General features: G+C 72.4%; 54 protein-coding genes and 1 pseudogene (1 of these 55 running past the window's edge). 28 read left to right on the top strand and 27 right to left on the bottom strand.

The features are described 5' to 3' along the window. The 4 genes from NLX94_RS32695 to NLX94_RS32680 form a co-directional block, all read right to left on the bottom strand. Positions 1-710, bottom strand: partial view of an amidohydrolase family protein gene (locus tag NLX94_RS32695; protein WP_254386757.1) — the 5' portion only. The gene continues 1,030 nt to the left of window position 1, outside the view; 710 of the gene's 1,740 nt are visible here — the first part of the coding sequence; it begins with the start codon at positions 708-710; its stop codon lies off the left edge, out of view. Between the two features lie 709 nt (positions 711-1,419). Beyond that, entirely contained in the window at positions 1,420-2,541 is a 1,122-nt protein-coding gene (locus NLX94_RS32690; protein ID WP_254386756.1) for an LLM class flavin-dependent oxidoreductase, read from the bottom strand. A 115-nt stretch (positions 2,542-2,656) separates the two neighbouring features. After that, positions 2,657-3,442: an SDR family NAD(P)-dependent oxidoreductase gene (locus tag NLX94_RS32685; RefSeq protein WP_254386755.1), complete on the bottom strand. Its 786-nt coding sequence runs from the start codon at positions 3,440-3,442 to the stop codon at positions 2,657-2,659. A gap of 17 nt (positions 3,443-3,459) precedes the next feature. Then, positions 3,460-4,407 (bottom strand): LLM class F420-dependent oxidoreductase, encoded by a 948-nt coding sequence (locus tag NLX94_RS32680; protein ID WP_254386754.1) that lies wholly within the window; start codon positions 4,405-4,407, stop codon positions 3,460-3,462. 459 nt (positions 4,408-4,866) lie between these two features. Between NLX94_RS32680 and NLX94_RS32675 the strand changes: the two genes are divergently transcribed. Then, positions 4,867-5,022, top strand: a complete 156-nt coding sequence (locus NLX94_RS32675) for a hypothetical protein (protein ID WP_254386753.1) — start codon at positions 4,867-4,869, stop codon at positions 5,020-5,022. Between the two features lie 63 nt (positions 5,023-5,085). Then, positions 5,086-5,763, top strand: coding sequence for a hypothetical protein (locus NLX94_RS32670; protein WP_254386752.1), 678 nt, complete (start codon positions 5,086-5,088; stop codon positions 5,761-5,763). Here NLX94_RS32670 and NLX94_RS32665 read toward each other — a convergent pair. Genes NLX94_RS32665 through NLX94_RS32655 form a run of 3 tightly spaced genes read right to left on the bottom strand, consistent with a single transcriptional unit; the run spans position 5,735 to position 8,637 of the window. Next, entirely contained in the window at positions 5,735-6,646 is a 912-nt protein-coding gene (locus NLX94_RS32665; protein WP_254386751.1) for a hypothetical protein, read from the bottom strand. The two genes, NLX94_RS32670 and NLX94_RS32665, sit on opposite strands and share 29 nt — an antisense overlap. A gap of 42 nt (positions 6,647-6,688) precedes the next feature. Then, positions 6,689-7,975 (bottom strand): HAMP domain-containing sensor histidine kinase, encoded by a 1,287-nt coding sequence (locus NLX94_RS32660; protein ID WP_254386750.1) that lies wholly within the window; start codon positions 7,973-7,975, stop codon positions 6,689-6,691. Beyond that, on the bottom strand, positions 7,972-8,637 hold the full coding sequence (locus NLX94_RS32655) for a response regulator transcription factor (protein WP_254386749.1): 666 nt from the start codon (positions 8,635-8,637) through the stop codon (positions 7,972-7,974). The genes NLX94_RS32660 and NLX94_RS32655 overlap by 4 nt, the downstream gene beginning before the upstream one ends. A gap of 90 nt (positions 8,638-8,727) precedes the next feature. On the opposite strand from NLX94_RS32655, the gene NLX94_RS32650 reads away from it, so the two are divergent. Genes NLX94_RS32650 through NLX94_RS32635 form a run of 4 tightly spaced genes read left to right on the top strand, consistent with a single transcriptional unit; the run spans position 8,728 to position 12,384 of the window. After that, entirely contained in the window at positions 8,728-9,237 is a 510-nt protein-coding gene (locus NLX94_RS32650) for a hypothetical protein (protein ID WP_254386748.1), read from the top strand. Further along, positions 9,234-10,415 (top strand): peptidoglycan-binding protein, encoded by a 1,182-nt coding sequence (locus NLX94_RS32645; RefSeq protein ID WP_254386747.1) that lies wholly within the window; start codon positions 9,234-9,236, stop codon positions 10,413-10,415. Before NLX94_RS32650 ends, NLX94_RS32645 begins: the two co-directional genes overlap by 4 nt. Beyond that, a complete protein-coding gene (locus NLX94_RS32640; protein WP_254386746.1) occupies positions 10,412-11,152 on the top strand; it encodes an ABC transporter ATP-binding protein in 741 nt (246 codons plus the stop codon). The genes NLX94_RS32645 and NLX94_RS32640 overlap by 4 nt, the downstream gene beginning before the upstream one ends. Then, a complete protein-coding gene (locus tag NLX94_RS32635) occupies positions 11,152-12,384 on the top strand; it encodes an ABC transporter permease (RefSeq protein ID WP_254386745.1) in 1,233 nt (410 codons plus the stop codon). Before NLX94_RS32640 ends, NLX94_RS32635 begins: the two co-directional genes overlap by 1 nt. A 521-nt stretch (positions 12,385-12,905) precedes the next feature. Here the strand turns inward: NLX94_RS32635 and NLX94_RS32630 are convergent. Continuing rightward, positions 12,906-13,538, bottom strand: coding sequence for a cyclopropane-fatty-acyl-phospholipid synthase family protein (locus NLX94_RS32630; RefSeq protein ID WP_254386744.1), 633 nt, complete (start codon positions 13,536-13,538; stop codon positions 12,906-12,908). 240 nt (positions 13,539-13,778) lie between these two features. On the opposite strand from NLX94_RS32630, the gene NLX94_RS32625 reads away from it, so the two are divergent. Beyond that, positions 13,779-14,345: a GNAT family N-acetyltransferase gene (locus NLX94_RS32625; RefSeq protein ID WP_254386743.1), complete on the top strand. Its 567-nt coding sequence runs from the start codon at positions 13,779-13,781 to the stop codon at positions 14,343-14,345. Between the two features lie 564 nt (positions 14,346-14,909). Next, positions 14,910-15,380, top strand: coding sequence for an NUDIX hydrolase (locus NLX94_RS32620; RefSeq protein ID WP_302170974.1), 471 nt, complete (start codon positions 14,910-14,912; stop codon positions 15,378-15,380). Here the strand turns inward: NLX94_RS32620 and NLX94_RS32615 are convergent. The 4 genes from NLX94_RS32615 to NLX94_RS32600 form a co-directional block, all read right to left on the bottom strand. Next, on the bottom strand, positions 15,373-15,966 hold the full coding sequence (locus tag NLX94_RS32615; protein ID WP_254386741.1) for a trypsin-like serine protease: 594 nt from the start codon (positions 15,964-15,966) through the stop codon (positions 15,373-15,375). The genes NLX94_RS32620 and NLX94_RS32615 overlap by 8 nt on opposite strands. 421 nt (positions 15,967-16,387) lie before the next feature. Next, positions 16,388-16,804, bottom strand: coding sequence for a PIN domain nuclease (locus NLX94_RS32610; protein WP_254386740.1), 417 nt, complete (start codon positions 16,802-16,804; stop codon positions 16,388-16,390). After that, positions 16,801-17,088, bottom strand: a complete 288-nt coding sequence (locus NLX94_RS32605) for a type II toxin-antitoxin system VapB family antitoxin (RefSeq protein WP_254386739.1) — start codon at positions 17,086-17,088, stop codon at positions 16,801-16,803. The genes NLX94_RS32610 and NLX94_RS32605 overlap by 4 nt, the downstream gene beginning before the upstream one ends. A gap of 175 nt (positions 17,089-17,263) precedes the next feature. Continuing rightward, positions 17,264-18,484, bottom strand: a complete 1,221-nt coding sequence (locus NLX94_RS32600; RefSeq protein WP_254386738.1) for an amidohydrolase family protein — start codon at positions 18,482-18,484, stop codon at positions 17,264-17,266. Between the two features lie 198 nt (positions 18,485-18,682). Here NLX94_RS32600 and NLX94_RS32595 point away from each other — a divergent pair, with 198 nt between their 5' ends. Both NLX94_RS32595 and NLX94_RS32590 read left to right on the top strand, forming a co-directional pair. Next, complete coding sequence (locus NLX94_RS32595; RefSeq protein ID WP_254386737.1) at positions 18,683-21,883, top strand: BTAD domain-containing putative transcriptional regulator; 3,201 nt, start codon at positions 18,683-18,685, stop codon at positions 21,881-21,883. A gap of 173 nt (positions 21,884-22,056) precedes the next feature. Further along, entirely contained in the window at positions 22,057-22,257 is a 201-nt protein-coding gene (locus tag NLX94_RS32590; protein ID WP_254386736.1) for a hypothetical protein, read from the top strand. 233 nt (positions 22,258-22,490) lie between these two features. On the opposite strand, the gene NLX94_RS32585 is transcribed toward NLX94_RS32590, so the two are convergent. Continuing rightward, complete coding sequence (locus NLX94_RS32585) at positions 22,491-23,291, bottom strand: IclR family transcriptional regulator (protein ID WP_254386735.1); 801 nt, start codon at positions 23,289-23,291, stop codon at positions 22,491-22,493. A 121-nt stretch (positions 23,292-23,412) separates the two neighbouring features. On the opposite strand from NLX94_RS32585, the gene NLX94_RS32580 reads away from it, so the two are divergent. Then, on the top strand, positions 23,413-24,135 hold the full coding sequence (locus tag NLX94_RS32580) for a class I SAM-dependent methyltransferase (RefSeq protein ID WP_254386734.1): 723 nt from the start codon (positions 23,413-23,415) through the stop codon (positions 24,133-24,135). 25 nt (positions 24,136-24,160) lie between these two features. Here NLX94_RS32580 and NLX94_RS32575 read toward each other — a convergent pair whose 3' ends face one another. Further along, positions 24,161-25,615 (bottom strand): hypothetical protein, encoded by a 1,455-nt coding sequence (locus NLX94_RS32575; RefSeq protein ID WP_254386733.1) that lies wholly within the window; start codon positions 25,613-25,615, stop codon positions 24,161-24,163. Between the two features lie 80 nt (positions 25,616-25,695). Beyond that, positions 25,696-26,208, bottom strand: coding sequence for a DinB family protein (locus tag NLX94_RS32570; RefSeq protein ID WP_254386732.1), 513 nt, complete (start codon positions 26,206-26,208; stop codon positions 25,696-25,698). Between the two features lie 98 nt (positions 26,209-26,306). On the opposite strand from NLX94_RS32570, the gene NLX94_RS32565 reads away from it, so the two are divergent. Next, complete coding sequence (locus NLX94_RS32565; protein WP_254386731.1) at positions 26,307-26,564, top strand: hypothetical protein; 258 nt, start codon at positions 26,307-26,309, stop codon at positions 26,562-26,564. Between the two features lie 9 nt (positions 26,565-26,573). Here the strand turns inward: NLX94_RS32565 and NLX94_RS32560 are convergent, their stop codons facing one another. After that, positions 26,574-27,080 carry a hypothetical protein gene (locus NLX94_RS32560; RefSeq protein ID WP_254386730.1) on the bottom strand — a complete coding sequence of 169 codons (507 nt, stop codon included), beginning with the start codon at positions 27,078-27,080 and terminating at the stop codon, positions 26,574-26,576. Positions 27,081-27,262: 182 nt separating this feature from the next. On the opposite strand from NLX94_RS32560, the gene NLX94_RS32555 reads away from it, so the two are divergent. Continuing rightward, positions 27,263-27,841, top strand: a complete 579-nt coding sequence (locus NLX94_RS32555; protein ID WP_254386729.1) for a dienelactone hydrolase family protein — start codon at positions 27,263-27,265, stop codon at positions 27,839-27,841. 65 nt (positions 27,842-27,906) lie between these two features. Here the strand turns inward: NLX94_RS32555 and NLX94_RS32550 are convergent, their stop codons facing one another. Further along, positions 27,907-29,679, bottom strand: coding sequence for a FadD3 family acyl-CoA ligase (locus tag NLX94_RS32550; protein ID WP_254386728.1), 1,773 nt, complete (start codon positions 29,677-29,679; stop codon positions 27,907-27,909). 92 nt (positions 29,680-29,771) lie between these two features. Here NLX94_RS32550 and NLX94_RS32545 point away from each other — a divergent pair, with 92 nt between their 5' ends. The 3 genes from NLX94_RS32545 to NLX94_RS32535 are packed head-to-tail and all read left to right on the top strand — an operon-like array spanning position 29,772 to position 32,177. Beyond that, positions 29,772-30,923, top strand: a complete 1,152-nt coding sequence (locus tag NLX94_RS32545; RefSeq protein WP_254386727.1) for a lipid-transfer protein — start codon at positions 29,772-29,774, stop codon at positions 30,921-30,923. A 13-nt stretch (positions 30,924-30,936) separates the two neighbouring features. Beyond that, on the top strand, positions 30,937-31,401 hold the full coding sequence (locus tag NLX94_RS32540; RefSeq protein WP_254386726.1) for a Zn-ribbon domain-containing OB-fold protein: 465 nt from the start codon (positions 30,937-30,939) through the stop codon (positions 31,399-31,401). Continuing rightward, the gene (locus tag NLX94_RS32535; RefSeq protein WP_254386725.1) at positions 31,398-32,177 is read left to right on the top strand and encodes an enoyl-CoA hydratase/isomerase family protein; all 780 of its coding nucleotides are present in this window, start codon (positions 31,398-31,400) and stop codon (positions 32,175-32,177) included. The genes NLX94_RS32540 and NLX94_RS32535 overlap by 4 nt, the downstream gene beginning before the upstream one ends. 43 nt (positions 32,178-32,220) lie before the next feature. Here the strand turns inward: NLX94_RS32535 and NLX94_RS32530 are convergent, their stop codons facing one another. Then, positions 32,221-32,832: a hypothetical protein gene (locus tag NLX94_RS32530; RefSeq protein WP_254386724.1), complete on the bottom strand. Its 612-nt coding sequence runs from the start codon at positions 32,830-32,832 to the stop codon at positions 32,221-32,223. 134 nt (positions 32,833-32,966) lie between these two features. Between NLX94_RS32530 and NLX94_RS32525 the strand changes: the two genes are divergently transcribed. Beyond that, positions 32,967-33,518, top strand: coding sequence for a hypothetical protein (locus NLX94_RS32525; protein ID WP_254386723.1), 552 nt, complete (start codon positions 32,967-32,969; stop codon positions 33,516-33,518). A gap of 113 nt (positions 33,519-33,631) precedes the next feature. On the opposite strand, the gene NLX94_RS32520 is transcribed toward NLX94_RS32525, so the two are convergent. Continuing rightward, on the bottom strand, positions 33,632-35,131 hold the full coding sequence (locus NLX94_RS32520) for an MFS transporter (RefSeq protein ID WP_254386722.1): 1,500 nt from the start codon (positions 35,129-35,131) through the stop codon (positions 33,632-33,634). A gap of 149 nt (positions 35,132-35,280) precedes the next feature. On the opposite strand from NLX94_RS32520, the gene NLX94_RS32515 reads away from it, so the two are divergent. After that, on the top strand, positions 35,281-35,748 hold the full coding sequence (locus NLX94_RS32515) for a MarR family transcriptional regulator (protein WP_254386721.1): 468 nt from the start codon (positions 35,281-35,283) through the stop codon (positions 35,746-35,748). A gap of 60 nt (positions 35,749-35,808) precedes the next feature. Here NLX94_RS32515 and NLX94_RS32510 read toward each other — a convergent pair whose 3' ends face one another. Both NLX94_RS32510 and NLX94_RS32505 read right to left on the bottom strand, forming a co-directional pair. Continuing rightward, positions 35,809-36,303 (bottom strand): peptidylprolyl isomerase, encoded by a 495-nt coding sequence (locus NLX94_RS32510; RefSeq protein ID WP_254386720.1) that lies wholly within the window; start codon positions 36,301-36,303, stop codon positions 35,809-35,811. A 101-nt stretch (positions 36,304-36,404) separates the two neighbouring features. Beyond that, on the bottom strand, positions 36,405-38,831 hold the full coding sequence (locus NLX94_RS32505; RefSeq protein ID WP_254386719.1) for a PQQ-binding-like beta-propeller repeat protein: 2,427 nt from the start codon (positions 38,829-38,831) through the stop codon (positions 36,405-36,407). Between the two features lie 353 nt (positions 38,832-39,184). Between NLX94_RS32505 and NLX94_RS32500 the strand changes: the two genes are divergently transcribed. After that, complete coding sequence (locus NLX94_RS32500; RefSeq protein WP_254386718.1) at positions 39,185-40,831, top strand: hypothetical protein; 1,647 nt, start codon at positions 39,185-39,187, stop codon at positions 40,829-40,831. A gap of 25 nt (positions 40,832-40,856) precedes the next feature. On the opposite strand, the gene NLX94_RS32495 is transcribed toward NLX94_RS32500, so the two are convergent. Next, positions 40,857-41,657 (bottom strand): VOC family protein, encoded by an 801-nt coding sequence (locus tag NLX94_RS32495; RefSeq protein WP_254386717.1) that lies wholly within the window; start codon positions 41,655-41,657, stop codon positions 40,857-40,859. Positions 41,658-41,957: 300 nt separating this feature from the next. Here NLX94_RS32495 and NLX94_RS32490 point away from each other — a divergent pair, with 300 nt between their 5' ends. Next, a complete protein-coding gene (locus tag NLX94_RS32490) occupies positions 41,958-42,605 on the top strand; it encodes a TetR family transcriptional regulator (RefSeq protein ID WP_254386716.1) in 648 nt (215 codons plus the stop codon). Between the two features lie 52 nt (positions 42,606-42,657). Here NLX94_RS32490 and NLX94_RS32485 read toward each other — a convergent pair whose 3' ends face one another. Next, positions 42,658-43,131: a nitroreductase family deazaflavin-dependent oxidoreductase gene (locus NLX94_RS32485; RefSeq protein ID WP_254386715.1), complete on the bottom strand. Its 474-nt coding sequence runs from the start codon at positions 43,129-43,131 to the stop codon at positions 42,658-42,660. After that, the gene (locus tag NLX94_RS32480) at positions 43,131-44,369 is read right to left on the bottom strand and encodes an acyl-CoA dehydrogenase family protein (protein ID WP_254386714.1); all 1,239 of its coding nucleotides are present in this window, start codon (positions 44,367-44,369) and stop codon (positions 43,131-43,133) included. Before NLX94_RS32480 ends, NLX94_RS32485 begins: the two co-directional genes overlap by 1 nt. Before the next feature lie 208 nt (positions 44,370-44,577). Between NLX94_RS32480 and NLX94_RS32475 the strand changes: the two genes are divergently transcribed. From NLX94_RS32475 to NLX94_RS32465, 3 genes are all read left to right on the top strand, one after another. Next, complete coding sequence (locus NLX94_RS32475) at positions 44,578-45,792, top strand: acetyl-CoA acetyltransferase (protein WP_254386713.1); 1,215 nt, start codon at positions 44,578-44,580, stop codon at positions 45,790-45,792. 99 nt (positions 45,793-45,891) lie between these two features. Beyond that, positions 45,892-46,836 carry a D-alanyl-D-alanine carboxypeptidase family protein gene (locus tag NLX94_RS32470; protein WP_254386712.1) on the top strand — a complete coding sequence of 315 codons (945 nt, stop codon included), beginning with the start codon at positions 45,892-45,894 and terminating at the stop codon, positions 46,834-46,836. A gap of 176 nt (positions 46,837-47,012) precedes the next feature. After that, entirely contained in the window at positions 47,013-47,942 is a 930-nt protein-coding gene (locus NLX94_RS32465) for a D-alanyl-D-alanine carboxypeptidase family protein (protein WP_254386711.1), read from the top strand. An 84-nt stretch (positions 47,943-48,026) separates the two neighbouring features. On the opposite strand, the gene NLX94_RS32460 is transcribed toward NLX94_RS32465, so the two are convergent. Beyond that, positions 48,027-48,644 carry a TetR/AcrR family transcriptional regulator gene (locus tag NLX94_RS32460; protein ID WP_254386710.1) on the bottom strand — a complete coding sequence of 206 codons (618 nt, stop codon included), beginning with the start codon at positions 48,642-48,644 and terminating at the stop codon, positions 48,027-48,029. 106 nt (positions 48,645-48,750) lie between these two features. Between NLX94_RS32460 and NLX94_RS32455 the strand changes: the two genes are divergently transcribed. Then, positions 48,751-49,158 (top strand): RidA family protein, encoded by a 408-nt coding sequence (locus NLX94_RS32455; protein WP_254386709.1) that lies wholly within the window; start codon positions 48,751-48,753, stop codon positions 49,156-49,158. 3 nt (positions 49,159-49,161) lie between these two features. On the opposite strand, the gene NLX94_RS32450 is transcribed toward NLX94_RS32455, so the two are convergent. Beyond that, positions 49,162-49,626, bottom strand: a complete 465-nt coding sequence (locus NLX94_RS32450) for a hypothetical protein (protein WP_254386708.1) — start codon at positions 49,624-49,626, stop codon at positions 49,162-49,164. 139 nt (positions 49,627-49,765) lie between these two features. On the opposite strand from NLX94_RS32450, the gene NLX94_RS32445 reads away from it, so the two are divergent. Then, positions 49,766-50,443: a pyridoxal 5'-phosphate synthase gene (locus NLX94_RS32445; protein ID WP_254386707.1), complete on the top strand. Its 678-nt coding sequence runs from the start codon at positions 49,766-49,768 to the stop codon at positions 50,441-50,443. Between the two features lie 205 nt (positions 50,444-50,648). Here the strand turns inward: NLX94_RS32445 and NLX94_RS32440 are convergent, their stop codons facing one another. Then, positions 50,649-51,089 (bottom strand): OB-fold domain-containing protein, encoded by a 441-nt coding sequence (locus NLX94_RS32440; protein ID WP_254386706.1) that lies wholly within the window; start codon positions 51,087-51,089, stop codon positions 50,649-50,651. 211 nt (positions 51,090-51,300) lie between these two features. Here NLX94_RS32440 and NLX94_RS32435 point away from each other — a divergent pair, with 211 nt between their 5' ends. From NLX94_RS32435 to NLX94_RS32425, 3 genes and pseudogenes are all read left to right on the top strand, one after another. Then, positions 51,301-52,494: an NAD(P)/FAD-dependent oxidoreductase gene (locus NLX94_RS32435; protein ID WP_254386705.1), complete on the top strand. Its 1,194-nt coding sequence runs from the start codon at positions 51,301-51,303 to the stop codon at positions 52,492-52,494. An 18-nt stretch (positions 52,495-52,512) separates the two neighbouring features. Continuing rightward, positions 52,513-52,785: pseudogene (locus tag NLX94_RS32430) on the top strand (DUF5713 family protein); the annotation flags it as partial. Between the two features lie 247 nt (positions 52,786-53,032). Further along, entirely contained in the window at positions 53,033-55,267 is a 2,235-nt protein-coding gene (locus NLX94_RS32425; protein ID WP_254386704.1) for an acetate--CoA ligase family protein, read from the top strand. Positions 55,268-55,553: the final 286 nt, after the last annotated feature.

Genomic DNA, 55,553 nt, shown 5'->3' with positions numbered 1-55,553 from the left:
TGGGTGCCCTCGTGCTCGGACACCGCGCGGGAGAGGGCGAGCAGCTCCTCCGGCTTGGCGTGCCGGGAGGCGACGGGGGCGCCGGAGCCGTCGGAGTGGGTGGAGGACTGGGTGGTCGACAGGCCCCAGGCGCCGGCGTTCATGGCGTCGTGGAACAGGTCGAGCATCGCCTGCATCTGCTCCTCGGTGGGCTGGCCTCCGACGGCGTCCTCGCCCATGACGTGCCGGCGCAGCGCGCAGTGGCCGACCATGAAGCCGGCGTTGACGGCGATGCGGCCGTCGAGGGCGTCGAGGTACTCGCCGAAGGTGGACCAGGTCCAGTCGACGCCCTCTTCGAGGGCCTTGAGCGCCATGCCCTCGACCTTGCTCATCATGCGGCGGGTGTAGTCGGCGTCTTCCGGGCGGGCCGGGTTGAGGGGGGCCAGGGTGAATCCGCAGTTGCCGCCCGCGACGGTGGTCACTCCGTGGTTCATGGAGGGGGTCGCGTAGGGGTCCCAGAAGAGCTGGGCGTCGTAGTGCGTGTGGGGGTCGATGAACCCGGGGGTGAGGACGAGACCGGTTGCGTCCTCGCTGGTGGTTGCGGGTTCGGTGATCGTCCCCGGCTCGGCGATGACGGCTATCCGCCCGTCGCGCAGGCCGACATCCGCGATGCGGGCGGGGGCGCCGGTCCCGTCCACGACGGTGGCGCCCTTGATCAGGTGGTCGAGCATGACGTCCTCTCTGCCGGTGTTCGCATTGCGCGCCGTCTCCTGGGGCTCCGCCCCAGACCCCGCTCCTCAAACGCCGGAGGGGCTGGATTTCCCAGACCCCCGGCGATCACGTGCCGGCCGGATTTTCCGGACCGCCCGCGGCCACGTATCGGCCGGATTCTCCGGACCTCCCGTGGCCACGTACCGGCAGATTCTCCGGACCTCCCGCGGCCACGTACCGACGGATTTCCCGCACCGCCCGTGGCCACGTACCGGCCGGATTTCCCGCACCGCCCGTGGCCACGTACCGGCCGGAATTTCCGGACCTCCCGCGATCACGTACCGGCCGGGTTCCCCGGACCGGCCACGATCACGTGCGGACCGGCGCCAGCCGGATCCAGCCCCTCCGGCGTTTGAGGAGCGGGGGTCCGGGGGCCGGCCCCCGGCAGCGGCGCCGCGCGTTCCGGGCCGCCGTCGGCCGAATCCAGCCCCGCCGGCGTTTGAGGCGCCGCCGGAGGCACGGGGGCCGCGCCCACGAGCGGGGCTCAGCCGGATCCAGCCCCTCCGGCGTTTGAGGAGCGGGGGTCCGGGGGCTGGTCCCCGGGAGCGGGACCGCAGGTCAGTGCCCCGGTCGGAGCCCGCCGCGGCGGCCGCGGCCACGGCATGACTCCGGCCGGGGCCGGTTCGGGGCGGCGGTCCGGGAAGACGCCGCCCCCGTTCCCCCGCGGGGCTACGCGCCTTCGCGGAAGCGCGTGGTGCGGTGCACCGGGTCCGTGTCGATGTGCGGGATGACGTGCTCGCCGATGAGCTTGATGGTGGTCATCGTGTCCTCGGGCGAGACCCCGGTCGGCAGGCCGAAGGAGAGCTGGTCGGCGCCGGCCTCCTCCCACCGCTTGCACTGCGCGCGGACCTCGGACGGGTCACCGCAGATGAGCAGCTCCTCCTCGATCAGCAGCTCGACGATCTCCGCGTTGTACTCGGGGAGGATCTCGGGCCACTCGGGGATGATCTCGGGGCGCGGGAAGGTGTCGTGGTAGCGGAAGACCAGCGACTGGAAGCGGTTCATGTTGGCGTTGACGGCGATCTCGACGGCCTTGTCGTGGGTCTCGGCGCAGATCGCGGTCGAGGTGACCATGACGTTGTCGTTGACGAAGGCGCCGATGGCCTTCGCCTCCTGGATCGCGGTCTTGTACTGGTCCAGGACCCAGGCCATGTCGGAGACCTTCTGGACGCTGAAGCCGAGGACGCCGAGGCCCTTCTTGGCCGCCATGGCGTACGAGGCCGGGGAGCCGGCGGCGTACCACATGGCCGGGTGGGCCTTGCCGTACGGCTTGGGGAAGATCTTGCGCGGCGGGAGCGACCAGTGCTTGCCCTGGAACCCCTCGTACTCCTCCTGGAGGAACATCTTGGGGAACTCGGCGATGGTCTCTTCCCAGATCTCCTTGGTGCCGTTCATGTCCTCGATGCCGGGAAGGAAGCCGAGGATCTCGTGGCTGCCGGCGCCGCGGCCGGTGCCGAACTCGAAGCGCCCCTTGGAGAGGTGGTCGAGCATGGTCACCTTCTCGGCCACCTTGACCGGGTGGTTGACCGGGGCGAGCGGGTTGAAGATGCCGGAGCCGAGGTGGATGCGCTCGGTGGCGTGAGCGAGGTACCCGAGGAACACCTCGTTCGCCGAAAGGTGCGAGTACTCCTCCAGGAAGTGGTGCTCGGAGGCCCAGGCGTACTTGAACCCGGACTTGTCCGCCTGGATGACGTACTCGGTCTCCTCGATCAGCGCCTTGTGCTCTGCCTCGGGGTCGACCTTGGACCGTGCCTCAGGCACGTATCCCTGCACAAAGAGCCCGAATTCCAAGGGGATTCACCGTCCTTCTGTTTCTGACGTTGCGTCAGATTCGATGTCACGACTGTTCCACCGCGAGGGCGGGAGCGTCAATACCTGACACTCCATCAGATACGCTCGGGCCGGGCTAGAGGACGCTGACCCCCGCCATCCAGCCGCCGTCGATCACGAACGGCTGGCCGGTGATGTACGAGGAGTCCTCGCTGGTCAGGAACAGCGCCAGCTTGGCTATCTCCTCCGGCTGGCCCACCCGGCCCATCGGCACCACGCGCTGGTACAGCTCCGCCATGGCGTCCCGGGCTTCCTGGGGCAGGTCCGCCGGGTTCGTGTTCCCCGGGGTGGCCATCGCGGTGTCCACCGCCCCCGGGCACATCGCGTTGACCCGGATGTTCTTCGCGGCCAGCTCCAGTGCCGCCACCCGGGTCAGGCCGAGGATCGCCGCCTTGGTCGCCGCGTAGGTGCCCACGTACGCCATGCCCGTCAGGCCCGTGTACGAGGAGGTGTTGACGATCGTGCCGCCGCCGGCCGCCTCGATCTCCGGGGCCACCGACTTGATGCCGAGGAAGGCACCGACCTGGTTGACCTGCACCACCTGCTGGAACTCCTCCAGCGGGGTCGCGGTCAGCTCGTTGAAGCGCAGGATGCCCGCGTTGTTGACCAGGCCGTTGATCTCCCCGAAGGACTCCTTCGCCGCCGCGATGGCGGCCGCCCAGTCCTCCTCACGGCTCACGTCCATCCGTACGTACCGGGCCCGGTCCTCGCCGATCTCCTTCGCGACCGCCGCGCCCTGCTCGTCCAGCACGTCACCCAGGAGCACCTTGGCGCCCTCCGCGGCGAAGAGCCGCGCCTCCTGCTCGCCCTGCCCGCGCGCGGCACCGGTGATGATGACCACGCGTCCGTCCAGCTTGCCCATGCCGTACCCCTAAGTCGCTAGTCGTTGAGGAGGGGGCCCACTTCGGACCCGAAAGCGGCGATCTGGTCGATGAGTTCGGCCCGGTCGCGGTTGCGGAAGCGGACCTGGATCTGGTCGATGCCGATCGCCTTGTACGCGCGCAGCGACTCGGCGAGCGCCTCCGCCTTGCCGGTCAGGGTCCTGCGGCCGGTGTCCCAGCCGGGCTCGCCGACGTACAGCGGGGCGGTGATCGCGCCGAACTCCACGGGCCCGGTGACCCCGGCCTCGGCGCGCAGCTCCTTGATCCGGGCGATCTGCGCCGGGAGCTTGTCGAGCGGGTCGCCCTGCGGCAGCCAGCCGTCGCCGCGCACGGCGGCCCGGCGGACGGCGGCGGGCGAGGAGCCGCCCACCCAGACCGGGATCCGGGGCTGGACGGGGCGGGGCAGCTGGCCGAGGTCCTTGAAGGAGAACAGCTCGCCCTCGAACTCCGGGTACTCCTCGGGGCCGAGGGCGGCGCGCAGCGCGTCGAGGGTCTCGTCGAGGACGGCCCCGCGGCGCGCGAAGTCCACGCCGAGCACCTCGAACTCCTCCTTCACGTGCCCGGCGCCGACGCCGAGGATCAGCCGGCCGCCGGAGAGGTGGTCGACGGTGGCGTACTGCTTGGCGCTGAGCAGCGGGTGGCGCAGGCCCAGGATGGCGACGTGGCTGAGCAGCCGCACGTTCTCGGTGATCCCGGCCAGGAAGGAGAGGGTGGCGATCGGGTCGTACCAGATGGTGCTCATGGGGCCGGCCATGTGCCGCGGGATGGCCACGTGGTCGCAGGTGGCGACGTAGCCGAAGCCGGCCCGGTCGGCCGCGCGGGCGACCGCGGCGAGATCGGCCGCGCCGGCCGTCGCCTCCCAGGGCTCGGCGTAGATGGTGCTCTGCGACTGGATCGGGAGCTGCATCCCGTAGACCAGCCGACCTTCTGGAAACACGCGCGCCATGGGCCGTACCCGCCTCGTCCTCGACTGCCGATTCGTCATACCGGTGCGGGGCCATCGTCGTAGCTGACGGGTCGTCAGGCAAGGGGTGGGCGGAATGCCGCGCACGGGAGCGGATTCGGGGCCGGTGGGATCCGGCGGTCCGCGCATCACGGATCGGCGAAGACGGCGCATCGCCCGGGCCTTCGTCGGATAATCGTGTGCATGTCACACAGCGAAGGCGATGCCCGGGGACCCGAAGGCCCGCCGCCGGAGCGGCCGCCGCACCCCCCTGCACACCCGCCCGCGCCGCCGGCCGCGCCGCCGCACGTGCCGGCCGCGCCGCCGCCGCAGGGCCCTCCACCGGGGTGGCGGCCCGAGGGGGGCCCGCCGTACGTTCCACCGCCGCGGCAAGGTCCGCCGCCCCCGAAGAACGCGGGCGGGCGGGGGCCGTCGCCGCGCGACGCGAAGTACTACATCACCGTGGGCGCCCTCGTGCTCTGGACGGTCCTCGCCGCCCAGTGGATGAACAACGGCTGCGACGTGGTCACCTCCTACGGCCTCGTCATCACCAACGGCACGCCGAGCGTCTGGGAAGGCTGCGGCGAGGACGCCCCCATCGACGTCACCCGCGAGTGAGGACCCGGCCGGGCCCCACCGGCGCTACCCTCCATCCCTGGCGCACGAGCGGAGGGGGACGGCGTGGATCTGTTTCTGACCCTGGTCAGCGGGGTGGCATGGACCGTCGTGTACGTCGAGGCGATCCGGGTGGGGCTGCGGGACCGGACGTACGCGATGCCGGTCGCGGCGCTCGCGCTGAACTTCGCGTGGGAATCGACCTACGCCGTACGCGAGTTCACCGTCGGGGTCTCCGCCCAGGGCATCGTCAACGTGGTGTGGGCCCTCGCCGACATCGTCATCGTGTACACGTATCTGCGGTACGGGCGGGCCGAGTTGCCCGGCTTCGTGACCCGGCCGATGTTCGCCTTCTGGAGCGTGCTGCTCTTCGTGAGCGCCTTCGCCGTGCAGTGGCTCTTCCTCGCCCACTTCGGCGCGCACGACGCGAGCCGCTACTCGGCGTTCCTGCAGAACCTGCTGATGTCCGGGCTGTTCATCGCCCTCTACGCGAGCCGGCGCGGCCCGCTCGGACAGTCCCTCGTCATCGCGGTCGCCAAATGGCTCGGCACGCTCGCGCCGACCTTCCTCTTCGGCGTCATCGAGGACAACCCGTTCATCCTCGGCCTGGGACTGCTCTGCGCCGTCTTCGACCTCGCGTACATCGCACTGCTGGCCCGGAACCCGGCGGGCGGTAAGGCGGGCGGAACGGCGGACGGCGCGGGCGCGGCCCCGCTCAGAAGCCCTGCGGGCCCATCACGATGACCGGCTTGGCCGCCGGGTCGAGGGTCTCCAGGACCTTCTGCATCGCGGCCTTCGGGATGCCCACGCAGCCCTGCGAGGGGCCGTCGTGGTCGACGTGGAGCCAGATGTTGCCGCCCTTCTCCTCGCCCTCGGGCTTCGTCGGGTCGAGCGGACTCACCCCCGCCCTGCGGTTGAAGTCGATGGCGACGACGTAGTCGAAGGAGCCGCGCAGCGACTCCCCGTTGACCCCGCGGCCCGTCGCCACGAAGGCGCTGTCCTGGTCGTACGGGAACTTCGTGCCCGGCGGCTTCGCCAGCAGCCCGCCCGCGTCGGTGAGCGCGAACACGCCCTCGGGGGAGGTCAGGTCCCCGTACTTGCGCTCCGTGGACCAGCCCTTGGCCCCGTTGCGCGCGGGCCAGCCGGCGCTCTTCACCCAGTCGGCGCCGGCCGCCGGGCGGGTGTACAGGGCCGCGGTGGACTCCGAGGAGTCCTTGGCCTTGCCGGTGACCAGGATGAGCTGGCGGGAGTCCGCGGGGATCTTCGCCCGGGTCTGCTCGCTGACCTCGGGCAGGCCCTGGAGCGGGTCCCGCTCGGCCGCCCGCGCGGCCCGCTGCCCGGCCGGCGGGCGGGCGTCGGCCACGGCCGCACCGGCGGCGGCGTTGGCCGGCGGCTCGTGGGCCACGTACGCCCAGGCGGCGCCGAAGCCGAGCAGGCCCAGGGCGGCCGCGAAGGCCACCGGGCGGGAGCCCCGGAATCCGCGACCAGAACGGTCGGCGCGGCCGGCCCGCCGGGCACCGCCGGCGCGGGAGCGCCGGGTCGGGCGGGACGTACCGGGCACGGCGGAATCGCCGGGCGTGCGGGACGGACGGCGGGTGCGGGAGCCGGCTCGGGCGTGCTTGCTCATTGACCCGACCGTACACAGCCGATCTTCATTTTGGTTGACCGGTCAAGCGCCGGGCGTTTCCCGGACGGGTGGCCCGGCCGGCTCCCCCTCCGGGAACCAGACCCGGACCATCAGCCCGCCGCCCGGCGCCGGGTTGGCCCGCGCCGTCAGCTCCGCTCCGTGCGCCCGTGCGATCGACGCGACGATCGAGAGCCCCAACCCGGCGCCCTCGCCCGCCGTGTGCTGCCGCTCCGCCCTCCGCCGGAAGGGCTCCAGCAGCCGCGGCACGTCCTGCGGGTCGATCACCGGACCGGTGTTGGAGACCGTCAGCACCCCCTCCCGGGAGGTGCTCACCTCCAGGCGGCCGCCCGCGCGGTTGTGACGTACGCCATTGGCCAGCAGGTTCCGCACGAGGTGCCCGAGGAGGGTCCGGTCGCCCGCGACGGTCATCGGCGCGAGGTCCCGTACGACCACCAGCTCCTGAGGGGCCGTCGCCCCGGCCGCCGCGAGCTCCGCCTCCGCGAGAGCCGCCAGGTCCACCGGCTCCGTCGCCTCCAGGCCTTCCTCCGAGACGGCGAGCAGGAGCAGCGACTCGACGAGGTGCTGACTGGAGTCCGCGACCTCGATGAGCTTCGACCGGATCCGGGCCACCTTCTCCGGCGCCGGATCCCCCGCCAGCCCGATCTCGGCGGCCGCCCGCTGGACGGCGAGGGGGGTGCGCAGCTCGTGGGCGGCGTTCGCGGCGAACCGGCGCTGCGCGCCGACCAGCTCCTCCATCCGGTCGAGCATCCCGTCGAAGGTGTCGGCCAGCCGCTTGAGTTCGCCGGGCGGGGCCCGCAGCCCGATCCGCTCGTGGAGGTTGGCGCCGGACAGCCGCCGGGCCGTCTCGGTGATCACCCCGACGGGGCGCAGGACCCGGCCGGCCATCCACCAGGCCAGCCAGATGGACAGGACGGAGAAGACGACGAGGGAGACGAGGGAGACGACCAGCAGTTCGTGGAGGGTGGCCTGCTCGACGGCGGTGGAGAGGTTGCGGGTGGCCTGCCACTGGGCGATCTGCTCGGGGTTGGGGGTGGGGCCGGGGCTCGGGGTGACTCCGGGAACGGGGGTGGCTCCGGTGCCGGGATCGAAGGTCTCGGCGGGTACGGGGACCCGATCGCCCGGGACCGCGGGGGGCGGAGTGCCCCTGACGGCCGGTACGACGGTGGTGACGGCCCCGCTGATGCGGCTGTAGAGGCCGTTGCGGAGCAGGATGTTGACCAGGGCGACCAGGCCGCCGCCCGCGAGGAGCAGCAGGGAGCCGTAGAGGGCGGTGAGACGGGCGCGCTCGGATTGGAGCACTGCTCTCATCGTGGATCACCGATCCGGTATCCGGCGCCCGGCACGGTCTCGATCAGGGGCGGCTCCCCCAGCTTGGCCCGCAGCTTGCTCAGGGTCACCCGTACCGCGTTGGTGCTGTACGAGGTGTCCTCCTCCCACACCTGCTCGATCAGGTCGTCGCTGCTGAGCACCGCGCCCTCCGCCCGCAGCAGCGACTCCAGGACGGCGAACTCCTTGCGGGAGAGCGCCAGCCGGCGCCCCTCGCGGGTGGCGGTGCGCCGCGCGACGTCCACGGCCACCCCCGCCCGCTCCAGCACCGGCGGCAGGGCCGGCTGGGCGCGCCGCCCCAGGGCCAGGACGCGGGCGAGCAGCTCGTCGTAGGCGAAGGGCTTGGTGAGGTAGTCGTCGGCGCCGAGGCCCAGGCCCTCCACCCGGTCCCGTACGGTCCCCGAGGCCGTCAGCATCAGGACCCGGGTCAGCAGCCGCTCGCGCACCACCTGGCGGCAGACCTCGTCGCCGTGCAGGCCGGGCAGGTCGCGGTCGAGGACGAGGACGTCGTACGCGCCCAGGCGCAGGCGGCGCAGGGCCTCCAGGCCGTCGCTCGCCTCGTCCACGGCCAGCGCGTCACCGCGCAGGCCCTCGGCGATCATCTCCCGCAGGAAATCCTCGTCCTCCACCACCAGAACTCGCATGGCGTCCTCTTTACCGGAGCGGGGCATTTCGCCGTTGTAAGCACGAGCCGTTAGAGAAGCGAAACCCGCTGTTCGCCCAGGCTCGGGCCCATGAAGCGATCCACGACCATGACCACGGCCGCGCTCCTCACCGGCCTCACCCTCTTCGTCACCGCGTGCACGGGCGGCGTCGGCGGCTCGGACAAGAAGGAGGACGGCTCCTCCCAGTCCGGCGGATCCAGCTCGGGCGGCTCGGGCGGCGGCACGGACGCCGACAACGCCCTCAAGCTGCGCAAGTGCCTGCGCGACAACGGTGTGGACGCCCCCGACCCGAAGCCCGGCGAGGACCCGCGCGGCATGACGCTGGGCGCGGGCGCGGACCAGGAGGCACTGAAGAAGGCCATGGAGAAGTGCGGGATGTCGGCCCCCGGCGGCGGCGGCGAAATACCGCAGGCCGAGAAGGACAAGGCCCTCAAGCAGGCCAAGTGCATGCGGGACAACGGCTTCGACATGCCGGACCCGGAGTTCAACGGGAACGCACGGAGCGGGTTCTCGATCCCCGACGGCGTCGACAAGGACAAGTTCATGGACCAGCTCAACAAGTGCGGCGCCGACAAGTGAGCAAGCGCGGGAAATGGGTCCTGGGGTCGCTGGTCGTCGTACTCGCCGTCACCGGCGGCGGGTACGCGGTCGTGGCCCAGCCGGGAACGGACGGCGGCGGCGCGAAGCAGGACCGCGCGGACGGGCTCCCCGGAGCCACCTCACCGGTCAAGCGCGGCGACCTGAGCTCCGGGTTCAAGGTCGACGGGACGCTCGGCTTCGCGAAGGAGCGGAAGCTCAACGCGGTGGGTGCGGAGGGGGGCGGGGGCACGGGAGGCGCCGGTGGAGCGGGAGCGGGCTCCGGGCAGGGGTCCGGGGCGGGCTCCGGCTCCGCGACCCTCACCTGGGTCGCGCCGAGCGGCTCCTCCGTGGAGCGCGACGGCAAGCTCTACGAGGTCAACGGCAAGCCGGTGCGCCTGATGTACGGCTCCACCCCCATGTACCGGTCCCTGAAGTCCGGTGACAAGGGCGAGGACGTCAAGCAGCTCAAGCAGAACCTCCAGGCCCTCGGCTTCGGCACCGGCCTGGACACCTCCGACGGAACCTTCACCGACGGCACGGCCACCGCCGTCAAGCGCTGGCAGAAGTCCCACAAGGTGAAGGAGACCGGCGAGGTCGGCAAGGCCGACATCGCCTTCGCCTCCGGACCCCAGCGGATCCAGAAGAACGACATGGCGGTCGGCGACGAGGCCGCCGCCGGCAAGCCTGTCCTCACCCTGACCGGCACCGAGCGGATGGTCCGCCTGCAGCTCGACGTGGCCAAGGCGGGCAAGGTCAAGACCGGCGACGCCGTGGTGGTGAACCTCCCCGGCGGAGGCACCGCCAGCGGGAAGGTCAGCACCGTCGGAGCCACCGCCAACGGCGACGACCCGTCCTCGGGAGGCGGGGGCGGCGGGGGCGGCGGCGACAAGAAGCCGAAGGTCGACGTGGAGATCACCCTCGACAAGCCCTCCGAGGCCACCGGCCCCGACCAGTCCCCGGTCTCGGTGAGCCTGACGGGCGAGGTCCGCACGGGGGTGCTCTCCGTACCGGTCAACTCCCTCCTCGCCCTCGCCGAGGGCGGCTTCGGAGTCCAGGTCGTCGAGAACGGCAAGGTCCGCGAGGTCAAGGTCGAGCTCGGCATGTTCGGCCAGGGGCGGGTGGAGGTGAAGGGGGACACCCTCAAGGAGGGCATGCTCGTGGGAGTCCCCAAGTCATGAACAAACACGCCCACGCGGTCGTCGAACTGACCGGAGTCACCAAGGAGTACCCCGGCGGGGTCGCGGCCCTGCGCGGAGTCGACCTCACCGTCCTGAGCGGCGAGCTCCTCGCCATCGTCGGCCCGTCGGGCTCGGGGAAGTCCACGCTCCTGCACATCGTGGGGACGTTGGACCGGCCGACGGCCGGCCGCGTCGCCATCGCCGGGTACGACATCGCGACCCTCTCCGACCGCTCCCTGTCCGCCCTGCGCTCCCGCCACGTCGGCTTCGTCTTCCAGTCCTTCCACCTGGTCCCCGGCATCAGCGCCCGCGCCAACGTCGCGGAGGGGCTGTTGTACTCCGGCCTCTCCCGCGCCGAACGCGGCCGCCGGGCGGAACGCGCCCTGGAGCGCGTCGGCCTCGGCGACCGCATGGACCACCGGCCCCACGAGCTGTCCGGCGGGCAGAAGCAGCGCGTGGCGATCGCCCGCGCGGTGGCGGGCGAACCGGACCTGCTGCTCGCCGACGAGCCGACGGGCGCCCTCGACACGGCGTCCGGCGAGTCGGTGATGGAACTGCTGCACGAGCTCAACCAGGACGGGGCCACCATCGCCGTGATCACCCACGACAACGAGATCGCATCGAGCCTGCCCCGGCAGGTCCGCATCCGCGACGGCGAGATCGTGGCGGACGTGTGGAACGCGGGCGCGCGGAACGCGGACGCCTGGAACGCGGACGCGCCGGGGGTGGGTGCGTAATGGGTGCCCGTACGAAGCCCCGCGCGGCCGGCAAGAAGACGCGCAAGCTGTCACCGCCGCGGCTCGGCCCCCGGGACGTGTTCCACGTGGGATCGGCGGGGCTGCGCTCGCGGCCCATGCGCGTGTTCCTGTCCGCACTCGGGATCGCGATCGGCATCGCGACGATGATCGCGGTCGTCGGCATCTCCTCGTCGAGCCAGGCCAAACTGCTCCAGGAACTCGACAAGCTCGGCACGAACATGCTGGTCGCGACGCCCGGCCAGTCGATGGTCTCGGGCCAGGACACCACGCTCCCCAAGGACGCCCCCGGCATGATCGCCCGGATCGACGGGGTCGAATCGGTCGGCACGACGGGTGATGTGAAGGAGTCCGTGCGCCGCAGCGAGAACATCCCCGAGGCGGAGACGAACGGCATCGCCCTGAAGGCGGCGAAGGACGACCTCCTGACGACGCTCCGCGCCCGGATGCACAGCGGCAGCTGGCTCAACGACGCGACCGGCCGCTACCCGTCCGTGGTGCTCGGACACGTCACCGCCGAGCGTCTGGGCATCACGGGGCCGGGCGGACAGGTCTTCATCGGCGGGCAGTACTTCACCGTCATCGGCATCCTGGAGCCCATCCCCCTCGCCCCGGAGATCGAACGCGCGGCACTCATCGGCTGGGACGCCGCCCAGAGCCTCCTGGGCTTCGACGGCCACCCCACGTCCGTCTACGAGCGCTCCGCAGACGACCGCGTCCAGCAGGTCAGGAACCTCATCGCCAAGACGGCCAACCCCGAGAGCCCGAGCACGGTCTCGGTCACGGACCCGTCGGCGGCCCTGCAGGCGAAGGCCGCCACCGAGGGCGCCTTCAGCACCCTCCTCCTCGGCCTGGGCGGCATCGCCCTGCTGGTGGGCGGTGTCGGGGTGGCCAACACCATGATCATCTCGGTCCTGGAACGCCGCCACGAGATCGGCCTGCGCCGCTCCCTGGGCGCCACCAAGGGCCAGATCCGCATCCAGTTCGTCACGGAGTCCCTGCTCCTGTCGGGGCTGGGCGGCCTGGCGGGCATCGCGCTCGGCTGCGCCGCCACGGCGGTGTACGCCCGAGCCGGCGACCTCCCCTGGGTGGTCCCCCTCTGGGCCATCACGGGCGGCTTCGCGTCCACCCTGGCCATCGGCACGGTGGCCGGACTCTACCCGGCGGTCCGCGCGGCCAGGCTGTCGCCGACGCTGGCGTTGCAGGCGGGGTAAGGCAGCTGGAGCTGCGGGCTGGTCCTTGGCTGCGTGAGGTTCCGGGGGGCGTCCCGGCAGTCCAGTGTCCTTTCGGGGTGGGCCGGTCCCTCAAGGGCGCTCCCTGCGGTCGCGTCGCTACGCGATGGCCTTCGGCCACCCTTGACCGACCGACCCACCCCGAAACGCCACAAGACTTCCGGGATCCCCCCGGGGAACGGCCTGGAGGGAGGAGTGGGGAGGAGCGGCCTTGTCGCAGGTGCGCAGCCCCCTCTGGTTGGGGGTCATCCACACACCGCCCCGGCAGGACAGTGACCTCAGCCGGTACGGACGCGCGGGGCGAGCACAGCATCCAGGGCCGGGGGGCTTGGACACCCCCTCCGTGACCTTTGACCGCTGACCGCCAGCTGGAGCGAGAGGGGGACGAGACCGTCCTCAGGGTCAGTGGGCGCGACAGATCGCTACACACTCCCACTCGGCTCAGCGACCGCGGACCGGCCGTGGCCGATCTGGAACGAGGCGCGGGAGGAGGGACGGCCGGGTCAGTGGTTCGGGGTCGGGGGGACCTTGGCCACGAGAACGAACTCGTTGTACGGGAAGACCTTGCCCATGGCGCGGGGGAAGGGGAAGGAGTACGTGCGCCGGACGTCCAGTCCGATCTTCGCCGCGTGAGCGCGCTGCTCCTCGAAGCCGACCCAGCGGATGTGGGTGGCGTCGGAGCGGAAGCCGATCTCCTGCGGGGTGATCATGACGACGTTGCCTCCCGGCTTCACCAGCGGGAGGTACTGCTCCAGGAGAGCGGTGGCGGTCTCCTCGTCCACGTGCTCCAGCACGTGGGCGACGAGCATGCTGTCGAAGGAGCCCGGGCCGCAGTCGGCGGCGGCGTCGAGTTGCTCGGGGGTGTAGGCGGTCAGTCCGCGCTGGCGGCAGGTCTCGACGGAGTGCGGGTTGTGGTCGACCCCGACGCTGTTGGGGCCGCAGTTCAGGAGGTTCCGCCCCAGGCCGCAACCGATGTCCAGGACCCGCCCCAGGTTGAGCCGCTGCAGGTTCCACCGGTACGGCGCCTGCGTCGGGAGCAGCCGCTTGATACCGGACTGTTCCAGGCGGGCTAGCCGCTCGGTGTAGCCGACGTCGGCAGTACTGGGTGACGCGGCCGAGTGGGGGACCTCAGGCATCGGGACCGTCTCCTGACGAGTCGTGAAGCGCAGCTCTCTCCGGTGGTGGCTCAGGCTACGCAGAGCGCCCCCCGCGCGGGAAGACTTCCCGTGATCTCCGTCGAAACGATCTACGGCCGACCCGTTCCCGCACCCCGACATCCCCTGGCTGCACCTCTTCCTACGCACCCGTCCGGATCATCGAATGGGTGCGCCGAAAAGAACTGGACAGCCCAGGTGACCTGGGTGAACATCTCCGCGATGACTCATGAACTTCTCCCCAAGCGCATCCGCTTCGTCAAGCTCAACGCCAAGGCCCTACGGGCCCTGGCCGACGGCGACCTCGCAGCCGGCAGCGCCGAAGCCGGGGTAGCGCTCGACGACTACTTCGTGTCCGACCGGGCCCGCTGGATCTTCGGCTACCGCGCCGACCAGCTCACCAAGGACCCGTCCGCCGCTCCCTGGACGACCAGAGCGGCAGTGTCGGAGCCGGACGGGACAGTCATCGGCGACGCGGGCTTCCACGGCCCGCCGAACGAAGCAGGCGTGGTCGAGATCGGCTACAGCGTCGTGTCCACCTACCGCCGCCAGGGCTACGCCCGCGCCATGCTGACCGCCCTCCTCACCAGGGCCGCCGAAGAACCCGACGTCAAAACCGTCCGCGCCACGATCCACTCCGACAACACCGCCTCCCTGGCCACCATCGCCGCCTTCGGCTTCACCTTCGTCGCCACCCAAGCAACCGAGACCGACGGAACCAACCTCGTCTTCGAACTCCCCTCCAACCCTCCGCGCCCTCCTCTTTCCCCTTCAGGATCCGAGAACTGATCACCTCTCCTCCCGCGCCTCGTTCCAGATCGGCCACGGCCGGTCCGCGGTCGCTGAGCCGAGCGGGAGTGTGTAGCGATCTGTCGCGCCCACCGGCCCTGAGGACGGTCTCGTCCCCCTCTCGCTCCAGCTGGCGGTCAGCGGTCAAAGGTCACGGAGTGGGTGTCCAAGCCCCCCGGCCCTGGATGCTCTGATCGCCCCGCGCGTCCGTACCGGCTGAGGTCACTGTCCTGCCGGGGCCGTGTCCAGATGACCCCCAACCACAGGGGGCTGCGCATCTCAGACGGGGCCGCTCCTCCCCACACTCCCCTCCAGGCCGTTCCCCGGGGGGATCCCGGAAGTCTTGTGGCGTTTCGGGGTGGGTCGGTCGGTCAAGGGTGGCCGAAGGCCATCGCGAAGCGACGCGACCGCAGGGAGCGCCCTTGAGGGACCGGCCCGCACCGAAAGGACACTGGACTGCCGGGACGCCCCCCGGACCATGTCGCAGCCAAAGCCCACCCCGCAGCACAAGCGAACGCCCCCGACCCCACCCCCCTACCCCCACCCCCGTCGTACGCTGATCTGATGCGCCCTTCACCTCCAGCTCCTCGAGCTCCCCGAACTCCCCGGCAGGCAGCCAGAATCGTCGTACTCAACCCCGCCGGATCCGTGTTCCTCTTCCGCGAGAACAACGTCGAAGTCGGCATCCACTGGCTACCGCCCGGCGGTGGCATCGATCCCGGGGAGACGCCCGAGGAGTGCGTGCGGCGGGAGTTGCGTGAAGAGACGGGCTGGACGGACCTCGAACCGCAGCGGCTGCTCTGCACCTGGGAGCACGACTTCACCCACCAGGGCATCCCCGTACGCCAGCACGAGCACATCTACGTGACCACCGGGCCGCACCGCGATCCGGTCCCGGAGTACCCCGAAGCCCAGTGGCGGTGGCTGTCGCCGCAGAACCTCGCCACCCTCGGCGAACCCCTGTGGCCGCCGCGCCTCGCCGAGCTGCTGCACGAAGTCCCCGCCGAGCCGGTGCACTTGGGCCTACTTACCTGACGGCCGGCCCACCCGCACCCGCACCCGTAGCCCGCCCGTACAGCTCCGCCGCCCAGTCGGTCAGGATCGTGCTGGTGGAGACGTCGTCCGTGTCTCCGCCGGTCAGGACGCCGATGATCTTTCCGTCGGCGGCGATCCACGCGCTGCCGCTCGTGCCGCCGGGGAAGTCCGCGCAGTCGAAGCGCTGTTCCGTGGCGCTGAGCCGTACCGCGCGGGACAGGCAGGTGCGCGGGACCTTGCGGTCCGACGGGTAGCCCGTCACCGTGACCTGCTCGTCCGTGCGGCCCGTGGTGTCCAGGACGGCGGCGCCGGTGACGTCCTCGATGTTGCGGCCGGAGGCGTCGGGGGCGAGGCGGGCGAAGGCCAGGTCGTAGTCGTCGTTCGTGCCGTCCGACCAGCGCGGGTCCTCGAAGACCTCCGCGAGCTTCCAGGTGCCGTACGGGGCGCGCCCGTCCGCGTACGCGGGTGCGAAGGAGGCGCCGCGCGCGTCGGCCCGGCCCGCGGCCAGGCAGTGGCCGGCGGTGGCGATCAGATTCCGCCCGGGGCTGTGCACGACGGTCGCCGTACAGAAGTGGTCACCGGTCACATCGCCCTCGAACAGCGCCCCGGCGAAGGCGACGGGCCCGCCCGGCGCGGGGGTCTGACCGGCGGACCCCTGAGGCTGCTCAGCCGATTGCGACTGCGATGGCGGCTGCGACGGCAACTGCGACGGCGTCCCTGACGGCGGCTGCGACCCATGCGACTGCCGAGCCACGGACGGAGCCACCGACGGCGTCACCGAAGGCCTCGACGACGGCGCCACCTGCACACCTCGCCCAGGGCCCTTCCCGTCGTCGGCCGGGACCACCTGCGTCATGGCCGCGGAAGCTCCCAGCGCGGCCACCGCGCACAGCACCGCGGTCACCACAGTCCGCTTGTCCATCGCAGACACCCCTCCCCCATTTGCTCGGGCGAAGCATGCCTTGTCCCCGGCGGCCCCCGCAAGACGGGCCCTGCCCGTCCCCCCCTCAGTCGGCCGTCCCCCGCGGCACGACCCACCGCGTCGGCTGGCCGGTGACCTTGGCGATCATGTCGTAGTCACCGTCGTAGTGCAGGACGGTGGCCTCGTGGAGCTCGGCCGTCGCGGCGATGATCAGGTCGGGAACGGACACCGCCTTCCAGGTTCCCGCGCCGATGAGCATCGCCTGGACCTCCACAGCGCGGCTCCACGCCTCGTCGTACGTGGCGAGCCAGTCGAACCCGCGCAGTTCCTCTCTGATCTCCTGGGCCTCGGCCCGCCCCCGGGCGCTGTGCAGCACCTCCAGCTCGATGGCGCCGCACAGGGCGAGCAGGCCCGCGTTGTGCAGAGGGTCCAGCACGCTGCGCACGGCCGGCTTGGGGTAGCGCGCGAGTGCGGACTTGTCGATGAGGAACCTCGTACTCATGCCGCCCTGTCCTGCACGTCCGGCGCATCCCGCACATCCTGCACATCCGGGACGACGGACTCTGCGGGCCCTGCAGGCGCCGCGGCCGCCTCCGGCTGGTCCACAGGGCCGGTCAGGTCCGGCAGCAGGCCCTCGGCGAGGCGGGTGAAGAATGCCTCCCGCTTGCGCCGGTTCACCACGTCCTGCAGGGCCGCGTTAACCGTCGCCACCTTCGTCTTCGTACCGAAGATCTCGGCGGCCTCCGCCAGCAGGGCGTCGTCCACGTCGATCACTGTTCTGGCCATCGTGAACCTCCTCAGCGGGGGGCCGCTCGCCCCCTGTCCACTTAAACGATATCAAGATCGACATCAAGGGATATCGCTTCTGCAGCCGCCTGGGGGAGAAACCTGGAAGAGGCCACACAAGAGGCCCCCGGGGGATCTCCCCCAGGGGCCACCGCCACCCTTCACACCGCCACCCCTACGCCCCCGGCCAGAGCCCCTCCGGGGTCAACCCCAGCAGATCGATCGCATTGCCGCGCACGATGCGGTCCACCACGTCCGGGGCCAGGTGGCCCATCTGGGCCTCGCCCACCTCCCGCGACTTCGGCCACGTGGAGTCGGAGTGGGGGTAGTCGGTCTCGTAGAGGACGTTGGCGACGCCGATGGAGTCCAGGTTCTTCAGGCCGAAGGCGTCGTCGAAGAAGCAGCCGAAGACGTGCTCCGCGAAGAGCTCCGACGGCGGACGCAGCACCTTGTCGGCGACGCCGCCCCAGCCGCGGTTCTCCTCCCAGACCACGTTCGCGCGCTCCAGGATGTACGGGATCCAGCCGATCTGGCCCTCCGCGTACATGATCTTGAGGTTCGGGAAGCGTTCGAACTTGCCGCTCATCAGCCAGTCCACCATCGAGAAGCAGCAGTTGGCGAAGGTGATGGTGGAGCCGACGGCCGGCGGGGCGTCGGCCGAGGTGGACGGCATGCGCGAGGAGGAGCCGATGTGCATGGCGATGACCGTGCCGGTCTCGTTGCACGCCTCCAGGAAGGGGTCCCACTCGTCCGTGTGGATGGAGGGGAGCCCGAGGTGGGGCGGGATCTCCGAGAAGGCCACGGCCCGCACCCCGCGCGCCGCGTTGCGGCGGACCTCGGCGGCGGCCAGGCGGGCGTCCCACAGGGGGATCAGGGTGAGCGGGATGAGGCGGCCGTTCGCCTCCGGGCCGCACCACTCCTCCACCATCCAGTCGTTGTACGCGCGCACGCCGAGCAGGCCGAGTTCGCGGTCCTTGGCCTCGGTGAAGGTCTGGCCGCAGAAGCGCGGGAAGGTGGGGAAGCAGAGGGCGGACTGGACGTGGTTGACGTCCATGTCGGCGAGCCGGTCGGGAACCGAGAAGGAGCCCGGGCGCATCTGCTCGTACGTGATGACTTCGAGCTTGATCTCGTCGCGGTCGTAGCCGACGGCCGTGTCGAGTCGGGTGAGGGGTCGGTGCAGGTCCTCGTACACCCACCAGTCGCCTATCGGACCGTCGTCTCCCTTGGCCCCCATCACGGGGGCGAACTTGCCTCCCAGGAAGGTCATTTCCTTCAGGGGGGCGCGGACGACGCGCGGGCCGATGTCGTGGTACTTGGACGGGAGCCGGTCCCGCCAGACGTTGGGGGGCTCAACCGTGTGGTCGTCCACCGAGATGATCTTCGGGAAGGTCTCCATGCCTTCACGGTAGCGTCAATCTGACGAACCGTCAGCTAGTTGAGCAGGGCGGGATCCCCGGATCTGCAAGGACCCGGGGCCGGATCGGGGCCGGATCGGGGCCGGATCCGTAAGGACTGGGTCCGTTACGGACTGACGTGTACGCGCAACACAGGGCAGACTGGCCCTTACACCTAGGGAAGGCAGGGGGGAGACCAGATGGACGGCACACCGGCCATCCCGCACCAGCGGAACCACCCCGAGTCCGGTGACACCGCCATCGCCACAGCTGCCGCAGCTGCCACAGCTGCCGCCGCCGCAGCCGCCGGACCCGGAGCCGACGCAGAGACCGCCGCGGAAGCCAGAGCCGACGAAGCCGTCATCGGAACCCCGCCCCCCTCCACCACCGGAGGCAACCGGTTCGCCGTCCTCGGTCCCATCCGGGCCTGGCGCGGCGACGAGGCGCTGAGCTCCGGGACCCCGCAGCAGCGGGCGCTGCTCGCCGTGCTCCTGCTCCGCGAGGGCCGCACCGCGACCGCGCCCGAGCTGATCGACGCCATCTGGGGCGAGGACCCGCCGCAGCAGGCCCTCGCGACCATCCGTACGTACGCCTCCCGCCTGCGCAAGATCCTCGAACCCGGGCTCCTCGTCAGCGAGTCCGGCGGCTACGCGATCCGCCTGCCCCACCCCGGGGCCCTCGACCTCGGCGTCGCCCGGGCCCTCGCCGCCGACGCCGAGGCCGCGCGCGCCGGGAAGCCGAAGGGCGAAGCCACCGGTACCGGCAACGGCACCGGTACCGGCACCGCCCCCGACAAGACGGCCAAGGCCGCCAACGCCGCCAACGCCCCCCACGGCGACCGCGCCCTCGCCCGTACGCTGCTGGCCCGCGCCCTGGACGTCTGGGACGGCGAACCGCTGGCCGGCGTACCGGGGCCGCACGCCGACACCGAGCGCACCCGGCTCGCCGAGTGGCGCCTCCAGCTGCTGGAGACCCGCCTCGACCTGGACCTGGAGCTCGGCCACCACGCCGAGGCCGTCTCCGAGCTCACCGCGCTCACCGCCGCCCACCCCCTGCGGGAGCGGCTGCGCGAGCTGCTGATGCTCGCCCTGTACCGCAGCGGCCGCCAGGCCGAGGCCCTCGCCGTGTACGCCGACACCCGCAGGCTGCTCGCCGACGAACTCGGCGTCGACCCGCGCCCCGAACTCTCCGAGCTCCAGCAGCGCATCCTGCGCGCCGACTCCGAGCTCGCCCGCGCCGAGGACCCGGCGCCGGCCGCCGCACCCGCACACGTGAGGCCCGCCCAATTGCCCGCCACCGTCTCGGACTTCACCGGCCGCTCCAGCTTCGTCCGGGACCTCGGCGAGATCCTCTCCGGCGCCGAGGGCCAGGTGATGGCGGTCTCCGCCCTCGCCGGCATCGGCGGCGTCGGCAAGACCACCCTCGCCGTGCACGTCGCGCACGCCGCCCGCCCGCACTTCCCCGACGGGCAGCTCTACGTCGACCTCCAGGGCACCGAGGCCCGCCCCGCCGAGCCCGAGGCCGTCCTCGGCTCCTTCCTGCGCGCCCTCGGGACCCCCGACACCTCGATCCCCGACTCCCCCGCCGAACGGGCCGCGCTCTACCGCTCCACCCTCGACGGCCGCCGCGTCCTGGTCCTCCTCGACAACGCCCGCGACGCCGCCCAGGTCCGCCCGCTGCTGCCGGGCACCGCCGGCTGCGCCGCCCTCGTCACCAGCCGGGTCCGGATGGCCGGCCTGGCCGGCGCGCACCTCGTCGACCTCGACGTGATGAGCCCCGAAGAGGCCCTCCAGCTGTTCACCCGGATCGTCGGGGCCGAGCGGGTCGGCGCCGAGCGGCAGGCCGCCCTCGACGTGGTCGGCGCCTGCGGGTTCCTGCCGCTGGCCATCCGCATCGCCGCCTCCCGGCTCGCCGCCCGCCGCACCTGGACCGTCTCCGTGCTCGCGGCGAAGCTGGCCGACGAGCGCCGCCGCCTGGACGAGCTCCAGGCCGGGGACCTCGCCGTCAAGGCCACCTTCGAGCTGGGGTACGGGCAGCTGGAGCCCGCGCAGCAGCGCGCGTTCCGCCTGCTGGGGCTGCCCGACGGGCCGGACATCTCCCTCGCGGCCGCAGCGGCCGTACTCGACCGGCCGGAGCACGACACCGAGGATCTGCTCGAAGCCTTAGTGGACTGCTCCCTCCTCGAATCGGCCGCGCCCGGCCGCTACCGCTTCCACGACCTCGTACGCCTCTACGCGCGTGCGTGCGCCGAGCGCGACGAGCAGCCGCCGAGCGAGCGCGACGCCGCCCTCGACCGCCTGCTCGACTTCTACCTGGCCACCGCCGCCGGGGTGTACGGCCTGGAGCGGCCCGGCGACCGGCTCGTGGCCCACCTCTCGGCCACCCGCTACCCCGGTCTGGTCTTCACCGAGCCGCACTCCGCGCAGGACTGGCTGTACGCCGAGGCCGACCCGCTGCTCGCGTGCGTCCGCCAGGCCGCCGCCGCGGCCGCGCCCGGCACGCCGCCCGGCCTGCTCCGGCGGGCCGTGGACCTGCTGTGGGCGGCCAAGGACCTCGCCGAGTCGGGCGCCAACTCCAAGCAGTACGAATCGGCGGCCACCGCGCTGCGGGACGCCGCGCAGGCCGCGCAGGACCCGTACGCCGAGGGCCGGGCCCGGACCACCCTCACCAACACCCACCTGGTCGCGGGCCGCTTCGTCGAGGCCGACGACGAGGCCCGCCGGGCCACCCTGCTCGCCCGCGCCGCCGGGGACGTACTGCCCAGCTGCTGGGCGCCCAACGACCGGGGCATCATCGCCATCTACGAGGGCCGCTACGACGACGGCGAGCGGTACCTCCTGGAGGCCATCACCAACTTCCGGGCCGACGCCAACTACGTCGGCGAGGCCAGCGCCCTGTGCAACCTCTCCCGCATCCACGTGGAGCAGGACCGGTTGAGCAGCGCCATAGAGCTCGCCCAGCAGGGCATCGCCATCTACGACCGGATGGGGCTCACCCTGCGCCTGGCGAACGGCCGTTACGCGCTGGGCATCGCCCTCACCCAGGCCGACCGGCTCGCCGAGGCGCACGCCCAGCTCAGCAAGGCGCTCTCACTGTTCCACGAGAACCGGCAGCCGCTGTGGGAGGGCGTGACGCACTTCCGGCTCGCCAAGGTCCACCTGGCCGCGCGCCGCCCGACCCTGGCCGCCTCGCACGCCGAACAGGCCATCGCGCTGCGCGGGATCGGCGGCGAGTGGAACCGCGCCAGGGTGCTGACCGTGCTCGGGCGGGCGCTGCGGCAGCTGGGCCAGCGGGACCGGGCCCGGGTGTGCTGGCGGGACGCCGAGGTGGTGTTCACGCAGCTCAAGTCGCCCGAACTGGCCGAGGTACAGGCCCTGCTGGCGGCGGAGATCGCGGCCTGAGCCGGGGCGCGGTGGCGCTGAACGAGGCGTTCAGCATTCGTTTATCACCATCGACCAGGATGGTGTTCATCGACTCGAAGTGTCGGGGGGCACCAAAGTCGACTGCAGGACCACCCGTTCGGCGATCCGCGGGGGAATTGCCGAACGGGTCCTACCCACCATCAGGAGACCCGATGACGACGAACGAGAACGTCCTGCCGACCGACGGCGCCACCACCACGCCGATCGACACCCACACTCCGGATGTCGACATCACGCCCATGGACAACCACGCGGCGGGCGAGCCGATCAAGCCCGTCAAGCCGCTCGACAACCACGCCGCGGGCGAGGACATCGTGACGATGGACAACCACGCCGCCGGTGGCGGCCTGTAGGTGGGGGCTTAGGCCGCACAGACTCACAGACGCGTACGGGCCGGGAACACGGGGGAAACGGGGATCCGGCCCGTACCGCAAGACGTACCACGGGGGACCGGGGGGTCACAGGGGGACCACCCGGGGGTGCACAGGGGGGGACGGCGGCCGCGGTGGCCTGGAGGGGGACCACCGCGGCCGCCGCATGCCCATGTCCGGGCGCGGCGCCCAGCCGCCTTGCTCAGCCGCCTTGCTCAGCCGCCGCGCTGGAGCAGCCGCTCCACGCCCCGCGCGGCCTGCAGCAGCGCCGGCGCGAACCGCTCCAGCTCCTCCCGCGTGGTCAGGAAGGTGAGGGCGCTGAGGCTCACCCCGCCCACCGGCACTCCCTGGCGGTCGAAGACGGGCATGCCCAGGCAGCGGACCGACGGCTCGAACTCCTCGTCGTCGACGGCGTGGCCGCGTGCCCGGACCGTCCTCAGTTCCTCGGCGAGGACCTCCCGGTCGGTGCGGGTCCGCCGGGTCACGGCCGGCATCCCGGTGGCGCGCAGGACGGCCTCGGCCTCCTCCGGCGGCAGGTGCGCGAGGACGGCCTTGCCGATCGCGGTGGCGTGCAGGGGGATGCGCAGGCCGACGCGCGAGGAGGTCCGGTAGGACTGGGTGCCCTCGATCTTGCGGACGTACGTGAGGGCGTTGCCGCTGCGCAGGGCCAGGTGGACGGCCTGGCCGGTGCACTTCTGGAGGAATTCGAGCAGCTCGACGATGCCCTCGGGCCGGTCGGTGGAGACCTCGGCGGCCAGGGTGCGCAGCCGCAGGCCGACTCCGTAGCTGCCGTCGCCGTCGGTGACGGCGTAGCCCTGCTCGACGAGGGAGGCCAGGATCCGGTAGGTGCTGGACTTGGGGACCCCGGTGGCGGCCGACAGCTCGGCGAGCCGGTGCGGGCCGCCGAACGCGGTCAGCGCCTCCGTGATCCGCAAGGTCTTCTCCAGGGCGCTGCCGGTCGTGGAGCTCCGTCCCGTGCGCTGGCCCGGCACCCCGCTCCCTATGGCGCTCGCCATGAAATCCCCAAAGGTTGGCAAAATGTGTCGATTCACTGTACGTCACGGGATGCCCGTTTTGCCCGGGGCCCAAGGACCCGAAATGCCGGAGGTCCGCGGCCGCGCTGACTACGCTGACCGTGTGTTCACCTCCCAGGGCCCGACCCTCCGCGAACTGGCCGTACAGGCCCTGTCCTCCGTCGAGCGGGGCTACGACCTCCTGGCCCCGAAGTTCGACCGGACCCCCTTCCGCACCCCCGACCGGATGCTCGACGCCGTCGAGGAGACGCTCGCCCGGCACGAGGGGCCCTTCGACGCCGGCCTCGACGTCTGCTGCGGTACGGGCGCCGGCCTCGGCATGCTGCGGCGGCTGTGCCCGGGGCGGGTGACCGGGGTGGACCTGAGCGCGGGCATGCTCGCCGAGGCCGGGCGCACGCACCCCGGGGTGGACCTCGTACGGGCCGACGCCCGCGCCCTCCCGGCCGCGCTCGGGGACGCGTACGACCTGGCCGTCAGCTTCGGCGCCTTCGGCCACTTCCTCCCGGCCGAGCGCCCCGCCGTCTTCTCGGGGGTCTACGGGGCCCTGCGCCCCGGCGGCGTCTTCGCCTTCCCGATCGGCGCCCCGATCCCGCCGAGCCGGCCGGCGTGGTGGGCCCTGAGCGGCTTCGACGCGGTGATGCGCGTGCGCAACGCCGTCTGGCGGCCGCCCTTCGTCATGTACTACCGCACCTTCCCGCTGGGCGGCGTCCGCACGGACCTGCGCGCGGCCGGCTTCACGGTGGAGACCCTCCCGCTGGACCACTTCGGCCACCGCCCGGACGGAACGCCCAGGTGGCGGCTGGTCCTGGCCCGCCGGGCGGGCTGACCCCGGGAGCCGTCACCGGGCCGCCCTAGGCCGGGCCCAGTTCCGGGTCGCGGGTTTCGTGGACCTCCCAGTCGCCCAGGCGGTCCGTGAGGGCCTCTCGGCGGCGGGACAGGAAGACGAAGGCGGCGACGGCGGTGGTCGCGGCGGCTGCGGTCACGGACAGGGCGGCGCCCCAGGACATCGGGACCAGCAGAACGTAGGTGGCGAGGGCGTAGGACAGCAGCAGGCCGCCGAGCCAGGGCCAGTGGGCGCCCGGCAGCACGGTGGTGGGGGTGGCGGCGAGGACGGTACTGCGGTTCGGGTCGGGCTGCACCGGGGTCGCGGGGGCGAGGATGCGCTCGAAGTCGGCGCGGTCCAGCTCCAGCCACGCCACCTTGCCCTCGTCGGTGACGAAGACGACCGGCTGGTCGTTCCTGATCAGGCGCCAGTTGCGGGCGCCGCACAGCCAGCCCGGCCGTTCGCCCAGGGTGGCCGCGAGCAGGGCGAGCGCGTGGGGCGGGCCGCCGCGGTGGGCCGCCAGCAGCTCGGAGCCGTCCTCCAGGACGAAGCGCAGCTTGTGGTCCGAGGTCACGCGGACGGTGCCGTCGACGTCTCCGAGCGACACGTGGTCGCCGCGCCGGGCCGAGGTGATCCGTGCGCGGACGGCGGGCAGGGCCGATCCGGCGGCCGCGTCCTCGCGGAGGGTCCGGGCGGCGGCGTCGGCCTTCGGGGCGTACCAGGTCACGCGCATCACCCAGGTGAACAGCAGGAGCCCGCCGGGAACGAAGGCGCCCACCGTGAGGTAGGGCGGAAAGGAGAAGGCGAACGGTGAGCCCGCCTTCGCGTACCGGCCGACCTGGCCGGAGTAGTCGATCACGCCGCCGAGTTCGGGTGCCGAAGGGGCGTACAGGACGATCGTGGGCCTGGGCCTGCTCCCCCTCCTGCCGCTTCCCTCCATACCGAAGTGGCCGTTGCGCACCTCGACCTGCCCGGTGACCCGCCGGCCGTCCGGGGCGAGGACGGGGACTTCGACCGTCACGTCACCGCTGAACATCGCGACCTTCGGGTCGTCCCTCGTCAGCCGGTGAGTGGCGACGACCGTGCCCTCGGCGGTTTCGGCGCCGGCCTTCTGTATCGCGGCTATGCGCCTGAGGTCGTCGCCGTCCGGCCGGATCGCCAGCTCGGTCGCCACGGCCAGGGCGGGCAGGATCACGGCCACGCCCAGCAGCCACGGTGCGATGCGGCGGATCCACTGCGGCTCGACGGGCAGGCGCGCGGGCGGCGGCGCGGGATCGGCCTGCCGGGGGGCCACGACCCGGACCGGCCGGGAACCCGACCACACCCATACGGCGCCCAGGACCAGAGCCACGGCCCCCAGGACGACCACGTCCGGCCGGTACACGGACATGCCCGCCCGCAGCAGCAGTACCCAAACCGCCAGCACTGCGAACAGCAGCGCTCCCCCACAGGAAATCCTGGTCAGCCAGGTGTTTCTCGCCATGATCGCGGACTGTACCAACGCGGTTGCGCGGGGCGGCAGATGGGACGGATCCGGTGCAGAGGGGACAGCTGGGGGGGTGGTCAGGGATGCGGCCGTTCCAGCTGGCCCCGGATGTCGGCCAGGTGGTGGTGCAGTTCGTGGACGGTGTGGAGGGCCAGCCAGCGGAGGGAGCGTTCCGCGGGTTCGGGGTAGGTGTAGATCAGGGTGCGGTGCCAGTCGGAGGGCGGCAGGCGGTCGAGGGCGCCCGCGAACAACGCGGCCGCGTCCTTGAGTTGGCGGGCCACGTCGGCGGGGTTCTGGTCGGCGTAGCCGTCGTGGTCGACGCGTTCGTCGCGCCCCATGGGCTCGGCGGTCGGGGTGTCGGTGCGGCGGGCGGCCAGAAGGCGTTCCCGCTGGACGAACAGGACGTCGCGCACGTGGCAGGCGTACTCGAGGGGCGCCCACACGTGCTCGGCCGGACGGAGGCGGAGGGCCGGCGCGTCGGTGGTGAGCAGGTGCGCGGTGTAGGAGTCCGCGAGGTCCCTGATGAGGGTGGGAGTCTTCGGGGCCAGGTCGAGGACGTAGTCGAAGTCGCATTCGGTGCAAGCCGTCACACGGGGACAGTAACAAGCGCTGCCGCGGCGGGGCACGGGCATTCCGATACCTGGAGCGGTCCCTGGAGACCCTGGAGCACGGGGCGGGGGTGCAGGCCATGGTGGCCGCGCCGGCGGCGAAGCTGCCGGCGGGGCTGCCGGCGGGGCTGCCGGCGGGGCTGCCGGCGGGGCTGCGCGACCCGGCCGGGCTGATCGCCCACCGGCTCACGGCCCGGCTGCCGCCGCCACTGATCCCGCTTCCCCGCGCCCCCGCCTTCGTACCGCCGGATCCCTTCGTCGTCTGCCCGGAGTGCGAGCGCGCCTTCCGCAGCCCGGTGCCCGGGACCTGCCGGGGATGCAGTTCCGGTCGGGTGTGAGCGGCCGGGTCAGCGCTCCAGGTTGATCGTGAAGCGGCGCTCGCCCGGGGCGATCGTGTCTGCGTGGATGGAGCCGCGGGCGCGGTCGTACTTGCCGGTGCCGCCGGTGATCGCGTTGTCGAAGGAGGGCGGCGGGCCCGCGACCAGGTGGCCGAAGACCATGCCCTGTACGGCCAGCTGGCCGCCCGGCAGGGTGTACGTCACGTTGCACGTCTCCGCGCCGCCGTTGTCGACCCGGGTGGTGGTGCAGGTGCCGCCCGTCTCGCCGACCTGCTTGCCGTCCTTGTCGAAGAGGATCGAGCGGAAGACGGTCCGGTCGCCCTGGGCGGCGGGTCCATCCGGGTTGACGGGGAAGCGGGACTGTTCGGCGAGCTTGCCGGTGAGGGTGATCAGCTGGGCGCCCTTGTCGTGGGCGCGGCCGGTGTCCGGCGACGCGGCGGACGCCACGGGGGCGCAGGCGAGCAGGGCGAGCAGGGCGGTGGCCGTGCCGAGGGAGGGGGTCCTGAGGGGACGCATGCGAGGTCCTTGGGTGAGGCGTGCGGGTGGGTGGATGGACCATTCATAAGCACGGCTCGGCCGCCGCCCGGGAGCGTCCGGTCGCGACCCACCGTCAAGTCCGACCGATCGGACCAGCCCGGCGGGGTCATACTCGTGCTGCGGCGCCGCCCCGGACGCCGCAGCGAGCGGGGGGAAGCGGCATGGCCGAAGTGATGGTGTTCCACCACGGGCAGGGGCTGACGGACGGCGTCCGCGCGTTCGCCGTGCGGCTGCGGCGGGCCGGGCACACCGTCCACGTCCCGGACCTGTTCGAGGGGCGGGTCTTCGACAGCCTCGACGAGGGCATCGCCTACGCCGAGGCCACCGGCTTCGGGACCATCCTCGCGCGCGGGACCGCCGCGGCCGACGGGCTGCCGCCGGAGCTCGTCTACGTCGGCTTCTCGCTCGGCGTGCTGCCGGCGCAGAAGCTGGCCCAGACCCGGCCCGGCGCCAGGGGCGCGCTGCTGATCGAGGCGTGCGTCCCGGTCTCGGAGTTCGGCGACGCCTGGCCCGGGGAGGTTCCGGTCCAGGTCCACGGCATGGACGCCGATCCGTTCTTCGCCGGGGAGGGGGACGTGGACGCGGCCCGCGCGCTCGTCGGTTCGGCGGCGGACGCCCGGCTGTTCCTCTACCCGGGCGACCGGCACCTCTTCGCCGACAGCAGCCTCCCGACGTACGACGAGGACGCGGCGGAGCAGGTGGCGGACCGGGTGCTCGGCTTCCTCGAACGCATCGGATAGGCCCGGGGCGCGCGTGCGGCGGCCGGCCCCGGGTTCGGGGCCGGCCACCGATGTCTTCAGCCGCGTCAGCGGGTGCGGAGCTCCCGCTTGAGGACCTTGCCGCTCGCGTTGCGCGGGAGTTCGGAGACGAACTCCACCTCGCGCGGGACCTTGTAGTTGGCCATCTCCCGGCGGGACCAGGCGATCAGGTCGTCGGCCGTGAGGACCGCGCCCGGGCGGCGGACCGCGTACGCCTTGCCGACCTCGCCCAGCCGCGGGTCCGGGATGCCGACCACCGCGATGTCGGCGATGTCCGGGTGCAGGCCGAGGAGTTGCTCGATCTCGGCGGGGTAGGCGTTGAAGCCGCCGACGATGAACATGTCCTTGATCCGGTCGGTGATGCGCAGGTTCCCGGCGGCGTCGAGGACCCCGACGTCCCCGGTGCGGAGCCAGCCCTCGGGGGTGATGGCCTCGGCGGTCTCGGCCGGGTCCTCGAAGTAGCCGCGCATGACGTTGTGGCCGCGCACCCACACCTCCCCGGCCCGGCCGGCGGGCTGGGCCGTGCCGTCCGGGTCCGCGATCCTGACCTCGGTCCCGGGGATGGCCCGGCCCGAGGTCGAGGCGATGATCTCCGCCGGGTCGCCGCGGCGGCACATGGTGACGATGCCGCTCGCCTCGGAGAGCCCGTACGCGGTGAGGACGGTGCCGATGTGCAGCTCGCCGCGGAGCCGTTCCACGAGCTGGAGGGGGACGACCGCGGCTCCGGTGACCACCAGGCGCAGGGCGGACAGGTCGTGGTGGTCGCGCTGCGGGTGGTCCAGGAGGGACTGGTGCAGGGTGGGCGGACCGGGGAGTACGGAGATCCGCTCGGCGGCGATGTTGGCGAGGACGGTGTCCACGTTGAAGACGGGCTGGGGGACCATCGTGGCGCCGCGCATCAGGCAGGCGATGACCCCGGCCTTGTAGCCGAAGGTGTGGAAGAAGGGGTTCACGATCAGGTAGCGGTCCCCCTCGCGGAGGCCCGCGAGCTCGCTCCACACCTCGTAGCAGCGCAGGGACTGGGCGTGGGTGATGACGGCGCCCTTGGGGCTGCCGGTGGTGCCGGAGGTGAAGATGATGTCCGAGGGGGCGCTGGCGGGGATCGCGTCCGTACGGGCGCGGACGGCCTCGGCGGTTACGGAGTCTCCTCCGGTCAGGAACTCCTTCCAGGTGCGGAAGGAGTCCGGGGCGTCCTCGGACAGGACGACCACCTGCTCCAGGTGGGGCAGGCCGGGCAGCGGCCCGGTGCCCTCGCCCTCGGCGGCGGCGCGGCGCAGGGAGGCCACGTAAGAGGTGCCGAGGAAGGTGCCGGTGACGAAGAGGAGCCGGGCGCGGCTGCGCTGGAGGACGTAGGCGGCCTCGGAGCCCTTGAAACGGGTGTTGAGGGGGACGAGGACGGCTCCGGCGGAGACGGCGCCGAGGGCGGAGACGATCCACTCCAGGGTGTTGGGCGCCCAGACGGCGACCCGGTCCCCCGGCTCGATGCCCGCGGCCATACAGGCGGCGGCGGCCCGCTCCACGCGTTCGCCGAGCTGGGCATAGTCGATGCGGACGCGTCCGTCGACGACTGCCTCGCGGCCGGCGTACCGGGTGGCGGCGTCCCGCACGAGGGCGCCGATGCTCTGAGCCTCTGGTGAGGCCCCCGAACCGGGAAGCGGGCCGGACCCGGAGGAGTACGCGGGGCCCGCCTCCGGTCCCGGGGCGGAGTGGGACGCGGGCACGGCGTCCCCTCGCCCCGCATCGCCGCCGGCCTCCGGCCCGGCCGATTGCCCGTCCTCGGTCGCGCGAGCGACCCCGCGCGCGCCCTCGTCCTCGTCCATCGTCCGCCCTCCCGCGATACCAGTAGCTGACTATCCGTCAGATTAGCTGTAGCCTTCGCGGCTGTCAGTACTGGTGCACCCCGGAGGTGGCGATGGCGGCAACGCTCAAGGACGCTACGGCGATAGTCGGCATCGGGCAGACCGCCTTTGCCAAACGACTGCCCGAGTCCGAAAAGGAACTGGCCTGCCGGGCCATTCTCGCGGCGCTCGACGACGCGGGCATAGACCCGTCCGAGGTCGACGCCTTCTCCTCCTACACGATGGAGGAGACCGACGAGGTCGAGGTCGCCAAGGCCATCGGCGCCGGCGACGTCACCTTCTTCTCCAAGATCGGCTACGGCGGCGGCGGTTCCTGCGCCACCGTCGGCCACCTGGCCGCAGCCGTCGCCACCGGCCAGGCGAGCGTCGGCGTGGCCTGGCGTTCACGCAAGCGCGGCTCGGGGCCCCGGCCCTGGAAGAACACCGCCGTCCAGCTCCCCACCCCCGGCCAGTGGACGCGCCCCTTCGGGCTGCTGCGCCCCGCCGACGAGATCGGCATGCTGGCCCGCCGCTACATGCACGAGTACGGCGCCACCCGCGACCACCTCTTCAACGTCGCGATGGCCTGCCGCAACCGGGCCAACGAGAACCCGGCCGCGATGATGTACGAGCGCCCGCTGACCCGCGAGATGTACATGACCGCCCGCATGATCAGCGACCCGCTCTGCCTCTTCGACAACTGCCTGGAGACCGACGGGGCCCTGGCCTGCGTCATCGTCAGCGCCGAACGCGCCCGCGACTGCCGCCAGAAGCCCGTCTACGTCCACTCCGTCGCCCAGGGCCTGCCCGCCCAGCACCACGGCATGGTCAACTACTGGAACGACGACCCGCTGTCCGGCCCCGCCTGGACCGCCGCCCGACACCTGTGGAAGCAGGCCGACTTCGGGCCGCAGGACGTGGACGTGGCCCAGATCTACGACGCCTTCACCCCGCTCATCCCGCTCTCCCTGGAGGGCTACGGCTTCTGCGGCCGCGGCGAGGGTGCCGCCTTCACCGAGGGCGGGGCCCTGGAGATGGGCGGCCGGCTCCCCATCAACACCGGCGGCGGCGGCCTCAGCGAGGCCTACGTGCACGGCTTCAACCTGATCAACGAGGGCGTCAAGCAGCTCCGCGGCATCTCCACCGCCCAGGTTCCCGACGCCGCGACCTGCCTGGTGACCGCCGGCGAGGGCGTGCCGACGTCCGCCATCCTGCTGCGAGCCTGAGGAACGGAGACCCATGACCACCGCCGAAACCCCCTCCGCCGACGAGCTCCTCCTCCCCGTACCCGACGGGGACGGGGCCCCCTTCTGGGAGTACGCGGCCCAGGGCGAACTCCGCGTCCAGGCCTGCGCGGCGCCCGACTGCGGGAAACTGCGCTTCCCGCCCCGCCCCTGCTGCCCGCACTGCCGGTCCTTCGACTCCGAATGGCGCCTGATGAGCGGCCGGGGCCGGATCTGGTCGTACGTGCAGCCGCACCCGCCGCTGCTGCCCGCCTACGCCGCCATGGCCCCGTACAACGTGATCCTCGTGGAGCTCGCCGAAGCCCCGCAGATCCGCCTCGTCGGGAACCTCGTCACTTCCGCCGACGCCCCGCTGGACTCGATGGACCCGGCGCGGCTGCGCATCGGCGCCCGCGTCCAGGCGGTGTTCACCGAGACCGGCGGGATGGCGGTGCCGCGCTGGATCCTGGAGAAGTCATGACCGTGCGCGTCGAGCGCGACAAGACCACCGGGGTCGCGGTCGTCACCCTGGACCGGGAGCGCAAGCACAACGCGATCGACCTGGAAACGGCGGCCGAACTGGCCCGGGTCTGGCGGGAGTTCCGCTACGAGGACGAGGTACGGGCGATCGTGCTGACGGGCGCCGGGCAGGCGGCCTTCTGCACCGGCATCGACCGGAACGCGGAGGTGCCGCAGCCCTCCTCGCCGTACTCGGTGGACGATCCGCTCGTCGCCATCGGGCCGAAGGCGAACGACCTGTGGAAGCCGGTGGTCGCCGCCGTCAACGGCATGGCCTGCGGCGGGGCGTTCTACCTGCTGGGCGAATCGGAGTTCATCATCTCCTCCGCCTCCGCGACGTACTTCGACCCGCACACCAGCTACGGCATGGTCAGCGCGTACGAGGCGATCTACATGGCGCAGCGCATGCCCTTCGGCGAGGCCGCCCGGATGTCCCTGATGGGCACCGCCGAACGGCTCTCCGCACGGCGGGCGTACGAGATCGGCCTCGTCTCGGAGCTGGCCGAGCCCGGGGAACTGCTCCCGGCGGCCCTGCGGGCGGCCGAGACCCTGGCCGGCTTCCCGACGGAGGCCGTGCAGGGCACCGTACGGTCCCTGTGGACGGCGAAGCAGGCCGCGCTCCAGCAGGCCCTCGCGCAGGCGCCGGGTCTGGTGGCGCTCGGGAACCTGCCGCCGGAGCGGCAGGCCGAGCTGTTCGCCGGGCGGCGCGGGGCGGCACCGGAGCCGCGGATCCGCTGAGCCGCGGGGGTCGACGGGTGCCGTCTGCCGGCCCCCGTCCCCGCTAGCGGGTCTTCTTCGTGGACCGGGGCTTCGGCGTGCTCGTGGTCTTGCCGCCCGAGCCGCCGGTGGTGGTGACGGACCCCGTGCTCCCGGAGCCGGACGTCGACGTCGGGGTGGGCGAGGACGACGAGAGGGTCTGGACCTCCCCCACCACGCAGCGCTGCACCTCGCCCGCCTTGGCGGGGCTCGTCATCGGCACGTCGATCCTCCGGGTCTCGCCCGCCTTCAGCGTGAGGTCCGCGGAGCCGGAGTCGACCCGGCCGGACGCGCCCTCGAAGACCAGCGGTACGCGGAAGGTGTACTCGGCCGAGGCCTTGGAGGTGACCTCCACCACGGCCTTCACCCCGGCCGGCCCGACGCAGTTGACGACCACGGCCTGGGCGAGCGGGCGGGTCGCGGTGGGGGTGGCGGTGGCGGTGGAACCGCTGCCGCTGTTGCCCGTGCCGCTGTAGCTCTTCTTCTTCGACTTGCTCTTCGAGCTGGAGCAGCCGCCCCCGCTGCTCTTGCTCTTGCTCTTGCCGCCGCTGCCGCCCGTAGACGAGAACCCCGTCAGCGCGAGCACCACGCCCACCAGCACCGCCGTCAGCCTGAACTGCCGCCCCGTGACCACCATGGCCCTTACCCCTCCCCGTTGGACAACCGGCGGCACGCTACCAGGAGCCCCCCGCCGGACTCCGCGTGCGGCCGTGCGGGGGCGGGCGTAGCGTCGGGAACGAGATCCAGACCCACGTCCCCGGAGGGCCGGGCATGATCCGCAACGCACTCGGCTCGCTCCTGGGTCTGATCGGAGCGACGGCCGCCGTCTGGAGCCCCTTCCGTGCCTGGTACGACGGCCGTCACGGACGCGACTACCGCATCGAGGAGCTCTTCAGCGCCGCCGGGATCACCGATGACAAGGCCGCGCTGCTGGGGTCGCTGCTGCTGCCGTTCCTCTTCGGCGGGGTGCTCGCGGTGGTCGCGGTGGTGCTGCGGTCGCGGGTGCTCATGGCTTTGTCGGGGGTCGTCGTACTCGGCTTCGCCGTGCTGTGGATGGTGCGGCAGGGGCAGGCTGCGGGGAGTCTGTCCGTCGGTGGGGACGGGGCGGGGCTCGGCGACGGGGTCGCCAGTGCTTTCGGGGCGGGGGCGGTGCTTCTTCTGGCGGCGGCCGTGATGAGTGGGCGGCCTCGTCGGCGGCGCGAGCCCGTCGGGCGGGAGCCCGTCCCGGGGCCGGCCCCGGATCCGGATCCGGATCCGGATCCGGATCCGGCTCGGCCGCCGGGGCCTTCGGTTTGGCCTCCGCCGCCGCAGGATCACTCGTAGCGGACCCTGCGGGGCTGTCCCCTACCCGCCCTTCGCCCGTTCCCCGGGCTGCGCCCGGACCCCTTCGCGCGTGCCGCGCCGTTGCCGGGGGCCAGCCCCCGGACCCCCGCTCCTCAAACGCCGGAGGGGCTGGGTTTGCCGCTGGAGGGGCCGAGTCTGCCGGACCCCTGGGGGGCGCGGGTCAGCGACCGGAGCACGAGGGCGATCACGATGGCGACGGCCGAGCACACGGCCAGCGCGAGGAAGCCGTTGCCCACGCCGGCGGTGGTCGCGTCGGCGACGGAGTCGCCGCCGTCGAGGCGGCCGTCCACCGAGGTCATGAGGATGGTGCCGATGACGGCGATGCCGAGGGCGGCGCCGGTCTCGTTGAAGGTGTTCAGCAGGCCGGATCCGACGCCCGACTCCTCCAGCTTGACGTGCGAGGTGCCGATGCCGAAGAGCGGGACGAAGCAGGCCGGCAGACCGGCGCCGATGACCGCCAGCGCCCCGACGGTCAGCGCGACGCTGTCGCTGCCGGCCGCCAGGAGGCCCGTACCGACGAGCTGCAGCGCGGCGCCGGCCACGTACATGCCGCCCAGGCCCAGCGCGTTCGCCAGGGCCGGCGCGACCATGGCGACGACGAGGGCCGCCAGGCCCATGGGGAGCAGGGAGAGGCCGGTGACGAAGGCGCTCATCTCGTGGACCCGCTGGAAGTACATGCTGGCCAGGAAGGAGCTGCTGATCATGACGCCGGCCACCAGGAGCAGGCCGACGCTGGACAGCCAGTAGGTGGGCTTGCGCAGCAGGTGGAGCGGGAGCAGCGGGTCGGCCTGTCCGATCTCCATGAAGGTCACCACGGTGAGCAGGACCACGGCGGCGCCGATGCTGCTCCAGGCGGTCGGGTCGCCGAATCCCTCGTGCAGCCGGATCAGGCCGAAGGACAGGGCCGCGAGTCCGGCGGTCGACACGATGGCGGAGGGCAGCCGCAGCTTGCGGCCGTTGCTGGTGTTGAGGGCGGGCATGGCGCGCAGGGCGCCGATCAGGGCCGCGATGCTGACCGGGATGTTGATCAGGAAGGCCCAGCGCCAGCTGATGGCGGTGACGATGAGCCCGCCCAGGACGACGCCGATGGTCGCGCCGATCACGCCGAGGCCGCTCCAGGCGGTCAGAGCGATCTTGCGCTGCTCCTCGTCCTGGTAGACCGCCAGGATGATGGAGAGGGCGGCCGCGGAGAGCAGCGCGGCTCCGGCGCCCTGGAGGGCGCGGCCCGCGACGAGCAGCTCCTGGTTGCCGGCGATGCCGCAGAGCACGGAGGCCACGGCGAAGACCGAGAGGCCGGTGACGAAGGTGCGGCGGCGGCCGAAGACGTCGGAGACGCGGCCGCCGAAGAGCAGCAGGCTGCCGAGCATCAGGACGTACGCGCTGATGGTCCACTGCAGGGCGGTCGGATCGGCGGGCAGCTGGGCCCCGATGGAGGGCAGCGCCACGTTCACGACCGTGGAGTCCAGCATGACCATCAGCTGGGCGACGCCGACCACCACGAGGGTGGTCCAGGGGGCCTTGCCGGGGGCGTGGGCGTGCGCTTCTCCGGCGTCCTGCCCGGCGGTCTGGGGTGCCAGCGTCTGCTCGGTCACCACGTCTCCTTCGCTTGGGTACCGCGGTGGGGCACCGCGGGTGAGTACGACGACATAAACGATGCATGCGAATACATCGATCTTGATCCGCACAGTACATTCATGCGCCTGCATCGACAAGAGGAGCCCGCGAACCTACGATGAGGGGCGTGACAGAAACAGCTCTGACCGATCGATGGGTGTCCGTGACCCGCGCCTGCGCGCAGATCAATCAGGCCGCGGAACGCGCACTGGCCGAGCAACACGGCCTGTGCGCAAGCGCCTTCGAGATCATGGACGTGCTGATGCACGCCGACGACTGGATCCGGGCGGGCGAGCTCAGCTCCCGCGCGGCCAGGAGCCAGCCGCAGGTCTCCCGGCTGCTGGCGCAGATGATCAGCGCCGGCTACGTCGAGAGGAAGCCGTGCTCCACCGACCGGAGGGGCTTCGACGCCCGGCTCACGCCGGCCGGCCGGGAACTCTTCTCAGAGTCCTCCTCCACCATGGAAACGATCCTGCGCGACATGGCCGAGAGCAGCGCGGACATCCGCAACGTAATGGGGCTCCCCACCCCCCCACCAGGCGAACCAGCCGAAGTAGCAGAAGCATCCGCCGACAGGGCGCGGCCCCGGACATGACGGCGGCCCCGTCCCCCCTGAGGGGGCGGGGCCGGCCAGCCGTTGCGGGCGGGGTGGGGATCAGGCCTCGACGACGCCGGACGCCGCGATCTCGACCTTGCCCTTGACGGAGCCCGAGGGGGAACCGAGCTTCTCGATCTGGTCCACGAGCTCCTGGCCCGAGACGACCTCGCCGAAGACGACGTGCTTGCCGTCGAGCCACGGGGTGAGGACGGTGGTGATGAAGAACTGCGAGCCGTTGGTGTTGCGGCCGGCGTTCGCCATCGACAGCAGGTACTTGCGGTCGTGCTTCAGGGTGAAGTTCTCGTCGGCGAACTTCTCGCCGTAGATGCTCTTGCCGCCCGTGCCGTTGTGGTTGGTGAAGTCACCGCCCTGCAGCATGAACTGCGGGATGACGCGGTGGAAGCCGGAGCCGGCGTAGCCGAAGCCGTTCTGGCCGGTGCACAGCTCGCGGAAGTTCTGGGCGGTCTTCGGGACGACCTCGTCGAAGAGGTTGAAGACGATGCGACCGGCGTCCGCGCCGTCGATCTTGATGTCGAAGAATACGTTGCTCATGGGGTCCATCCTGTCACTCCTGGTGCGGTGCGCGACCCCGAGGGGGCCGCGACCGCGCCCCCGGACGGCTCAGCCCCAGCTCAGACGGCGGACGGGCCGGGTCACCCGCCCGTACGGGTCCCCGTGCCCTTGGCGGCGTCCAGCGCGTAGACGCAGCGGTCCTTGCTGCACGCGTAGACCACGCCCGCCTCGGCCACCGGGGCTCCGGTGATCTCCCCTCCGGTGGCCAGCTTCCAGCGGAGCTGGCCGCCCACCGCGTCGAGGGTGTAGAGGCAGTGGTCGGCCGAGCCGAAGTGGACGCGGCCGTCGGCGACCGCCGGGGAACCGGTGATCTCGCCGCCCGCCGCGAACCGCCACTTCGGGGTGCCGGTGACCGCGTCGAGCGTGTACACGGCGCTGCCCGCGGCCAGGTGGACGTTGCCGGCGGCGACGAGCACCGGGTCGGCGGACTGCCGGGGCTCGGTGGCGATCCGCCAGCGGTCCTTGCCGGTGGCCGCGTCCAGGGCGTAGACGGTGCCCAGGTAGTCCGCGAGGTAGACCCCGCCGCCCGTGACGGCCGCGCCGGGGGCGAAGGCCGGGGGCGCGAGGAACACGGCGGGGGCCTCGAAGTGCCAGCGGACCCGGCCCGAGGCCCGGTCGACGGAGATCACCCGGGTGCCGGCGGCGACGTAGACGTTTCCGTCGGGGCCGGGGGCGACCCGGACGGGCACGTTCCCGCAGGAGGCGGCGTCGCCGACCGGGTACGACCAGGACTCCCGCCCGGAGCGGGCGTCCAGGGCGCGCAGCCGGGCGTCCTGCCACACGTAGACCGTGCCGTCGTGCAGGACGGGGGCCGCCTCGGCGGTCTCGAAGTCGCTCTGCGCGCCGGTCAGCTCCCACAGCTTCTGCCCGCTGGACGCCTCCCAGGCCTGTACGCCGCCCCCGCGCGTGGCGGTGACGACGGTGCCCCGGTCGGCGCGCAGCGCGTACACCCAGGCGTCGGCGGACAGCCGCCAGCGCTCGGAGCCGTCGCCCGCGTCGAGGGCGTAGAGGGAGGGGCCGTCGGAGGCGTGGATGCGGCCGTCGGAGACGGCCATGGACCAGGCGACGTCACGGGTCTTGAACTGGCGGCGGCCGCTGGCCACGTCCAGGGCGTGCACCTCGAAGGAGGTGACGTAGAGCAGGTCGCCGGCGACGGTCGGGGTGCCCCAGACCTCGTTCGACATCCGGAACCGCCAGGGCCGCCACCGGCCGCTGTCGGGGGCCGGACCGGGGCTCGGTACGACGGCCGAGGGCGTGGGGCCCGCCACCGGGGTCCCGGCGGGCGGCCGGATCCAGCCGGTCGCCGAGTCCGCGGCGGCGGCGTGGGCGGCCGGCGCCGCGGCGGAGGCCTGCGGGCCGGGCCCGATCGGCACCGGGGAGCCGCCGAGCCGCACGGGCTCGCCCGAGGGGGCCATCGGCGGGCGCTCGGGCCGCTCCGGGAGGGCCTGGCCGGTCCGCGGATCGGTCCAGGGGTCGGCCCCGCCGCGCGGGCGGCGGTGCGTGGCGGGACCGGAGGCGGGACCGGGGCCGACGCTCTCGATGGGCGCGGAGACCCCGGCGCGGGGAAGCGAGGGCTTCGGCACAGCAGCCGCAGCGGCCGCCGCGGCTGCGTTGCGGTGGCCGGCCCGCCGGGCCTCGATCATCGCGACGGCCCGCTCGGGCAGCCACGCCGAGGCGGTGCCGCTCTCGTCGCCGCCCTCGAAGAGGTGCGGGGCGAGCTGCGCCTGCAGGTCGGCCGGAGTCGGCCGCTGCGTGGCGTCCATCTGCATGCAGGAGTCGATCAGCGGGCGGAGCTCGTCGGGGAGCCCCTCCAGGTTCGGGCCCTCGCGCAGCAGCATGAAGACCGTCTCCACCGGGTTCGCCCCGTGGTACGGCGGGTGCCCGGTGGCGGCGAAGACCAGCGTGGAGCCGAGCGAGAAGACGTCGCTGGCGCCCTTGACGCTGCGCGAGTCCTTCGCCTGCTCCGGCGACATGTAGGCGGGGGTGCCGACGGCGACGTTCGTCATGGTCAGGCGGGTGTTGGAGACCCCGCTGGCGATGCCGAAGTCGATCACGCGCGGGCCGTCCTCGACGACGAGCACGTTGGAGGGCTTCAGGTCGCGGTGGACCAGGCCCGCCCCGTGGATGGACTGCAGCGCCTCGGCGATGCCGGCCGCGAGCCACCGTACGGCCTGCGCGGGCATCGGCCCGCACTCGTGGACGATCTCCTCCAGGGAGGGCGCCGGGACGTACGCGGTGGCCAGCCAGGGCACGGCCGCCCGCGGGTCGGCGTCGACGACGGCCGCGGTGTAGAAGCCGGACACGGCGCGGGCCGCCTCCACCTCACGGGTGAAGCGGACGCGGAACAGCTGGTCCTCGGCGAGCTCGGTGCGGACCGTCTTGATCGCCACCCGGCGTCCGGACGCCGACCGGGCGAGATAGACCAGCCCCATGCCGCCGGCGCCGAGCCGTCCCAGCACCTCGAAGGGGCCGATCCGTCTCGGGTCGTGCTGCGTCAGCTGCTCCACCACTCGCCTCCACACCCATCCCCGTACGGGGACCTCCGCGGACCCCGCTCTTCCAGCCATCGCCGGTGGCATCGCCGTCATCGCCGTCACGTCACCGGATGCGCGCGAGCCGCCGCGGGTCCCTGCCCCCAGCAGCGTCTCACTCCGGGGGTCGGCCCGGGTCGCGCACCCCCGATTCTGTCAGGCCCGCGCCTGGTCCGGCCCCGGCACGGCGGGCGTCCGTGCGCGGGGTGCGGGGAAACCCGTAGCGCGTCACCCGCAAGAACTCCGCCCGGCGTACAACCCATCGGGGGTGTCACGGGTCCAACCACCGTTCAGCTCGTCAAGATCCGGGGGGATCCGTGCGTCACCGTTTGACCTCAGCCGTCGTCGCCGCCACCGCACTGCTCGGGGGGATGGCCGTGTCGGGGGCGGCGCGGGCCGTGCCGGCGCAGGTCGCGCCGGAGCCGTCCGGGCCGCAGCCGTCCGCATCGGGGGCGCCCGCGACCGTGCCGGAGCAGAACGCTTCCGCCGCCTGCCCGCCGGACATGGCGGCCCGGCAGGACGGGTCGCTCGCCGTCTCCAGCGGGCGGGACGGGACGGGCGTGCCCGACGGCCTCGCCGTCCACCTGCGGGACAAGACGACGGGGCTGCGCGTCGCCTCCGTCGACTCCTTCCGCAAGGTGGCCGACCCGGACGGCATCTCCCCCGGCTTCCAGCTGGTCTCGGAGCCGCTCAAGCTGTCCGCCCTCGGGATCTACGGGCTCGAACTCGGCCCCGACTCCGATCCCGTCTCCTGCGGGGACTTCGACTACCGGCTGCGCGCGGTGGTCACCAAGGTCGACGCGGCGGACGGGGTGTCCCTCGACCACCTCACGACCACCGTGTCGGCGGACGTCACCACCCTCGACCCGCGGACCGGGGCGAGCGCTCCCCTGAAGAACACCAAGGTCCGCCTCGCCGTCGAGCGCACCGCGCAGGAGGCGACCACGGACGCGCAGGGGCACCTGTCCGCCCCGTTCACCTTCCGCGGCACCGAGAACCACACCGATGTGAGCGTCGAGGTCCTCGACACCCCGGAGATCATGGCCGGGTCGCGCGCCGAAACCGCGCGCGCCGTCCGGCAGAAGGCCGAGATCGTCCTCGACCCCGAGTCCCGGAAGATCAAGACCCGCTACGGCTCGACCGTCACCATCACGGGCCGGGCCGTCCGGATCACCCCGGATGGCACGCAGGTGCCCGTCCCCGAGGGCACGCCGGTGCGCGCCGACCTCACCGGTGAGCCGAAGACCGGGTCGGACGGCCGGTTCGCGCGGCAGGTGCGGGCGGCCCACGGCGGCAGCGTGAAGACCACGTGGGCCGGCGGCCGGTCCCCGTGGCTGCGCTACGTGAGTGTCGGCACGGACGTCGAGGTCGTCGAGGTCAGCTACTTCAGGGAGGTCGAGGCCACCGTCGACGCCGCCGGCGTGCGGTTCACCGGGGCCCTCACCCACAAGCCCCTCAGCCAGAGCCCCGCCCTGATCGAGGTGCAGCAGTCGGCCGACGGCAAGACGGACTGGAAGACGCGGACCGTGTTCACCGTGGACTTCACCACCGCCCGGTTCGACCAGACGCTGCCGGGCCAGGCGAACGGCTACTGGCGGCTCCAGTACGCCGCCGCGGCCCACATGCCGGGCTCCGTCACCGAGCCGGTCCAGCTGACCCGGACGGCGACGGCGATCACGAAGTACAACGCGTACCCGGAGCCGGTGCGCGTGGGCCAGCAGTTCACCATCAGGGGCACCCTCAGCCACGGGAACCCGGCGAAGTCCTACGCGGACCAGACCGTGCTGTTCTACTTCCAGCCCGCGGGCAGCGAGGAGTACGTCCTCAAGGGCAGCACCACGACCAACGCGCGCGGCAACTTCGCCGGCAAGTTCACCGCCGAGGCCACCGGCACCTGGATCGCCCGCTACCGCGACTCCGACGGCCGGCACCTCGACGCCGAGAGCCGCCGGGACGACCTCGCGGTGAACCCGTAGCGGGACCGGGTGAGGACGGGAGCGGCTAGCCGCCCGTCCTCGTCCGCGGCTCCGAGAGCAGGCCGAAGACCGCGCCCTGGTTGTCCGCGACCACCGCGATGCGCCCGTACGGGGTGTCGAAGGGATCGGCGGTGACCCGGCCGCCGAGGCGCTGCACCATCGCCACGGACTGGTCGCAGTCGGGGACGGCGAAGTACGCGAGGTAGTGCGCGGGCATGATCTCCGGGAAGGCGTCGGTGATCAGGCTGCGCCCGAGCACGGCGGTCTCCGAGCCCGGCGCGGTGCCGGGCGGGGACCAGACCCGGTACTCGACGCCCGACCCTTCGTCGTTCTGGTCCTCGGGGACGTAGCCGAAGACCTTGGCGTAGAAGACGTCCACGGCGTCGCGGGCCCGGGTGTACACCTCGGACCAGCAGTAGGTGTAGGGCTCGTTCTGGGCGTCGAAGCCGTGGTGGGTGCCGGGCTGCCACAGGCCGAAGACGGCCCCGCCGGGGTCGGCGGCCATCGCGGCGGTCCCGTAGGGGCCGACCGGCATCGGGTCCATCACCATCTGGCCGCCGGCGGCGCGGATGCGCTGGGCGCAGGCGTAGGCGTCGGTGGTGTAGAGGTACACGCCCCAGACGGTGGGCATGCGGCCGTCGGGCTTGGGGGCGAGGGCGGCGACGTTGCGGCCGCGGCTGTAGGCCTGCGTGTAGTGCCCGTACTCGGGTCCCGCGCCCTCGTTGAAGGTCCACCCGAAGAGCTCACCGTAGAAGCGCTTGCCGGCTTCCACGTCCGGGAGGGAGGCGTCGACCCAGCAGGGTGCGCCTTCCGCGAATGCGGCCATGGGCCCGGTTCCTTCCGTTGTGCGGGGGTGTGCAAGGGTGTGCACCCTCCGCGCACGTTCTGCCTCGCTCGCCCAGCCATGTCCTCCGGATCATGATGTGCCCGAAAACTTGTCCACAGCCTGTTGATAAGACTATTCGGGGGACAGGGCCCCGGCCGGACGGCGCGCCCGGGGCGCCCGCCCGGCCGAAATCCGTCGCCGCGGCCGGCCGGGACGGGCGTACGCCCAGGCCAGGCAGCCCGTAACCCCATTTGCAGGCGGCCGAATCGCGCGCCGATCACCCCTCGGTAAGCTGACGGCATGACAGGACAAGTACGCACCGTCGACGGCCGCGTTGCCGGCCGGCGCGGTCAGGCGACGAGGCAGAAGCTGCTCGACTGCCTCAGCGAGATGCTCAGCTCCTCGCCGTACCGCGACGTCAAAGTGATCGACGTCGCCCGCAAGGCCGGTACCTCCCCCGCGACCTTCTACCAGTACTTCCCGGACGTCGAAGGCGCCGTCCTGGAGATCGCGGAGCGCATGGCCAACGAGGGCGCGCAGCTCACCTCGCTGGTCGAGGGGCGCGCGTGGGTCGGCAAGGCGGGCTGGTCGGCGGCGGAGGAACTCGTCGACGGCTTCCTGGAGTTCTGGCGGCGCAACGACGCGATCCTGCGGGTCGTCGACCTCGGCGCGGCCGAGGGCGACAAGCGGTTCTACAAGATCCGCATGAAGATCCTGAACTCCGTCACCAACTCCCTCACGGAGTCGATGAAGGAGCTCCAGGCCAAGGGCAAGGTCGACAAGGACGTGAGCCCGGCGGCGATGGCCGGTTCGCTGGTCGCCATGCTCGCGGCGGTCGCCTCACACCAGAAGGGCTTCCAGACCTGGGGCGTCAAGCAGGCGGAACTGAAGCCGAACCTGGCACTCCTGGTCCACCTGGGCATCACGGGCAAGAAGCCGACGAAGTAGGCGGCGGACCCCCACCGGGTCCGCCGCCACCCTCACGGGACTTCCGCCCCGATCAGCGACGCTCCAGGCGGAACAACCGGATCTCGCGCTCGATGCGCGCCTGGTACGTCGCGTACGGCGGCCAGAACTTCAGCACCGCCTGCCACGCCGCCGCGCGCTCCTCACCCGCCAGCAGGCGGGCGCGTACGGCGATGTCCTGACCCTTCCAACTCACGTCGGCGTCGGGGTTCTTCAGCAGGTTCCCGGTCCACGCCGGGTGTCCGGGGCGGCCGAAGTTCGAGCCGATCAGTATCCAGCTCACCCCGTCCTGCTCCGGCATGCACGCGAGCGGGGTCGTGCGCGGTTCGCCGGTCTTGGCCCCCTTGGCGGTCAGGATCACGCCGGGGAGCATCTGGGCGCTCAGGATGACCTTGCCGCGGGTCAGCTTGTGCACCGCCTTGTCCATGGCGGGGATGAAGTGCGGTGCGATCCTGGCGAACAGCATGGTCGAGGAGACCTTCTGCATCAGCTTGACTCCGGGCGCCATCAGACGGCCACCTTCTCGTTCAGCGGGGCGGGGGCGGGGGCTGGTGCGGCTGCGGGTGATCCGGGTGCGGGGGCCGCGGGGGCGAACAGTCCGGCGGCGTCCGCGGCGTGGGCGCGCAGCCGGTGGACGGGGCCGAAGAGCAGCTCGTCGGCGGCCGCCCGCTTGAAGTAGAGGTGCGCGTCGTGCTCCCAGGTGAAGCCGATGCCGCCGTGCAGCTGGATGGCCTCGCCGGCGGTGATCCGCAGCGCCTCCAGGGCCTGGGCCAGGGCCAGGCCGCCCTGCTGCGGGTCCCAGGCGGCGTAGTAGGCGGCGGAGCGGGCCGCCTGGACCTGTACGTAGAGGTCGGCGAGGCGGTGCTTGACCGCCTGGAACGAGCCGATGGCCCGGCCGAACTGCTCGCGCTGCTGTACGTACTCCACCGTGCGGGCGAGCGCCTGCCCGGCCGCGCCGACCGCCTCGGCGGCCAGCACGGCGGCGGCGCCGCGTCCGGTGGCGGCGAGGGCTCCGGCCACATCGGCGTCCTCGGAGCCGCCCAGCAACTCGGCTTCGACGTCGCGGAGTTGGATGCGGCCCTGCGGGCGGGTCTCGTCCAGGGTGGTCTGCCGCGTCCGCACCAGGCCGGGTGCGTCCTCCCGTACGAGGAACAGCAGGGTGCGGCTGCGGGCGAAGCCTCCCGTGTGCGCGGCGACCAGCAGCAGCGAGGCGCTGTGCCCGTCGAGCACCTGGGCGACCTCCCCGTACAGCCGCCAGCCGCCGTCCACGGCGCGGGCCTGCACCCCGCCGGCCCGGCCGCCGCCGGCCCATTCGCCCGGGGCGTTGTCCCCGGTCAGCGCGAGGGCGGTGGCCAGGGCGGGGCCGGGCACGGCGAGCGCGGCGGTGAGCCCGCCCGCCGCGAGCGGCGGGAGCAGGGCGGAGCGCTGCTCCCCGGTTCCGAGCGCGGTGACCAGCGGCACGGCGAGCACGGCGGTGGCCAGCAGCGGCGAGGGCAGCAGCACCCGCCCGGTCTCCTCGCAGGCCAGGACCAGGTCGGCGGCGGCGCAGCCGACGCCCCCGTACTCCTCGGCCACGGCGATGCCGGGCAGTCCGAGCTGCCGGGCGAGCTGCAGCCACAGTTCGCGGTCGTGTCCGGCGTCGGTGCGGACGGCGGCCTTGACCTCGTCCGGGCCGCAGCGTTTGCCCAGGATCTCGCGCAGGGTACGCCGTATCTCGTCCTGCTCCGCGGTGAAGGCGGCATCCATCGTCGGGCTCCTCCCCGTATCTGACGGGCCGTCATGTTAGGCGGGGCAGCGCCAGATGCACAGGGGGCGGGAACACCCGAAAGCAGGTGGGGACCGGGCGGCGCGGGCCGGCCTCGACAGCCGGGAACGCCATGTCGACCCCGGCGACGCCCGGTCACCCCGGAAGCACCCCTAGCATCTGACGCTCCGTCAGCTGTACCGTCGCTCCATGCCTGGACCACTCTCCGCCCCCGCCACCGCCCCCGCCGGCCGTCAGGCCCGGCCCCGCCGACGGGTCGCCGTCGTCGGCGTCGCCCTCTCGGACTGCGGCCGGGTGGACGGCCCCACCCCGTACGCCCTGCACGCGCAGGCCGCCCGCCGGGCGCTGGCCGACTCCGGCCTGGACCGGTCCGTGATCGACGGCTTCGCCTCGGCCGGCCTCGGCATCCTGGCGCCCGTGGAGGTCGCCGAGTACCTGGGCCTGCGGCCCACCTGGGTCGACTCCACCTCGGTCGGCGGCTCCACCTGGGAGGTCATGGCCGCCCACGCCGCCGACGCGATCGCGGCCGGCCACGCCAACGCCGTCCTCCTCGTCTACGGATCCACCGCGCGCGCCGACATCAAGGCCCGCCGCCGCACCTCGAACCTCTCCTTCGGCGCCCGCGGACCGCTCCAGTTCGAGGTCCCGTACGGGCACACGCTGGTCTCCAAGTACGCGATGGCCGCGCGCCGCCACATGCACGAGTACGGCACGACGCTGGAGCAGCTGGCCGAAGTGGCCGTCCAGGCCCGGGCGAACGCCGCCACCAACCCGGACGCGATGTTCCGCGACCCCATCACGGTCGACGACGTCCTCTCCTCCGGGATGATCGCGGACCCCTTCACGAAGCTGAACTGCTGCATCCGCTCGGACGGCGGCTGCGCGGTCCTGCTGGCCGCGGAGGACTACGTACCGGACACCGCCAAGGAGCCCGTCTGGATCCTCGGCTCCGGCACCTCCGTCTCGCACACCACGATGTCGGAGTGGGAGGACTTCACCGTCTCCCCGGCGGCGGCCTCGGGCCGCCAGGCCTTCGCCCGCGCGGGGCTCACCCCGGCGGACGTGGACCTCGCCGAGATCTACGACGCCTTCACCTACATGACCCTGGTCACCCTGGAGGACCTCGGCTTCTGTGCCAAGGGCGAGGGCGGCGCCTTCGTGGAGAAGGGCCGCCTCCTGCGGGACGGCGAGTTCCCGGTCAACACGGACGGCGGCGGACTCTCCGCCTGCCACCCCGGCATGCGCGGCCTCTTCCTCCTCGTCGAAGCGGTACGCCAACTCCGCGGCGAGGCGGGCGAGGGGCAGGTCCGCAAACGGGGCGGGGCCCTCCCCCAGGTGGCCGTCGCCTCGGGCACGGGCGGCTGGTTCTGCTCCTCGGGAACGGTCATCCTCGGACGGAATTGATCTCTTGTCGGTCGGGCTGCGTAAGCTCCCCGAGGGGCCGGCACCTCGGTGTCCCCGGCCCCCCACGGGGAATCTCCAGCCACCACCACGGGGTCTGACTTGCTATCGAACCTGCTGCGGCGCTCGCGCTCCGCTCTCGCCATCACCGTCGCCACGGGGGCCCTCCTGACGGTCGGCGCACCGGCCGAGGCCGCCGTCTCCGGGCCGCCGACCCTGGCCGCCTCCGCCTTCCTGATGGACGGCACCACCGGGGCCACGCTCTCCAGCAAGCTCGGCGACACCAAGCGCGAAGTCGCCAGCACCACGAAGATCATGACGGCCTACGTCGTCCTCACCACGCCGGGCCTCGACCTCAACAAGCGGGTCACGGTCCGTCAGGAGCACCTGGACTACGTCTACCTGCAGGGCGGTAGTTCGGCCGGCCTGAAGGCCGGCGCCACTCCCACCGTCCGCCGCCTGCTGTACGGGATGATGCTGCCCTCGGGCTGCGACGCGGCCTACGCGCTCGCCGACACCTTCGGCTCGGGTACGACCAGGGCGGCCCGCGTCAAGGACTTCATCGCGAAGATGAATGCCAAGGCGAAGACCCTCGGCATGACCAACACCACCTACGACAGCTTCGACGGCATCTCGCCGACCGGTGCCAACCTCACCACCGCGCGCGACCTCGCGAAGCTCACCCGCGCCGCCATGAAGGGCAGCACCTTCAAGGCGATCGTGAAGACCCCCTCGTACAGCAGCGACGGCACGTCCACCATCGCCACGTGGCTCAACACCAACCTGCTGATCAAGCCCGGACACGCCTACCAGACCCCGGGCGCCATCGGCGTCAAGACGGGCAGCGGCACGGCCTCGGGCCAGTGCCTCGTCTTCTCCGTGACCCGCAACGGCAAGACGATCATCGGCGTCCTGCTGAAGTCCGACGACCGCTACCCGGACGCGATCAAGCTCACCAACTGGGCCCTCGGCGCGCCGGACGGTGCACCGGCCGGCGCGAAGCTCCAGCGCAGCTTCACCGAGCCGATCCCGGACGTCCTCGACTGATCTCCGCGTCCCCGGCACGGGCCATGTGCACAAACAGGGAGGAAGCCTCCTCCGGCACCGTCATTCCCGGACGGCACTGATCCCTTCGCCGTCGGGGCTGCGTAAGCTCCCGGAGGGGCCGGCACCTCGGTGTCCCCGGCCCCTTCGGGGATTCTCCAGCCACTACGGGAACTGACTTGATATCGAACCTGCTGCGGCGCTCGCGTGCCGCTCTCGCCGTCACCGTCGCCACGGGGGCCCTCCTGACGGTCGCCTCGCCCGCCGAGGCCGCCGCCGCGCCGCCCACCACGGCCGCCTCCTCCTTCGTGATGGACGCCTCCACGGGCTCCACGCTCAGCAGCAAGCTGGCCGACACCCGGCGTGAGGGGGCCAGCACCACGAAGATCATGACGGCCCTGGTCGTCCTCACCAGGTCGAACCTCGACCTCAACCGGAAGGTCACGATCCAGCAGGAGCACCTGAACTACGTCGCCAGGGAAGGCGCGAGCTCGGCGTACCTGAAGGTCGGCGCCACCCCCACCGTCCGCCAGCTGCTGTACGCGATGATGCTGCCCTCGGGCTGCGACGCGGCCTACGCGCTCGCCGACGCCTTCGGACAGGGCTCGACCAGGGCGGCACGCGTCCAGAGCTTCATCTCGAAGATGAACACCAAGGCGAAAGACCTTGGCATGACGAACACCCACTACGACACCTTCGACGGCATCTCGCGCGGCAGCAACTACATCACCGCGCGCGACCTCGCGAAGCTCACCCGCACCGCGATGAAGTACACCCACTTCAAGGCGATCGTGAAGACCACCGCGTACAGCAGCGGCGGCACCTCCACCATCGCCACGTGGAAGAACACCAACCTGCTGGTCCAGCCCCGTCCCACCGGCTACGGGATCCCGGGCGCCATCGGCGTCAAGACCGGCACCGGCACGGCCGCGGGCAAGTGCCTCGTCTTCGCCGCGACCCGCAACGGCAAGACCGTCATCGGCGTCCTGCTGAAGGACGAGGAGCGCTACGCGGACGCGATCAAGCTCATCGACTGGGCCGCGGGCCCGGCCGCCACGGCGTCGCTGCAGCGCAGCGCCACCGAGCCGATCCCGGACGTCCTCGACTGATCCCCGTAACACCTTGACGCCCACGGGGGCGTCCCGCCCGGCCGAACAGGCCGGCCGGGACGCCCCCGTTCCGCGTTCCCGCCCCTAGGCCGGGGGAATGCGTCCCCATCCGCGCTCGACCGACCGGCGGCACCGGCCGGGTTCGTCTCCCGCGCCGGTGAACAGTGCGGTCAGCATGGGAACGCCGTAGGTGAGCGTCTGGTGCGGCAGGGGGCCCGCGGCGACGAGCGAGGCGAGTCCATGGCCGATCGCCCAGCTCTGGGTCGCCAGTTCCAGCGGGTCGACCTCGTCACGGAAGCGGCCGCCGGCCCTGGCCCGGTCGACGGTGCGGACGAGGCGGTCCAGGGTCTCGTCCGCGGCGCCGGCGTCCTCGAGATCGAAGCCCGCGTCGAACATGGCGCGGTAGAGATCCGGGTTCTCGATGGCATTGGCCTGGTAGGCGGCACCCAGTGCGGCGAGGTCCCGTACCGGGTCCGCGGACGTCTTCACGGCCGCGAGCTTGGCGCCCAGGCGTGTGAAGCCTTCCTGGCGCAGCGCCTTCCACAGGCCGTCCATGCCGCCGAAGTAGGTGTAGACGGCCATCGTCGACATGCCGGTACCGGCGACCAGGGTGCGGAGCGTGACCGGTTGTCGCGTGCGCAGCATCTGTGCGGCCCGTTCGAGCAACAGGGAGCGGACCGCCGGATCTTTCGTCCTCGCCATGACCCCACAATACATAGCACCTCCATGCTTTGATGGGGGTGAGGATCCCGCCGTTCCCGATGCCGTTCCCGAAGCTGTTCCCGACACCAAGAGGAAGGGGCCTTCCATGCCCGTGACGCTGGTCAATCCCGAGGGGCTGCCGAAGCCCGAGGTCTACCGGCAACTGTCGATCGCCACCGGCTCGAAGCTGGTGTTCCTGGCCGGGCAGGTCGCCCGCGACGCCGACGGCCGGCCCGTGGGCGAGGGCGACTTCGCCGCCCAGGTCGAACAGTGCTACCTCAACATCGCCACCGCTCTGGCCGGGATCGGCGGCTCCTTCGACGACGTGGCGAAGCTGACCGTCTACGTCGTCGACTGGAGTCCCGAGAAGATGCCGCTGCTGGGTGAGGGCGTGGGCCGGGCCGCGGCGAAGCTCGGCATCGACCCGGTCAAGCCGATCACCCTGCTGGGCGTCGCGGCACTGGGGGAACCGGACCTCCTGGTCGAGGTCGAAGCCACTGCCGTCATCGAATAGCCCCTAGTACTGCCAGCGGGGCTGCGTGCCGTCCATGCGGCAGTAGATGATCCGCCGGTTCGCGGCATGGGTGGAGCGGCCGAGGTCGGCCTTGCGGCAGAACTGGCCGGCGTTGTAGCAGTTCCCGGCGTTGGAGACGATCTCGCAGGCCCCGCTCGGGGGCTCCTGCGGCGTCCTGCTGGCGACCGGGGGCTTCGCCGCGCTGCGGCTGGGGGTCGGAGCCGGCTTCGCGTCGGCGGGGGCCGGTGTCCGGGTCTGCGGCGGAGCCTTCGTCGGCGTGGGCGACGGGGCCGGAGCCGGCGCCGCGGAGGTGGGCGGGGGCGGGGTCGCCGGTGCGGAGGTGGCACCGGTCGTTGCCGGAGCGGGGCTCGACGGGACCGCCGGAGCCCCACCACCCCCGGACGCGGGCCCGCAGGCCACGACCACCCCGGCAACGGCGAAGGCCGCCACGGCTCTGCGTATCCGCATGAAGCCAACTCTGACGCTGCTGTCCATTCCCACGTCTCCCCACCCTCGCGGCACACGGCTCACGGCACACGTCTCACGCAAAGCACGTAAAACCCGCACATCGTAGTGACGGCCAAGCCGTTTGGTGTTCGATTGAGAAATGAAGAGCAACATGAACGGCGTGAGCGACTTCCACACCACCCTGCACTCCCTCCGCGTCTGGGACGGCCCGCTGCCCTCCTTCGACACGGCCACCGCACCGGCCGACCCGCTCGAGCTGTTCCGGGAGTGGTTCACGCACGCCGCCAAGGCGGGGCAGCCCGAGCCGCACACGATGAGCCTGGCGACGGTGGACGCGGACGGCCGGCCCGACGTACGGACGCTCATGCTGCACGACGCCGACGAGCGCGGCCTGCACTTCGCCTCGCACTCCACCAGCACCAAGGGCCGCCAGCTGGCCGGGCAGCCGGCCGCGGCCCTGGGCTTCTACTGGCCCGCGGTCGCCCGCCAGATCCGTATCCGGGGGCAGGTCACCGCCTGCGACGCGGCGGAGAGCCGGGCCGACCTGGCCGCCCGCACGCGCGGAGCGCTGGCGGCAGCACTGACGGGCCGCCAGAGCGAGCCGCTGGCCTCCCGGGAGGAACTGGCCGCCGTGGCGGCGGAGTCCTGGGAGCGGGCCGGTACGGAGCCGGACGCCCCGGCGCCGACATGGACCCGGTACGTCCTCTCCCCCACGGAGATCGAGTTCTTCCAGGGAGACCCCGCCCGCCTCCACACCCGCCTCCGCTACACCCGCACCCCCACCACCCCCTGGACCCACCACCTCCTGTGGCCCTGACCCACCCTCTCCTCAGCCGCCCGGGGTTCGCCTTTCCAGCCGTCCGGCGCTTGAGGACCGGGGTCTGGGGCGGAGCCCCAGGGTCTTTCAGCCCGTCCGGCGGTTGAGGACCGGGGTCCGGGCAGCGCCCGGGGAACGGTGGAAGGGCGGGTAGGGGACAGCCCCGCAGGGCCCACCCACCCGCCCCCGGACGGGGCCCCGCGGATCAGCCGCCCGCCGGGGCGAACACCGCCACCCAGACCCCCTCCGCCGCCTCCCGGAAGCGGACCTCCAGGTCCATGCCCACCCGCAGCTCGGGCACCTCCACGCCACCACCCACGACCTCGGTCATCATCCGCGGCCCCTCCTCCAGATCCACCACCGCCGCCACATACGGCACCCGCTCCCCGAACGGCGGCAGGTCGTTCCGGTGGATCACCGACCAGGTGTACAGCGTGGCGCGCCCGCTCGCCGTCTCCCACGTCACGCGGTCCTCCCCCGCCCAGCAGGCCGGGCAGAACTCCCGCGGGTAGTGGTGCGCCTTCCCGCACTCCCCGCAGCGGCGCAGCAACAGCCGCCCCTGCGCCGCCGCGTCCCAGTAGGGCCGCGTGAACTCGTCGATCTCCGGCAGGTCGAACCGCGCAGCCGTACCGGCTCCAGTACTCACGACACCACTCCTCCGGGGCGCAGCACCCCCATCCGACAACCTGACGTACCGTCAGTTCACCGGATCCCACCCCATCCCACAAGCCCCCACCCCCAACGCCCCACCCCGCCCCACTTCCACCCACCCCCCACCACTCCCCGTAATCGATCCGCAACCGATTCCCTCCTCGTCCGAGACCCACCGCGCCCCTGCGGCGATACGCTCACACCTCATGCCCGGAGTCCCCGCAGCACCCGACCTGTCCACCCAGCCCCGCCCGGTCTACGTGATCGGCGCCGGCCCCGGCGGCCTCGCCGTCGCCGCCGCGCTGCGGGCCCGCGGGGTCCGCGCGGTGGTCGTGGAGAAGTCGGAGTCGGTCGGCTCCTCCTGGCGGCGGCACTACGACCGCCTCCACCTGCACACCACGCGCCGGCTCTCCGCCCTCCCGGGCCTGCCCATGCCGCGCCGCTTCGGACGCTGGGTGGCCCGCGAGAACGTGGTGCGGTACCTGGAGAAGTACGCCGAGTTCCACGAGCTGGAGATCGCCACCGGCATCGAGGTGACCCGGATCGAGCCCGCCGCGGACTCCCGCCCCGACTCCCCCGACTCCCCCGGCTGGACCCTGCACGCCACCGGCGGCCGGGTCATGGCCGCCCGGGCGGTCGTGGTGGCGACCGGCTTCAACCACACGCCCCACCTCCCCGACTGGCCGGGCCGGGACGCCTATCCACACCCCCTCGCCCACGCCGCCGAGTACCGCAACGCCGCCCCCTACGCCGGCCGCGACGTCCTCGTCGTCGGCGTCGGCAACACGGGCGCCGAGATAGCCGTCGACCTCGCCGAGGGCGGAGCCGCCCGGGTCCGGCTCGCGGTGCGCACGGCCCCGCACGTCCTGCGCCGCTCCACCGCCGGCTGGCCCGCACAGCGGACCGGGATCCTGGTGCGGCGCCTGCCCGTCCGGCTGGTGGACCGGCTCGGCGCGATCGTCGGCAAGGTCTCGGTCCCGGACCTGTCCGCGTACGGACTCCCGCGCCCCACCACCGGCCTGTACAGCAGGGTCAAGCAGGGGGCGATCCCGGTCCAGGACGTCGGCCTGATCGATGCGGTCCGCACGGGCCGGGTGGAGCCCGTGGCCGCCGTCGACTCCTTCGACGGCGCCGAGGTGGTCCTCGCGGACGGCTCCCGGATCACCCCGGACGCCGTGATCGCCGCCACCGGCTACCGCCGCGCCCTGGAGGGCCTGGTCGGCGGCCTCGGCGTACTGGACGACCGGGGCCGCCCCCGTACGCACGGCGCCAGCACCCCGCCCGACGCCCCGGGCCTCTTCTTCACCGGCTTCACCAACCCCATCTCCGGCAACCTCCGCGAACTGGCCCTGGACGCCGAGAAGATCGCCAAGGCCATCGCCCGCACGCTGAAGGCGTAGCCCCCGGATCCCCAGCCCCCGGACCACGTCCTCGACAAGAGACGGGCCGTCCTGCTCCGGCTGTGCGCGCGCATCGAGGCCGAGCGGCCCTCGGACCTGGCCGCGCTGTACGCGCTGACGGGGGCGGCGACGGAGGAGTTCAACCTGCTGGAAGCGGAGTTCGAGGCCGCGGGGAGCGAGATCGAGACCGTGGCCCGCGAGGAAATAGCCGAGGACTTCGCCTTCGTGGCCTCCGCGTACGGCTTCCCGGACGCGGGCGTGGAGGAGCTCATCGCCCCCCGGGACTGGTAAGCCTCCGGGCCCGCCACGGCCTCTGACCTCGGCCGAATACTGGTCTGTACCGCCCCCCGGCGATCTGACAACGTTCCCTGAACGACTCCCTCCTGCCCTCCACCCACCGCACCCCGGCCGATCCGCACATCACCTCCACCAGCTTTCCTGTGCATCCCTGTTCCTGACGGCACGTCAGTTCAGTAATCTGACTACGCGTCAGTTATTGAGATTCGTCGAGGTTCATCGAGCAGGAGCGGGCGGAACGATGCTTGGATCTACTCACGGCACCCTCACCACCGACTTCCGCGCACGTGTCGAAGCCTGCGGGGAGACCCCCAGGACGGCCGTTCACTCCACAGCGGCCCCGTCCGCCGAGGACACGGTCGCGCTGGACGTCAGCGGTCGGCCCCTGCACGCCGACGCTCCCGACCTGGACCGGTTCTTCCGGCCCGAGTCCGTGGCGGTCATCGGCGCCTCGGACGCCGACGGCAGACCGAACACCGGCATCACCCGCCAGCTCATCGCCTGGGCGGAACGCGTCGGTGCCCGGCTGCACCCCGTGCACCCGACCCGCACGACGGTGTTCGGGCTGCCCTGCCACACCTCCGTGGCCGGCCTCCCAGAACAGGTGGACCTAGCCGTCCTCCTCGTGGCGGATCCGCTCCCGGTCGTGGAGCAACTAGCAGAAGCCAAGGTGAAATTCGCCGTCGCCTTCGCCTCGGGCTTCGCCGAGACCGGCGACGAGGGCGCCGCCGCACAGGCCCGCCTCGGCGCCGCCGTACAGCGCTCCGGCCTGCGCCTCCTCGGCCCCAACACGAATCTCAACGCCTTCGAGAAGTTCCGCGAGGACCTCGACGGCCCGGCCATCGCGCTCATCACCCAGTCCGGCCACCAGGGCCGGCCGGTCTACACCCTCCAGGAGCTGGGCATCCGCCTCTCCCACTGGGCACCCACCGGCAACGAGGCCGACCTCGAAACCTCCGACTTCATCTCCTACTTCGCCGAGCAGCCCGAGGTCGGAGCCATCGCCTGCTACGTGGAGGGTCTCAAGGACGGCCGGCAGTTCCTCCTGGCCGCCGACCGGGCCGCGCGCAACGGCGTGCCCGTCGTCGCCGTCAAGGTCGGCCGCACCGAGACCGGCGCCCGCATGGCCGCCTCGCACACCGGCAAGCTGACCGGCGCGGACACCGTCGTGGACGCCGCCATGCGGCAGTTCGGCGTCATCCGCGTCGACGGCCTCGACGAACTCCAGGACACCGCCGCCCTCCTCGCCCGAGCCCGCAAGCCGCTCGCCGACGGGGTCGTCGTCTACTCCATCTCCGGCGGCACGGGCGCCCACTTCTCCGACCTGGCGACCGAGGCGGGCCTGACCCTCCCTACCCTCTCCCAAGCCAAGCAGGACGAACTGCACCAGTGGATCCCCTCCTACCTGGGCGTCTCCAACCCCGTGGACAACGGCGGCCACCCGGTGGGCGACTGGCGCGGCCGCAAAATCATCGACGCCATCCTCGCGGACCCCTCGGTCGGCGTCCTGATCTGCCCGATCACGGGCCCCTTCCCCCCCATGAGCGACAAACTCGCCCAGGACCTGGTGGACGCGGCCGAGCAAACAGACAAACTGATCTGCGTGATCTGGGGCTCCCCGGTCGGCACGGAGGAGGCCTACCGCACCACCCTCCTCGGCTCCTCCCGCGTCGCCACCTTCCGCACCTTCGGCAACTGCATCACCGCCGTCCGCGCCTACCTCGACCACCACCGCTTCACCGCCGCCTACCGCTCCCCCTTCGAGGACGCCCCCCGCACCACCTCCCCCTCCTTCCGCAAGGCCCAGGCCCTCATGCGCCCGGGCCAGCAGCTCAGCGAGCACGCGGCGAAGCAGCTCCTGCGCGCCTACGGAATCCGGGTGCCCCGGGAACAACTGGTGACCAGCGCCGCAGCGGCCGTACGGGCGGCCGGGCTGGTCGGCTACCCGGTGGTCATGAAGGCCTCCGGCCCACAACTCGCGCACAAGACCGAGCTCGGCCTGGTGAAGATCGGCCTGACCTCGGCCAGCCAGATCCGCGACGCCTACCGCGAACTGACGGACATCGCGCGCTACGAGAACGTCCCGCTGGACGGGATCCTCGTCTGCCAGATGGTGGAGCGCGGCGTCGAAATGGTCGTCGGCGTCACCCAGGACGAACTCTTCGGCCCCACGGTGACGGTAGGCCTGGGCGGTGTCCTCGTCGAAGTCCTGCACGACGTGGCGGTCCGCGTCCCGCCCTTCGGGGAGGACCAGGCGCGGGCGATGCTCGGTGAGCTCCGCGGGCACGCGCTGCTTGAGGGGGTACGGGGCGCTCCTCCCGCCGATGTCGATGCGCTGGTGGAGGTCATCCTCCGCGTGCAGCGGATGGCGCTGGAACTGGGCGACGAGCTGTCGGAGCTGGACATCAACCCGCTGATGGTCCTCCCCCGAGGCCAGGGCGCAGTCGCCCTGGACGCCCTGGCCATCTGCCGCTGACCCCCGACGGGGAGCCCTGCGGGGCAAAGTCCCCGCCCCACCCTTCCACCGTTCCCCGGGCCGGCCCGGACCCCGGTCCTCAAACGCCGGACGGGCTGAAGGGGACCCCGGGCTCCGCCCGGCCCCCCTGGGGCTCCGCCCCAGACCCCGGTCCTCAAACGCCGGACGGCTGAAAAACCAAACCCCGCCCCCAGCCGGGGCCGGGCACGGGGGGTCGCAGGCGGCCGGGGCGGGGACGGGGGCGGGGTGGGGTGTTGGCCGGGACGTAAAGCGTGATTTGTGGCGC

It is taken from the genome of Streptomyces sp. TBY4 (genome assembly GCF_024213195.1).
Lineage (GTDB): Bacteria > Actinomycetota > Actinomycetes > Streptomycetales > Streptomycetaceae > Streptomyces.
Note: the sequence above shows the minus strand (reverse complement) of the source record. Positions and strands in the feature narration are given on the sequence as shown.

Bases quoted from the DNA above. Each gene is read 5' to 3' on its own strand.
- NLX94_RS32490 (WP_254386716.1), top strand. From the start codon at position 41,958: ATGACAGGACAAGTACGCACCGTCGACGGCCGCGTTGCCGGCCGGCGC.
- NLX94_RS32685 (WP_254386755.1), bottom strand. From the start codon at position 3,442: ATGGGCAAGCTGGACGGACGCGTGGTCATCATCACCGGTGCCGCGCGC.
- NLX94_RS32475 (WP_254386713.1), top strand. From the start codon at position 44,578: ATGCCTGGACCACTCTCCGCCCCCGCCACCGCCCCCGCCGGCCGTCAG.
- NLX94_RS32565 (WP_254386731.1), top strand. From the start codon at position 26,307: ATGGTGGCCGCGCCGGCGGCGAAGCTGCCGGCGGGGCTGCCGGCGGGG.
- NLX94_RS32600 (WP_254386738.1), bottom strand. From the start codon at position 18,484: ATGGAGACCTTCCCGAAGATCATCTCGGTGGACGACCACACGGTTGAG.
- NLX94_RS32680 (WP_254386754.1), bottom strand. From the start codon at position 4,407: ATGGCGCGCGTGTTTCCAGAAGGTCGGCTGGTCTACGGGATGCAGCTC.
- NLX94_RS32495 (WP_254386717.1), bottom strand. From the start codon at position 41,657: ATGGCCGCATTCGCGGAAGGCGCACCCTGCTGGGTCGACGCCTCCCTC.
- NLX94_RS32445 (WP_254386707.1), top strand. From the start codon at position 49,766: ATGAAGAGCAACATGAACGGCGTGAGCGACTTCCACACCACCCTGCAC.
- NLX94_RS32640 (WP_254386746.1), top strand. From the start codon at position 10,412: ATGAACAAACACGCCCACGCGGTCGTCGAACTGACCGGAGTCACCAAG.
- NLX94_RS32665 (WP_254386751.1), bottom strand. From the start codon at position 6,646: ATGAGCAAGCACGCCCGAGCCGGCTCCCGCACCCGCCGTCCGTCCCGC.
- NLX94_RS32435 (WP_254386705.1), top strand. From the start codon at position 51,301: ATGCCCGGAGTCCCCGCAGCACCCGACCTGTCCACCCAGCCCCGCCCG.
- NLX94_RS32480 (WP_254386714.1), bottom strand. From the start codon at position 44,369: ATGGATGCCGCCTTCACCGCGGAGCAGGACGAGATACGGCGTACCCTG.
- NLX94_RS32610 (WP_254386740.1), bottom strand. From the start codon at position 16,804: ATGAGTACGAGGTTCCTCATCGACAAGTCCGCACTCGCGCGCTACCCC.
- NLX94_RS32535 (WP_254386725.1), top strand. From the start codon at position 31,398: ATGACCGTGCGCGTCGAGCGCGACAAGACCACCGGGGTCGCGGTCGTC.
- NLX94_RS32635 (WP_254386745.1), top strand. From the start codon at position 11,152: ATGGGTGCCCGTACGAAGCCCCGCGCGGCCGGCAAGAAGACGCGCAAG.
- NLX94_RS32625 (WP_254386743.1), top strand. From the start codon at position 13,779: ATGACTCATGAACTTCTCCCCAAGCGCATCCGCTTCGTCAAGCTCAAC.
- NLX94_RS32595 (WP_254386737.1), top strand. From the start codon at position 18,683: ATGGACGGCACACCGGCCATCCCGCACCAGCGGAACCACCCCGAGTCC.
- NLX94_RS32655 (WP_254386749.1), bottom strand. From the start codon at position 8,637: ATGCGAGTTCTGGTGGTGGAGGACGAGGATTTCCTGCGGGAGATGATC.
- NLX94_RS32560 (WP_254386730.1), bottom strand. From the start codon at position 27,080: ATGCGTCCCCTCAGGACCCCCTCCCTCGGCACGGCCACCGCCCTGCTC.
- NLX94_RS32605 (WP_254386739.1), bottom strand. From the start codon at position 17,088: ATGGCCAGAACAGTGATCGACGTGGACGACGCCCTGCTGGCGGAGGCC.
- NLX94_RS32450 (WP_254386708.1), bottom strand. From the start codon at position 49,626: ATGCGGATACGCAGAGCCGTGGCGGCCTTCGCCGTTGCCGGGGTGGTC.
- NLX94_RS32540 (WP_254386726.1), top strand. From the start codon at position 30,937: ATGACCACCGCCGAAACCCCCTCCGCCGACGAGCTCCTCCTCCCCGTA.
- NLX94_RS32530 (WP_254386724.1), bottom strand. From the start codon at position 32,832: ATGGTGGTCACGGGGCGGCAGTTCAGGCTGACGGCGGTGCTGGTGGGC.
- NLX94_RS32620 (WP_302170974.1), top strand. From the start codon at position 14,910: ATGCGCCCTTCACCTCCAGCTCCTCGAGCTCCCCGAACTCCCCGGCAG.
- NLX94_RS32630 (WP_254386744.1), bottom strand. From the start codon at position 13,538: ATGCCTGAGGTCCCCCACTCGGCCGCGTCACCCAGTACTGCCGACGTC.
- NLX94_RS32555 (WP_254386729.1), top strand. From the start codon at position 27,263: ATGGCCGAAGTGATGGTGTTCCACCACGGGCAGGGGCTGACGGACGGC.
- NLX94_RS32510 (WP_254386720.1), bottom strand. From the start codon at position 36,303: ATGAGCAACGTATTCTTCGACATCAAGATCGACGGCGCGGACGCCGGT.
- NLX94_RS32590 (WP_254386736.1), top strand. From the start codon at position 22,057: ATGACGACGAACGAGAACGTCCTGCCGACCGACGGCGCCACCACCACG.
- NLX94_RS32455 (WP_254386709.1), top strand. From the start codon at position 48,751: ATGCCCGTGACGCTGGTCAATCCCGAGGGGCTGCCGAAGCCCGAGGTC.
- NLX94_RS32460 (WP_254386710.1), bottom strand. From the start codon at position 48,644: ATGGCGAGGACGAAAGATCCGGCGGTCCGCTCCCTGTTGCTCGAACGG.
- NLX94_RS32550 (WP_254386728.1), bottom strand. From the start codon at position 29,679: ATGGACGAGGACGAGGGCGCGCGCGGGGTCGCTCGCGCGACCGAGGAC.
- NLX94_RS32525 (WP_254386723.1), top strand. From the start codon at position 32,967: ATGATCCGCAACGCACTCGGCTCGCTCCTGGGTCTGATCGGAGCGACG.
- NLX94_RS32575 (WP_254386733.1), bottom strand. From the start codon at position 25,615: ATGGCGAGAAACACCTGGCTGACCAGGATTTCCTGTGGGGGAGCGCTG.
- NLX94_RS32660 (WP_254386750.1), bottom strand. From the start codon at position 7,975: ATGAGAGCAGTGCTCCAATCCGAGCGCGCCCGTCTCACCGCCCTCTAC.
- NLX94_RS32585 (WP_254386735.1), bottom strand. From the start codon at position 23,291: ATGGCGAGCGCCATAGGGAGCGGGGTGCCGGGCCAGCGCACGGGACGG.
- NLX94_RS32650 (WP_254386748.1), top strand. From the start codon at position 8,728: ATGAAGCGATCCACGACCATGACCACGGCCGCGCTCCTCACCGGCCTC.
- NLX94_RS32485 (WP_254386715.1), bottom strand. From the start codon at position 43,131: ATGGCGCCCGGAGTCAAGCTGATGCAGAAGGTCTCCTCGACCATGCTG.
- NLX94_RS32545 (WP_254386727.1), top strand. From the start codon at position 29,772: ATGGCGGCAACGCTCAAGGACGCTACGGCGATAGTCGGCATCGGGCAG.
- NLX94_RS32425 (WP_254386704.1), top strand. From the start codon at position 53,033: ATGCTTGGATCTACTCACGGCACCCTCACCACCGACTTCCGCGCACGT.